We start from the raw sequence: 54,553 nt of genomic DNA on the forward strand, positions 1-54,553 counted from the left end.
CCCCCGGAAAATCCCCCTCCCGAGCCAGATGATCCTCCACCGCTGCTGCCGGAGCCGCTGCTCCAACGCACGCTCAGGCCGTTGACGAACAACATGACCCCCAGGAAATAACCGAACGGCAGCGCCTTCCACCAGTGTTCCAGCGCCTCCCAGGCCCCCACGGTCGAGCCCAGCAAGAACGTCAGCGACAACAGCACCGCCACGCGCCAGGCAAAGCCCCTGGGGCTCTTCTTCCAGCGGGCATGCATCATGGCGCAGAGCAGCCAGTGCAGGCCGATCACCAGCAGCGCCGCCCCAGGCCAGGCCAGACCGTAGAGGAAGGTCGAACTGCCCAGGTACTGACTGACGACGGTCAGCAGCGCGATGTACAACAACAGCCCCAGTACACCGTAGAACACCCGCCGCGCCTGCCACAGCCCGGCGAACGTGGCGCCCCCCACCAACATGCACAGCGGCACCATCAGCAGTTGCACCGGCCATTGCGTGCCACCGGCAGCCCCCACCAACAACGCCGTGAGCAACACCAGGCCCGCCAGCACGCGGCGCCAGGCCCAGCCGGCAGCCAGCATCACCCCGGCTACCGAGCCACAGACGAACGCCAGCAGCAACGCGTAGGCCTCGGGCGGAATGCTCAAGGGTTCGGGCTCGGACGGCTCGTCGTCGACCATCGGCATCTGCCCTCCGTCCACCAGCACGATCAGGTCATCCAGGGCGCGCTCGATCCCGCCGGCAAAGTCGCCCCGGGCGAAGGCCGGGACCAGGTCGCGGGCGATGATCTGCCCGGCCAGCAAGTCAGTGACCTGCCCCTCCAGGCCATACCCGACCTCGATGCGCACCTGGCGATCGTTCTTGGCCACCAACAGCAAGATGCCGTCGTCCTGCCCCTTGCGCCCCAGCTTCCAGGCACGGAACAGCTGGTTGCCCAGGGCCTCGATGCTCTGCTGGCCGAGATTGGGCACCAGCATCAGCGCGACCTGTGCTCCCCGGCGCTGCTCCAGGGCAGCCAGCTTGCGCTCCAGGCGCTGCTGGGTCGCGGCATCCAGGGTAGCCGCAAGATCGATGACCCGGCGGTCCAGGGCCACCTTTACCAGGCCCGGAACGCCAGGTTCGGCGAACACCGTCGACGGCAAGCAAGCCAACAGCAATGCCAGCCAGAAGATCCGTCCATGTCGCTGGAACAGTTCGACCATCCTTTTCCACCACTTGTAATACCCTGCGAAGGTGCGGACTTTAACACCCCGGGCGCCAATCCTTGCCTCAGGGCCGGCAGCCTTGCCAAGCTGTCCCGTGCCTGATGAAAACAAGGAGCGGCCATGAACCGTATCGAACACCTGGGCCTGATGGCCCGCTACAACCAGTGGATGAATGCCAACCTGTACCAGGCCGCCATGGGCCTTGCCGACGAACAACTCGTCCTGGACCGGCAAGCCTTCTTCGGCTCGATCCTCGGTACCCTCAATCACCTGCTGGCTGGCGATACCATCTGGCTCAAGCGCTTTGCCCGGCACCCAGGCCAGCATCCGGCCCTGGCGCCACTGCAGCAGGTGGCGACCCCGCAAGACCTCAAGAGCCTGCTGTATCCGGATATCCGCGCGCTCTGGCAGCAACGCCAGTGGCTGGACCAGCTCATCCTCGACTTCAGCCAGTCCCTGGTGGAGGCCGACCTGGATCACGACCTGCCCTACAGCAACACCCGGGGCATCGCCGCGGAACGCAACTTCCACGCCTTGCTGGTGCATTTTTTCAATCACCAGACCCACCACCGTGGCCAGGCCACCACCCTGCTGACCCAGGCCGGGGTGGATGTGGGCGCCACCGACCTGCTGATGCTGATTCCCGCAGCGAGCTGATCAGGCAGCAGCCCAGCGTTGGCGTAGCCGCGGCAAGCCCTTTTCGCGCCAGAACTGCGGGGAAATCCCCCCGCTGGACATGCCGCCATGGGCGAAGGCCTCGACGAAGAAATGCTCCTGGGCATCCAGGCCCCTGCCGGTCAGTCGCTCGAAGGCCTGGGCGAGGACGAGGTCCAGGTGCTCCAGGCTGTCGGGCCAGGGGGTGCGGCCCAGCTCTACCGCCATCGCCCGCCACAGATACGGGTCGCCACGCAGCCCCCAGGTCAGTGGCTCTTCGGCGAACAGCAGGTCAAGGGTACGGGGCTGCGGCATGGAAACTCCTGGGGGCGATGATTTATCCGCGCCCAATCTAGCGCCCGCAGCGGGCTTCTGCGACCATGCGCGCGCAAAAAATCCCCGGCTAAGGAATGGCGCCATCGAACTCTTCAAACCCGCGCTCGTGTTCGCCCTGCTGGCATTGACCGGTTGTGGCACCCTCATCGCCCGCACCCCCGATGCCCATAGCGGCTACGACTACTACAAGGGCACCCAGGCCAACGTCGAGCTGCTGACCATGCGCGGCGCCACTGGCTACGACGGCTACACCACGCTGTTCTGCTGGATGAGCATCGTCTGCCCGGTGGTCGCCATCGTCAGCCTGCCGGTGGACCTGGTGGCCGACACCGCCCTGTTGCCCTACGACGCGCTGAACGACTGACCCTGTTCCAGCTTTCCCTCAAGCCCCTTGTGGACTCACTATCATCCGAATCCTCAGCTCCCTGTTGTTGCTCAATACCCTGCTGCTGTCCGGCTGCGGCACCTACATGGCCCGCGGCGGCAGCCTGGACTGGCGCGACGATCGCTACTACCGCAGCACCCGGACCAGCGCCCAGGTACTCACCGGCTACGACATGGATGGCTACGGCCGCATGCTCACCGGCGGCTGCTGGGTCATGGTGGTCTGCCCGATCGCAATCGTCGCCACCCTGCCGGCAGACGCCTTGCTCGACACCCTGTTGCTGCCCTATGACGCCGTGCAGCCGGAGCGCCCCAAGCGCAACATGAATTCGTCCAGCAAACACCCGAACCTTGAAGATTCCCCACCCCTGGGCGAGCCCTTCCTGGACGTTGGCCAGCGCTGCGTGCCGCTGGCCTGAGCAGCGGCCTTGGCGCGTCCTCAGCGGCTTGGCTGGCGTGACGAGGCGAAAGCGGATCAGGCCTGGTCCGGCACATACAGTTCAGGCATGGCCCGTTGCAACCGACAGGCACGCCCCAGGCGCTCCACCTGGGGCCGGCCAAACAGGTAGCCCTGCCCCCACTCGCCACCGCAGGCGCTGGCCAGGCTCTGGTCGGCAGCGCTTTCCACGCCCTCGACGATCACGCACGGAGCCAGGGTCTTGCACAACTGCACCAGATGCCCAAGGGTCTGCACGCTGTTGGCCTCGCTGCGGGCACGCTGGATATAACCCTTGTCGATCTTGACGATATCCGGCCGGGTCTGGCGGATGAACTCCAGGGTACCCAGGCCCGCGCCAAAGTCGTCGATGGCCACTCGGCAGCCCAGCCCGCGCAGGCACAGGACGAATTCACTGGCTGCCTCGATGCTCGGGGGCGTGGCGCTCTCGGTGATCTCGATCACCAGCCGCGAAGCCAGCGACGGCGCCTCGCGCAGCAGGTCGAGGATGGCGAACCAGAACGAGTCGATGATGGCGCTGCGGGCCGAGATGTTGCAGCCCAGGCGCAGGCGCTCGTCCCGGCGCAGGCAATCGATCACCGCGAGTACCACGGCCCGGTCCAGCTCACGCATCAGCGGCTGCGCCTCCAGCAGCGCCAGGGGATAGGCCTCGCCACCCTGGGCAGCGCCATGGCGCAGCAGCCCTTCGTAATACAGCACCCGATTGTGGTCCGGCAGCCAGACCACCGGCTGGAACGCCAGCATCAGGCGCCCTTCGGCCAGTTCGCGATAAAACTCTTTGCTGCTGTGCATGACAGATCCCTCGACAAGGCAACGGCACACCCTGGCAAGAGTGGCGCGGCAAAGCGCTTGCCGCGGTCACCCAAGGGTCCCTGCCCGAGCATGATCGACCCTCACTCAGGCCCGGAGGAAGTGTTCCCGGACACCTTTCGCTTGTCCTCGGAAACCTGCCTCCCTGCTTAATCGTCTGCGGCCTTTTGTTTATTGCAATCATGCCCGAGGCCGCATCGGCATCGTTTAGCCACCAGTCCAGGAAGACCTATGCACAGAATGACCAGCGCCAGCTTTCGGGTGCTCGCCGATGTCATGAGAGAGGGCGGCGCCAATGTCGACGCCCTGCTCAGGCAGTTCGGCAGCAGCCCCCAGGACGTTGATGAGAACCCCAAGGGCGTCAGGCTGGAACTGGTCTACCAGATGATGGGCGAGGCCTGTCGCCGTACCGGCAACCCGGACCTGGGCCTGCTGGCCTACGACAAGGCCCACCCGGCCAATCTCAAGGCGCTGGGGTATGCGGTGATGTCCTGCGCGACCCTGGGCACGGCGCTGCAACGCCTGGTGGACTACCACGCGCTGATCAGCAACGGTTTCTGCATGTGCCTGGAACGCAAGCCGCAGGCCATGCAATTGATCGGCTTCGACGTCACCGCCGAGCCTTCGTCGATCCCCCGGGCAGTGATCGATGCCGGGGCAGCCCAGACCCTGGGCCTGCTGCACTGGTTGCTGCCCCAGCACAAGCCACGCCCCCTGGCGGCGGCCTTCACCTACGCCGAGCCTGCGGATACCCGCGCCCTGCGCCGCCTGCTGGGGGACAACCTGCAGTTCTGCGCCCCGCACAACAGCCTGACCTTCAGCAGCCAGGACTGCGCCATCGAGCTACCCAGCGCCGACCCGGCCCTGGACGTGCTGCACACCGAATACGCCCGCACCCGGCTCAACGTGCTGCTCAGCGGTTCGATGACCGCAAGGGTGCGTCGGGCCCTTTCCGAATGCCTGGCCCGTGGCGCGCCCAGCGACCTGCCGCACATCGCCGAGATGGTCGGCGTCAGCGCCCGTGGCCTGCAGCGCCGCCTGGGCCACGAAGACGTGCATTTCTCGGCGCTGCAAGACGAAGCCCGGTTGATGCTGGCCCACAGCTTCCTGCGCAATTCCATGCGCAGCGTGAAGTACATCGGCGCATTGCTGGGGTTTCGCGACCAGAGCAGTTTCCACAAGGCCTGCATCCGCTGGTTCGGCATGACCCCGGGGCGCTATCGCGAACAGTGAATGAGCCACCGGATACTGCCCGGGGGTAGCCGCTGCCGCAGGCTCGTGCCGAGTCGCCGGGCGATGGCGCGGTTGCTGGTTCAGCCAAAGAATTCGCCTGGGGTCGCATCGAACTGTTGACGGAAGGCGGCGATGAAGGCCGAGGTGGAATCGTAGCCACACGCCAACGCCACGTCGGTGACCCGCTCGCCCTGCTCCAGCGGCGTCAAAGCGCCCAGCAGGCGCAGGCGCTGGCGCCAGGCTCGGAAGGTCAACCCGGTGTCCTTGAGGAACAAGCGGCTGAGGGTCTTCTCGGTGACGCCGAGTTTCTGCCCCCACTGGCCCAGGGTGGTCTGCTGTTCGGGACGGGCCTGCAGGCTGCGGTAGATCGAACGCAAGCGCACGTCATGGGGCAGCGGCAGCATCAGGTCCAGTTGCGGCGCGGCGGCCAGCTGGTCCAGCAGCACCTGGGCCAGGCGACCGTCGGCGCTGTCCTGCACGTACTCCACCGGCAGCTCGCTGAAGGCGCGGATCAGCTCGCGCAACAGGTCGCTGACCGCCAGTACCTGGCAGTTGTCGGTATCGGCCCAGGCGGTGACGCTGCAATCCAGGTACAGGCTGCGCATTTCGGTACGCGGCGAACTGAACACCCGGTGCGGTACTCCAGCGGGAATCCACACCGCCCGTTGTGGCGGCGCGATGAAGCGCCCAGCGCTGGTCTGGATCTCCAGCACCCCGGCGATGGCATAGGACAACTGCACCCAGGGATGGCTGTGACGCCGGGTCAGGGCCCGGTTGGGCAAGGATTCAGTACGTCCGTACACCGGTCGCGGCAAGCTGGGAAGACCGGGAATACTGCGCCTGACGATCTTTTCATGTCCTTTAGGCGGCATTAACTGGCTCTTTGGCGTTAGTCGGTAGATGACAGGCACGTTAGAGTCGCCCCATCGCTCTTGGCAACCCCCCGGATGATCCTGCTCATGTCCCGCTCCCGCCTGTTACCCGACAACTTCACCCTGACCCTGATCGGCGTCGTCCTGCTGGCCAGCTTCCTGCCCGCCAGCGGCCAGGTGGCCACGGGCTTCGCCTGGCTGACCAACCTCGCCATCGGCCTGCTGTTCTTCCTCCACGGCGCCAAGCTCTCACGCGAGGCGATCATCGCCGGGGCTGGCCACTGGCGGCTGCACTTGCTGGTCTTCGGCCTGACCTTCGTGCTGTTCCCGCTGCTGGGCCTGGCGCTCAAGCCGCTGCTCTCGCCCATGGTGGGCAAGGACCTGTACCTGGGCATGCTCTACCTCTGTGCGCTGCCGGCCACGGTGCAGTCGGCGATCGCCTTCACGTCCCTGGCCCGGGGCAATATCCCGGCGGCCATCTGCAGCGCCGCGGCCTCGAGCCTGTTCGGGATCTTCCTCACACCGCTGCTGGTGACCCTGCTGCTCAACGTCCACGGTGACAGCGGCTCGACCCTGGACGCGATCGTCAAGATCAGCGTGCAACTGTTGCTGCCGTTCATTGCCGGGCAGATCGCCCGGCGCTGGATCGGCGCCTGGGTCGGGCGCAACAAGGACTGGCTGAAGTTCGTCGACCAGGGCTCGATCCTGCTGGTGGTCTACGGCGCCTTCAGCGAGGCGGTGAACGAAGGCATCTGGCAGCAGATCCCGCTGTGGGACCTGGCCGGCCTGGTGGTGGCCTGCTGCATCCTCCTGGGCCTGGTGCTGCTGGCCTCCAGCTTCCTGGGCAAGCTGCTGGGCTTCGACCAGGAAGATCGCATCACCATCTTGTTCTGCGGCTCGAAGAAGAGCCTGGCCACCGGCGTACCCATGGCCCAGGTGCTGTTCGCCGGCAGCACCATGGGTGTGCTGATCCTGCCGTTGATGCTGTTCCACCAGATCCAGCTGATGGTTTGTGCGGTATTGGCCCAGCGCTACGCCAAGCGCCCGGAATCGGTGAGCGAGCTGATGGGCCAGGTCGACCCATGAGCTGCCAGGCACCGGCCTTGTAGCCGCAACCGAGCCAGAGGCCGCGCCCCCCGGGGCGCAGCCCTCGCCAATTGCTCGAGCGCGATACCCCAAGCCCCCCATCGATGGCATGATGCTGCGCGCCAATCATCAAGGACCGTTGATGTTTTCCCATCGTATTCAAGCCCCCAGCCAGGCCGACCTGGACTTGCAGGTCTCTACCCACCTGGATGCCAGCCCCCAGGCCCGGCTCATCGTCCAGTTCGCCAGCCTCCAGCAATACGATCGCGAACTGCTTGCCCGGCTCGATGCGCTTTGCGCCCGCTATGGCGAGCGGCTGATGGTTCGTTTCTACAGCCACCACCCGGGCAGCGCCTTCGATAGCCGGACCCTGCTGGCCTTGCCCAACGTCCACGCCCTGAGCCTGGACTGCCTCGATACCCTGGAGCATTTCGAGGCCATCGCCAGCCTGTCCAGGCTGCGACACTTCGAGCTGCAAGTGATCAGCGCCGATCTGCCCGGCCTGCTGGCCCTGCCCAATCTCAGGCACCTGCAAACCCTGCGGATCTCCCTGGACAAAGGCCCGGCCCTGGATCTGGCGCCCATTGGCCAGATGCGTGAGCTGCACCGGCTGTCCATCAGCGTGCAGGACCACAACCTGGATGTCCTGGGCCAGTGCCCGGGCATCCACAGCCTGAGCCTGCATCGCATGTCGGCCAAGACGCCCCTTGGCATGGTGGCCGGCATGGCTGGCCTGCATAGCCTGTCGGTTAGTTTCGGCAGCCGCGAAACCATGCCGGAACTGCATCACGAGCAGCTGCGGGAGCTGGATATCCTGCGGGTGCGCGGCCTGAGTCAACTGGACCTGGGCGGTTTCCCGCAACTGCAAGTGCTGAAGATCGAGGATCAGGCGCAGTTGGGCCGCCTGGATCTGCGAGGTTGCCCGCAACTGCAGCTGCTGCATCTGGCCAACCTCAAGGCCCTGGGTGAGATCAAGGGCCTGGAAAGCTCGCAGGTCAGCGATTTGCGCCTGATCAGGACTCCGGCCCTGGATATGCTGGCGTTGCTCGCAGGACAACTGCCGCCCACCGTGCAGTACCTCAAGTTGTTCAGTGGCAAGCGCGCCGTGGACAAACAGATCGAAGCCCGGCAACTGCAACTGGGCATCCCCGCACCTCGCGGTCCCCTCTGAACCCCGGCCGCAACACCCACCTCATACATTCGATAGGGAGATCACCATGTCCTTTGTTCGCGCTTTCACCAATCGCTTGCTCGAACACCTGCAGCAGGAAGAACGCCAGCGCATCCTCAAGTCCATCGTGGTCAGCGCTGCCCCGGAACTGTGGTTGAGCCTGGAGTCGGCGGCTTTGCTGGACATCAACCGCGATACATTCGGCCTTGGCGGCCTGCTCGATGAACGTAGCAATGTTCCCCGCTGGCTGATCGCCGCCGAGCGGCGCAAGGTGGATATCTGGATCGAGGACAGCTACGGCAAGCACCCCAGCACTGCCATCGAGTTCAAGGTGGTGCACAACAACAAGAACGCCTATGACAAGATCTGGGAGATCCGCAGGGACCTGGTCAAGCAGATCCCCCGCACCTCGCCCCACGAACCCATCGAGCGCTGGGGAATCGTGATGTTGACGTACTCGAAGTTCTACAGGGACCAGCAAGGCGGCTACAGCTACGGCAAGTTCGCCGACCTGGCGGCCTTTCTGGAAGCGTTCAGGCACGGCCTGGATGATCGTGACGAGTGGTATCAGGGAGCTCCGGAACTGGAGCTGGCCATTGCCCCGACCTTGGTGACTGACCTGGAGGGCGCCCATTACATCGAGCCCGGCAAGGGCGCAGGGGTCTATCTGGCGCTGGTCCGCTGCAAGGCCTGAGCAGCACCAGCGCCCTCACAATGCCCGCAGCAATCCTGCGGCGACTATGCCGGCGGCAATCGCCGGCAGGGGTTTGTTCAACAGCAGCATGATCACCGCGGTGGTCAGCAAGGCCAGCCGCGCGCCGCTGTCGCCGGTGACCGCCAGCGGGGCCAGGACCGCCACCAGGACCGAGCCGGACATGGCCCCGATGAACTGGCGCACTCGCTGGTTGATCGGCACGCAGGACATCACCAGTACGCCGCCCCAGCGTGTGGCCAGGGTCACCACGGCCATGATCGACACAATGAGCAACAGGCCCGAACCGCTGGTTTCAATGTGCATGCTGCTGCTCCATCCATAACGCTCCGACGATACCCCCGCACAAGGCTCCGGCCACCACATGGGTGTTCTCCGGCAGGTAGCGGTAGGCCAACAGCGCTGAACCGGCGGCGACACTCCAGATGACCAGCAGGCGCAGGCTCTTCTGGCCGCCGATCACCATGGCCAGCAGGAAGCAGCCCATTACCATGTCCAGGCCCAGACTCACCGGGTCGTGCAGCGAACTGCCCAGGTACAGGCCCAGCCAACTGCCAGCGACCCAGGTCGACCACAGCGCGAGACCGCCCCCGAACAACAGGCCCAATCCCGGCTTGCCGGCATCGAAGGCCTGCATCGACATGGCCCAGTTGGCATCGGAGACCACCAGCATCACCCCATAGCGCTGGCCGCGCGGCAGCTCCTTGAGCCAGGGATACAGGGTCGCGCCCATCAGCAGGTGCCGAGCGTTGATGGCGAAGACCGTCGCCACCAGGGGCAGCAGCGGCACCTGGGCTCCCCACAGGTCGAGTACCGCGAACTGCGCCGCCCCGGCGAACACCAGGGTGCTCATCAGCACTATGGTTGAGCGATCCAGGCCCGCCTGCACCGCTGCCAGGCCGAAGGCGGCACCGAAGATCATCACGAACAGGGAAATGGGTAGCAGGCGCCTGAAGCCATCCAGCACCTCATGGAACTGCAGCGCGGGGGCGGCTTTATCGATGCTCAGCACAATCAGGCTTCCTTTGGCTGGCGGCACCGCAGTCGGGTGCACGCAGGGTTCGACAGGCGCGGCGCGAGGCCCGCGCAACGGACAGGCAGGCACTATCTACCAGACGTAATGCAGCGAAAAGCGCATAATTCGCCTGCATAGCATTCGCTTCTCGAATACGAGAGTCGCCCCATGAAACAACAGGATCTGCAGCTCGACTGGCTCAAGTGCTTTGTCGCGGTGGTGGATAACGGGTCGTTGTCCGGTGCCGCGCCACAGGTTCATCGCTCGCAATCGGCCATCAGCATGCAGTTGAAAAAACTCGAAGCCGCGGTCGGCCGCCAGTTGCTGCTGCGCGATGCCCGGCACCTGCAACTGACCGCCGATGGCCAGGTGCTGCTGGGTTACGCCCGGCGCCTGCTCGACCTGCATGCCGATGCGCAATCGGCCTTCCACGGTGCTGAGCTGGCGGGGCGGGTGCGCCTCGGGGTGCCGGACGACTACGCGGCCAAATACCTGACCCCGGCGCTCAAGCGCTTCGCCCCGCGCCACGGAGCGGTGGAAATCGAGCTGGACTGCGAGCAGTCGACATCGCTGATCCCCCGGGTGGAGCAAGGCGAGCTCGACCTGGCGCTGATCTCCCGCGATCACTCGCGACGCGGCACCCTGCTGTTCCATGAACCCATGGTCTGGGTCGGCTCGCCGCAGTTCGATATCTGGCGCCGCGATCCGCTGCCGATCGCCGTGTACGAAAGCGTCAGCCTGGCCAGGCGCAGTGCGATCAACTCACTGGCCCTGCAGGGCCGCGAGTACCGGGTGGTCTACAACAGTTCCAGCCTGGCCGGGCAGATCGCCGCGGTGGAGAGCGGCCTGGCGGTGGCGGCCCTGACCCGTTGCAGTGTCCCGGAACATTTACAGATACTCGGCGAACAGGAGGGCTTGGGCCCGCTGGAACCGATGCAGGTGGCGGTGTATCGCAGCCGTGCCAGCAAAGGCTCCAGGCCTGTCGACCACTTGCAGCAGCTGTTGATCAAGACCTTGCGGATCTCGGCCTTCCAGCGGGCCTGAGATTGCCCGATCTGCCCTGCCCGCCTGCCAAGGTGGGCCCCAATACCACTTGCAGAGCCCATGCCCATGACCGTCGCCGACAACCTCCTGGCCTTCACCCTGGCCGCCACCCTGCTGACCCTGACCCCAGGGCTGGATACCGCCCTGGTACTGCGCACCGCCACGGTGGAGGGCAAGCGCCAGGCGCTGCGCGCAGCGTTGGGGATCAATGCCGGCTGCCTGTTGTGGGGCGCCGCGGTGGCGTTCGGCCTGGGGGCCCTGATCGCGGTGTCGGAGCTGGCCTTCAACCTGCTCAAGTACTGCGGCGCCGCCTACCTGGCCTGGCTCGGGGTGCACATGCTGCTGCGTCCGCGCCGCACCTTTGCCCCCGCAGGCACCGACGCCAAGCCCGGTGCCAACTGGTTTCTCAAGGGCATGCTGGGCAATGTGCTCAATCCCAAGGTGGGGATTTTCTATGTGTCCTTTCTGCCGCAGTTCATTCCCCACGGGCAGCCACTGGTGGCCTGGACCTTCGCCCTGGTGAGCATCCATGTGATGCTCGGGCTGATCTGGTCACTGCTGCTGATTGGCGCCACTCGCTCCCTGAGCGGGGTGCTGCGACGGGAAAAGGTGATTCAGTGGATGGATCGCACCACCGGCATGATCTTCGTGCTATTCGCGGCGCGCCTGGCCTTGAGCAGGCGCTGAGAAACCGCTCCCAGCCACTGCCCGGCGCTCCCGAAAACCCACCGCTGGCGCGCCGAGACGGCCTCTCAGGCTCGGCTTTCGCGCCGATACTGCTGCCATTGCGCCCAGCAGTCCTCGGCCACCAGATCGCGATAGCCCCGCTCGTTTTCCATGCTCAGTGCCACCTCCACCGGCACCGCGATGCAGGCGGCGCTGTCACGAATCTCCAGCACTTCGGCTTCGGTCAGGGGCGTGCCCTTGGTGGTCTCGGCATTGAGCAACACCGCCACCAACGCCGGCACGAACACAAGGCAAAGCTGATCGGTCATGACTCATCTCCAGATGCGAGGCAAAGGCCGCGAGCCTACACAAATCGCACCGACGCAGCCATCGAGCGATGGCCGGGCAGCCCCATTCATCCCTCAGCCAGCACGGCCCCCCGCTCCTCCAGCAACTTCACAAAACTGCTCAAGCTCTGGGACACCGTGCCGCGCCGCCAGACCAGCCAGGTCTGCAGGTAGCGAAAGCGCGCAGACAAGGGCCAGACGCTGACCGTGGCTGCCCCGGGCATGCTTTCCAACATGCTGCGCGGCATCAGCGCCAACCCGGCGCCGGCGCTGACGCACGCCAGCATGCCGTGGTAGGACTCCATCTCGTGGATCTTGCCCGGCACCGCGGCGTCCTGGGTGAACCAGCTTTCGAAATGGTGGCGATAGGAGCAGTTGGCGCGAAAGGCGTAGATGCTTTCACCGTTGACCTCACGTGCCCGGGTGATGGGGGCATGGCCCAGGGGCGCGATCAGGACCATTTCCTCCTCGAACACCGGCAGCCCTTCCAGGGTCGGATGGCGCAACGGGCCATCGACGAACGCCGCCACCAATCGGCCGGACAACACACCTTCGAGCATGGTCCCCGAGGGGCCGGTGGACAGGTCCAGCTCGACCTTGGCGTATTGCTGGTTGTAGGCCGCCAGCAACGCCGGGATGCGCACCGCCGCGGTACTTTCCAGGGAGCCCAGGGCAAAGGGCCCCTGGGGCTCTTCGCCAGCCACGGTCAGGCGCGCCTCGGCCACCAGGTCGAGGATGCGCCGGGCATAGTCGAGGAAGTTCCAGCCGGCGGGCGACAAGCGCATGCGGCTCTTCTCGCGGATGAACAGCTCCACGCCCAAGTCCTGCTCCAGCTGCTTGATGCGCGTGGTCAGGTTCGACGGCACTCGATGGATCAACTGCGCCGCGGCGCTGATGCTGCCTTGCTCGGCAACAGCCTTGAAAATCTCTAGCTGGACCAGATCCACTGCATTCTCCAATCGTGAACGACTTGCTCAATATTATTCAGTTTTCAGCAAAGAACCAGCCCCGTAACCTGCTGCCATTCCCACCTTGCAGGACGGTGCCATGACTTCTGTTTCCAGCCATACCCATGCCCTGTCGATCAACCCCGCCACCGGCGAGCGGATCGGCGCCTATCCCTATCAGTCGGATGTCGCCCTGGACGCCGCCCTGGAGCGGGCCCGCCACGGTTTCGGCCAGTGGAGGCGCCTGGACGTCGCCAACCGCGCCGGCTACCTGGTGGCCCTGGCCCAGGTCCTGCGCGACAGCGGCGAAGCCCTGGCCCGCATGATCACCCAGGAAATGGGCAAGCCCCTGGCCCAGGCCCGGGGCGAAATCGAGAAATGCGCCCAGCTGTGCCTGTGGTACGCCAAGCACGGCCCGGCCATGCTGGCCCCGGAAGCGACCCTGGTGGAACACCACAAGGCCCGCATCGAGTACCGACCGCTGGGGCCGATCCTGGCGGTGATGCCGTGGAACTTCCCCATCTGGCAAGTACTGCGCGGCGCAGTACCGGCGCTGCTGGCCGGCAACACCTACGTGCTCAAGCACGCGCCGAACGTCATGGGCAGCGCCTACCTGCTGCTGGAAGCCATGCACAAGGCCGGCTTCCCCGAGGGGGTCTTCGAGCTGGTCAACGTCACCCCGGACGGCGTGTCCCGGGCCATCGCCGACCCACGCATCGCCGCCGTGACCCTGACCGGCAGCGTGCGCGCCGGCATCGCCATTGGTGCCCAGGCCGGTGCCGCACTGAAGAAATGCGTGCTGGAACTGGGCGGCTCCGACCCCTTCATCGTGCTCGACGACGCCGACCTGGACGAAGCGGTCAAGGCCGCGGTAGTCGGCCGCTACCAGAACACCGGGCAGGTCTGCGCCGCCGCCAAGCGCCTGATCGTCGAGCAAGGCGTGGTGGAGGAATTCACCCGGCGTTTCGTCGAAGCCACCCGCACCCTGGTGATGGGCGACCCACTGGCCAACGACACCTATATCGGCCCCATGGCCCGCTTCGACCTGCGCGACGAACTGCACCAGCAGGTCGAGGCGACCCTGGCCGAAGGTGCCAGCCTGTTGCTGGGCGGCGTCAAGCCCGCGGGCGCGGGCAACTATTACCCGCCCACGGTGCTGGCCGGCGTTACCGACCAGATGACCTCGTTCAAAGAGGAGCTGTTCGGTCCGGTGGCCTCGATCATCACCGCTCGCGACGCCCAACACGCCCTGGAACTGGCCAACGACAGCGAGTTCGGCCTGACCGCAACCCTGTTCACCGCCGACCTGGAGCGCGCCCGGCAAATGACCGACGAACTGGAAACCGGTGGTGTGTTCATCAACGGCTATAGCGCCAGCGACCCGCGGGTGACTTTCGGCGGCGTGAAGAAAAGCGGCTTCGGCCGTGAGCTCTCGCACTTTGGCGTGCGTGAATTCTGCAACGCCCAGACCGTGTGGCTGGATCGGCGCTGAGCCGGCCGCTACATAGCCCGGCCGGCCCCACGAGGGCCGGTCCGGGCCGCCGGCTCAGACCGTATCCAGCACGAAGTACAACACCAGGATCCCGAGGATCACCAGGCCTTCATGGTCATGGCTGAAGCCCCACCAGGCCCCATAGGTCGCCAGGCCAACCAACACCGCCAAGCCCAGGGCGAAGCCGGACATCTTCAGGCGGAACCAGAACGAAGGCCGATGGCACAGGTCGGCGCCCGTGGGTTCCGGCAGCAGCGGATCGGTGGTGGCAGGAGCCAACAGGTACTCGACGATCTTCGGCTGGTTGGGACGCTGCAAGGGTTTTGCGCAAGCCGCTACCGGTGTTTCGTCAGGTACTCGCTGTCCGGCTATTGCCCCAGAATGCAAAGCTGGTACAAGACACGCGCCTGAACCATCACCCCAGCAAAAGGACTTGCCGCCAGTGCCGAGCCTGACCTCGAACAGCCAATTCAAATTCGATCGGATCGATACCCAGCGCAACGCCGCTGGATTTTGGTCCTGGGCTTTCTCCAACCTGCAGACACCCTTTCTGCGCGGACTCCTGATCGAATACCTGCTATGCCAGCACTTGATTGACCATGCCGAACAGATCGCGGGGTGCCTGGTAGAACACTTCACCTGGCAAAATCCTTACCCGGATCACCTGCGCAAAAGTCTGAGGAAAAGTTTCGAGCAGCAGCACCAGGGCGACGTATTCGATCTGCAGCTTACCTGGGGCCTGACCATAGAAATCAAAAGCACTGCCTCACCGCAGAGCTGGCGCCTCGAGCAGACCGCTTGTTGGAACCTGTTGCAGGACAGGAACCTGGTGCGCAAGGCGTTCCAGGCTCACTACTACATCCTCGCCGAACTGCCACAGCCGCTACGGGAAGAACAGGGAGCGATTGTCTTCGATGACACCCGGTTCCACGTGTTATCGAGGCAGGACCTGGAGACGCTAGCCGGCCACAAGGGCTATGTGACCTTCAAGCAGTTCACCCAGCTGTCCCTGTCCAGGCAACAGACTTGCGCCTATCAGTACCTGCCATCGACCCTCCAGGCTTTGGTGGAGCAACGCTTCGCGCTGGCCCGTACCCGGGTCGAACCCGGATGGAAGCTGCCTTTGCCACCGGAACCAGGGGCCTTTCCCTTGGCCGTGGAAACGAAGGGGCGAATCCATGGCGGCTATTACTGCAAGGAGACCTTGAAGCTCCTGCGAAGGATCCCGGTCCTCTGGAGACCGGACATAGAACCCACCTGGAACGATTGGGAACTGATCGGGCTGCGATATGTACCTGAACGCTAGGCAGGTGGTCAGAACCAGCTCCGGTGTTGGGGCTCGATGATTGCCTACTGCTTGCCCAGCACAATCAGCACTTCTTTCAGAATTTTCCTGAAGCCACCCCGCTCATGGCCTTTTTATGATGCGATTTTTTAACCGCTCGGAAATACGCTATGCGCGCACAGGTCCAGAAATTCATCGTCCGTCTTCCCGATGACTTGCATGCGCAGGTCAAGCGCGTCGCCAGGCAGGAAAACCGCAGCATGAACCACGAAATCGTCGACCGCCTGGAGAAGTCCCTGGCCAACGACGATGCCCGCAACATAGACGACAAGCTGGTGGCCCTGCTGCTGCGCCGGGTCGAGTTCCTGGAAAGACAGATCGAAACCCTGCAGAAGGCCAGCGAGGAGTCCAAGCGCTGACCCCCACCCTCGTCGGTGACAACCACCGCTCTGTCGTCCTGCTTCATCGCCTCTTCCGCCTTTACCCCATCGCCGCACCTTGTATGATGGCGCCAGCCCGAAAACCGCGCACCGATCGTCGCCCATACCGACTCGCCAGCCTGCGGTTTCCCCTGCCCGCACAGCTCACCGAACACCAGCTCCAGGAATGCCCTGGCGCCTGCCACGGAACAGGCTGGCCCTCAAGGAACGCCCATGAACCGCACCCACCCGACCGCCCCAGCGCCAGCGCGCACCGCCGGGCACACCCTCAATCGCCTGACCCTCGGCCTGTTGCTGGCCGCCAGCACCAGCGCTGCAGGTGCTGCCACCGAACTACCGACCCAGACTGTCAGCGCTACCCAGGCCTACGGCTACCGCAGCGACAGTGCCTCGGTGGGCAGCTTCGACGAAGCGCCGCTGCTGGACACTCCGGCATCCATCAGCGTGATCAACGAGGACATGATCAAGGACCAGCAGGCACGGCTGCTCAGCGAAGTCCTGCGTAACGATGCCTCGGTAGGCCAGAGCTACGCGCCGGTGGGCTACTACGAGAACTTCGAGGTCCGTGGCTTTGCCCTGAATGCCGCCAGCAGCTACAAGATCAACGGCCGCACCATCACTGGCGAGCAGAACGTGGCCCTGGAAAACAAGCAGCGGGTGGAGTTGCTCAAGGGCCTGTCCGGCCTGCAGAGCGGCGTCAGCGAACCCGGCGGACTGATCAACTACGTGACCAAACGCCCCACGGATATTCGCTCGGTCACCGTCTCCACCGACGATCGCGGCAGCGGTTACCTGGCCACCGATGTCGGCGGCTGGTTCGGCAGCGAGCAGCAGTTCGGCCTGCGGGCCAACCTGGCCCACGAAGACCTGCATTCCTATGTCGAACACGCCAACGGCCAACGGGATTTCGCCTCCCTGGCCTTCGACTGGAACATCAGCCCCAATGCCCTGCTGCAACTGGACATCGAATACCAGAACAAGGAGCAGCGCTCGGCCCCTGGCTACCAGCTGCTGGGCGGGTCGGCGCTGCCGCACCACGCCTCGCCGAAGAAGCTGCTGGCCCACCAGAGCGGCTCGAAACCGGTGACCAACGAATCGCTGAACATCAGCGGCAACTTCGAGTACCGCTTCAACGACGACTGGAAAGGCAACTTGAGCGCCTCGCGTAGCCGGGTGGTGATCGATGACTACAGCTCGTTTGCGTGGGGGTGCTACAAATCCACCAGTTGCTCTGATATCGCAGTGCCTAATTTTTTCAGCCCGGAAGGCAACTACGATATCTACGATTTCCGTAGCCCCGACGACACCCGTCGCAACGATGAAATCCAGGCAGTGCTCAATGGTCGTTTCGATGCAGGAGGACTGGGGCATGAGCTGAGCCTGGGCACCAGCGCGTTCCGCCGAGTGGTAGATCGACGTGAACCTATCAATGAATCGTTCGACAGCGGCAATATCAATAGCGAACCCGATACCCTCCGCCGCTACGCTGGGGCCCTCAACGACTCCCACAAACGCCTGGACAGTCGCCAGTACGGCCTGTTCTTCAGCGACCGCATCAGTTTCAACGAGCAATGGCAGACCGTTCTGGGTGGGCGTGAAGTGCGCCTGGATGAAGAAAGCTTCGACACCAATGGCGCGCGTGAACGCCATACCCAGCGCTACATGTTCCTGCCCCAGGCGGCGCTGATCTACAAGCCGGTGGCCAACCTGTCGCTCTACACCCAGTACGGCAAAGGTCTGTCCCTGGGTGGGCAGGCGCCTTTTTCCACACGCAATAGCGGCACCACCCTGGCCCCCACCGTATCGCGGCAGATCGAGACCGGGGTCAAGTACGACTGGCAGCGCATGAGCTTCACCGCCGCGTTGTTCCAGATGCGCCAGGCCTACCAGTACGCGCGCCCGGACGGCGATGGCCAGTTCACCTATATCCAGCAAGGCCAGCAAAAGAACACCGGTCTGGAACTCTCGGCCAATGGCTGGGCCACCCAGCGCTTGCAGATCGCCGCCAGCGTCGCGGCGATTCGCGCGCGGGTCGAAGGCACCGGCACCCCGGCCTACGAAGGCCATCAGGCCCTCAACGTGCCGCGCCTGCGGGCCAGCCTCCAGGGCGACTACGCCCTGCCCTGGCTCGACGGCCTGGCCCTGCTGGGCGGGATGCAATACAGCGCCAGCAAGTACGCCGACCGCACGGGCAACGTCAGCGCCGGCAGCTACGCAATCTTCAACATCGGCAGCCGCTACAGCACCCGTATCGATGGCTACGACACGGTGTTCCGCCTGACCGTGGACAACCTGTTCGACAAGCGCTACTGGCGTGACGTCGGCGAGTACCTGGGCGACGACTACCTGTTCCAGGGCGCACCGCTGAGCGCACGCCTGAGCGCCTCGATCAACTTCTGACCCCGCGCCTCGTCCCGAGGCGTGCGCAGCCTGCGCCAGCGCCTACACGAAGCCTTGGCCGCCATCTGCCCTCGCGATAAGGCCATCTCCAATCTGCATGACCGACGCCTCGTTCATGCAGTTAGGATATGGGCAACTCCCCACCCTGGCCCGGCCAGCGGTGCGCACAATAAACCGGAGATCGCCCGATGCTGCCCCCTGCCTTCGCTACCCCCGACGTCCCGCCGCTGCCCGCCGCCCTGGTGGACGAACTCACCAACCTCTTGGGCTCGCGCCTGAGCCTTGCCGCCAGCGTGCGCGAACACCACGGCCAGGACATCTCGGCGCTGGATCCCATGCCACCCCAGGCCGTGGCCTTCGTCAATCATCTCGACGAAATCATCGCCGTGCAGCAGGCCTGCCACCGCCATCGGGTGCCGATCATTCCCTACGGCAGCGGCAGCTCCCTGGAAGGTTGGGTCCATGCCCTGCATGGCGGGATCTGCATCGACCTGTCGGGCATGAACCAGATCCTCGAGATCCGCGTCGACGACATGGACGCCACCGTGCAACCGGGGGTGACTCGCAAGCAGCTCAACGCCGCGCTGCACGGCACCGGCTTGTTCTTCCCCATCGACCCTGGTGCCGACGCCTCCCTGGGCGGCATGGCGGCAACCCGCGCCTCGGGCACCAACGCCGTGCGCTACGGCACCATGCGCGAAAACGTCCTGGCCCTGAACGCGGTGCTGGCCGATGGTCGGGTCCTGCAAGCCGGCGGCCGGGCGCGTAAATCCTCTTCGGGTTATGACCTCACCCACCTGCTGGTGGGCTCCGGCGGCACCTTGGCCACGCTGGCCGAACTGACGGTGAAACTGCACCCGATCCCCGAAGCGATTTGCGCCGCGATATGCAACTTCCCCAGCGTCGACCAAGCAGTGCGCACGGTGATCCAGGCCATCCAGCTGGGGGTGCCGATCGCCCGCATCGAGCTGATCGACGCCCTCACCGTGCGCGCCCTGAATGCCTACAGCAAAACCCAATTGAACGAGGCGCCGGGGCTGTTCTTCGAACTGCATGGCTCGCAGTCCTCGGTCAAGGAACAGGTAGAGACCATCCGCCTGCTGGCCGACGAACACGGCGGCCAGGATTTCGAGTGGGCGGTGCACCCGGAAGACCGCAGCCGCCTGTGGCAGGCCCGGCACGACGGCTACTTCGCCGCCCTGGCCCTGCGCCCCGGCTGTCGCGCCCTGACCACCGACGCCGTGGTGCCGATCTCGCGCCTGGCCGAATGCATCGAGGCCACCGCTGCCGACCTGCGAGAACAAGAGTTGTTGGCGCCGATCTTCGGCCATGTCGGTGACGGCAATTTCCATGCGGTGATCCTGGTGGATCCAGGCAGCCCCGACGAACTGCAACGGGCCGAGGCCGTGGCCCAGCGCCTGGCGCAAAGGGCCATCGCCATGCAGGGCTCCTGCACTGGCGAGCACGGAGTCGGGCTGACCAAGCAAGGCTTCATGGGCCTGGAACACGGGCAGCACGCCATGGACGCCATGGCGGCGATCAAGGCCGCCCTCGATCCGCGGCAACTGATGAACCCGGGCAAGATCTTCCCCCGGGGCCCCGTGGCCAACTAGGGCCTGGCCCGCAAGGAGCTGCGATGGAAATCCGCCAGCTGAAGTACTTCGTCGCCGTGGTCGATGCCGGCAGCCTGTCCCGGGCCGCACGGGAAGTGCACGTGGCGCAATCGGCCCTGAGCAAGCAGATGGCGGCCCTGGAGGCCGACCTCGGCGTGCAGCTGTTCCAGCGCAGCAACAGCGGCATCAGCATCAATGAGTCCGGCAGGCTGTTCTACGAACATGCCCAGGGCCTGCTCAAGCACCTGCGCGCTGCCCGTGCGGCCATCAGCAGCGAGCCCGGAGCGCTCACCGGCAGCATCGTCGTGGCCCTGCCCCAGAGCGTGGCCAGCATCGTCGCCCTGCCGCTGATCCAGGCCGTGGCCCGGCGCCATCCCAAGGTCGAGCTGCAACTGAACGAGGAACTCACCGGCAACCTGGTGGAGCAACTGGTCCGGGGCCGGGTCGACATCGCCCTGTTCAGTCCCTTCGGCCTGCCCCCGCAGGTGCGCTTCAGCCCGCTGCTCGAAGAGGACTTCTACCTGATCCATCGCGCCGACGATCCCCATGCCCCGCCGCCCGGGGCCGTGACCCTGGCCCAGGCCGTGGCCCGGCCGCTGGTGTTTCCCAGCCGCGCCCACAGCCACAGCACCCGGGCCTGCGTCGACCAGGCCCTGGAGCGCTTGCAGCTACCGCCCGCCACGGTGGCCATGGAGGTCAACTCGGTGCACATCCTCAAGAGCGCGGTGGAGGCCGGCATCGGCCCCAGCATCATGCCGCTGAACCTGGCCCTGCGCGAAGTCGCCGAAGGCCGGCTGGTGGCCCATGCCATCAGCCCCAGGGAGGTGTTTCGAACCCTGGGCATCTGCGTCTGCGCCGCCCTGCCCGAGAGCAGCCTGCGCAGCACCATCGCCGACCTGATTGCGCAGTTGGTCCGCGACATGTGTCGATCCGGCGAATGGCCGGCCACCCGCCTGCTGCCCGAACCCTGAGGCACGTTTTTCATCAGCCGCTCACACAACAAAAATAAAGAGGCCCACCATGAACCAGTCCCAACAGCCGCCCACGGCCCTCGACGATGCCGCCTTGCAGCCGGCCTATAGCAAGACCGCCTGGCGCATCATCCCCTTGCTGATCCTGTGTTACCTGGTGGCGTACCTGGACCGGGTCAACGTCGGTTTCGCCAAGCTGCAGATGCTCGACGACCTCAAGTTCAGCGAAGCGGTGTATGGCCTGGGCGCCGGGATCTTCTTCGTCGGCTACCTGCTGTTCGAGATCCCCAGCAACGTCGCCCTGCACCGCTTCGGCGCCCGGCGCTGGATCGCCCGCATCATGGTCACCTGGGGCCTGTTGTCGGCGGCCATGATGTTCATCCAGACACCGCTGGCCTTCTACGTCCTGCGCCTGCTGATCGGCATCGCCGAGGCGGGTTTCTTTCCCGGCATCATCTTCTACCTCACCACCTGGTTTCCCAGCCGTCGCCGGGGCGTGATGACGGCCCTGTTCATCATGGCCCTGCCGATTTCCAGCCTGTTCGGCTCGCTGATCTCCGGGCTGATCCTGCAACACCTCGACGGTGTGTCCGGCTACGCCGGCTGGCAATGGCTGTTCGTGATCGAAGGCCTGCCCGCCGTGGCCCTCGGCGCCGCGGTGTTCTTCCTCCTGCGCGACCGCATCGCCGATGCCCACTGGCTCACCGTAGAGGAGCGCCAGGGCATGCAAGCCGCCATCGACCGCGAAGCCGCGCAAAAGCACAGCCACCGCCTGCGTGACGGCCTGTTCCATCCGCAGATCTGGCTGCTGGGCGGCGTGTACTTCTGCCTGGTGCTGGGCCAATACGTCATCAGCTTCTGGTTGCCCACCATCATTCGCAACAGCGGTGTACAACAGCCCTGGGTCATTGGCGCACTCACCGCCCTGCCCTATGCCGCCTCCGCGATCAGCATGGTGCTGGTGGGCCGCAGCTCCGACCGCCATGGCGAGTACCGCTGGCACCTGGCGATCTGCGCCTGCATCGGCGCCCTGGGCGTGGCGTTCGGCACTTTCTTTGGCGACAACCTGATGCTGGCCATGTTCGGCTTGACCATCGGCACCGCTGCCATGATCAGCAGCCTGCCGGTGTTCTGGGGCCTACCCACGGCGGTGGTGGGTGGCGCGGCAGCCGCTGCGGGCGTGGCGCTGATCAACACCCTGGGCAACGTGGCGGGACTCTTCAGCACCATCGTGGTGGGCTGGCTGACCCAGGTGACGGGCAATACCCAGGCCGCGATGTACTTCATGGCGGCGATCCTGCTGATCGGTGGAGGGCTGGGGCTGATGGTCAAGCCCGTGCGCAAGCGTGCCGCGCTACAACCGGCCAGGTTCCAACCCACGAACCCCTGAGGGGCAGGAGCCAGCTGGCCGGGGCCGGCGAACGGTGGATCGCCTGCCCCCGGCCGCGACCTTTTTCAGCGCGGCCGCTAACGGTGGCTCAAGGCTGCGCTTGGAAACGCCCACTGTTGGGGTTCCACTGGAATCCCGGCAACTTGCAGTCCTTGAAGCCAATTCGCAATTGCTCCCCCTCGAGCTGCAACTGCAAGGTATCCACCCCCAGGTTCGGGCACCCCGGTGCACTGACCGCCAAGGTCTGCAAGGGTTTGCCAGTGGACTTGCGCATGACCTCCACCGTCGTGATCCGTCGATCGCTGCCCTGCATCGGCACCTGGAAATACCAACGCTTGGTGGAAGCGCTCTGCAACAGCGTGGTGACCGGCTGCGGCCAGGAGCGGTCCGAATCCACCAGGCCCACCAGTTGCAGCGCAATCGGCAAGGTCTTGCCCGTGCGATAACTGGTCCAGGTGCCGCGCACCTGCTCCTGCTGGCGGGAGTTCATCAGGTCATTGAACTGCAGGCGCGCCACCGGCAAACCCTGCTCGTCCAACTCATCCATGGCCAGCGTCTTGTTGCTGAAGCTGAAGCTCGGCTTGAGGCGGATCGGCGTGCGATAGCGCTGGTAGGCATAGGTGCCCTGGTAGACCGCATTCTGATTGCCCAGGGTCAAGACAATGGCCTGCTTGCCCAGCGTCCCCGTATACACCCCATGGGCCGCCTGCGCGGGCATCATCCAGGCCAACAGCAACACCACTGCCAGCCCACGAAAAACAGCGACCGCCCCCATCAGAAACGCTCCTCGCCAGATGACAGGTACTGCAGCCGATCAGGGCTGATCACTCGGTAGTAATCCCAACGCCGGATGCGTTTGTCGTAGTCGATGAAGTCCTGCTTGCTGAACTCCATCTGGCCACCGGGCGCAAAACGCAGGGTGCCATCCACCGCGAACTGCTCCAGCAATGGATGGCGCAGGTAGGCCTTGGTCGCCGAGTGATACAGGTAATATTGCGCCGGCGCGCACGACGCCCCGCCACCTTGGCCGCTCACGCTATAACCCTGCACCTGGAAGTCCACCGTGCCATCCCCATCGAAATCCGCAAAACCCAGGGTTCGCGTTCCGATAGCGGCCAGGCACCACTGCCCGGCCACCTCCTGCACCACCTGGCCGGTGGCGCGGCTCAGCATCCGGATATTGTCCACGCGGCCCGTGTCTTCCCCGGCATGGCGCAGGGCATGCACGCGGAAATAGAAATCCTTGTCCTGCACCGGCTGCAACAGCTCCCCGTCGAATGCCTCGCGCCGGCTACCGGCAAAGCGCATCACCCGCTGCAACTGCAACGGCTGCTGCCCACCCGTGCGCAGATCGATGAAAGAACCCTGCAGGGAATCAGCCCCTTCGCTGAAGGACTGCAACGACACGGCAGCGGCCGGCAGGGTCGGGTTGTCCATGATATTGATCAGCAGCTCCTCGCCCTGGCGAAACGGCGTCAGCTCCAGGGGAATGGGCAACCGCTCGGCTTCGCTGAACCAGTAGCCGGACATGCCGCCGCCGTATTGGGAGTCGTAGGTCAGGGCCAGTTCGACCGGGGTGTCGCCGAGGGTGCCCCGGTAGGTAGTGGTGGGGTCGGCGCTGGCACCAGGACTGCTGAGCGCCAGGCCCAGCACGAGCGCTGGGACGAGGCCGCGAAGCAATTGCCGCGGATCCGGCCGGCAACGCCATCGGCCAACCCATGTTCGCGTGGCGCTAGCCCAGGACTGGCTCATGCTTGCGTTCCTTGCACTCGGGAAAAAGGCGCGCAGGATAACAAAGTTGGTCGCAGGACAGAGGGAAGTTTCCCGCACTGGGCCGACAACCTGATGAAACCGTCACTCTGACACTTGGTCGTTGCTCCATCCCGTGCCATGGAGCCCCTTAGCCATCTCCGCGCCAGCCTTCGCGCTGCACCCCTAAGTGCTCTTGGGAGAGCGGGCAGCCCGCCCGTCATACTCCGGGCGACCCGACACCACCAGCCCGAAGAAGTAGGGTTGGGCACCGGGATCTTCCAGCTGCCCCGCGGATTTGTTGTGCACTTCTATCAGCGAGAACAGCTCGACCAGGCGGTCCTGGATCTGTTCGATCTCCGCATCCCTGAGCGTCACCATCGAGCTGTACTTGAACGACCCGGACATATCGAAATATTCGCTTTGCTCGGGCTTGGACAACGAGCGATCGATCTCGGCGCGCAGGAAGCGGTCCTTGAGCGCCAGGGCCTCGGCCGTCCTTGGCATCCTCAGCGTGGGGGCATGCCGCACGAAGGGCGCCTGCGGGGTGCTGCGCTCCTTGGCGACCAGGGCCAGGAAGGCTTCGGTTCGCTGATCGTAGGCAAGGCCCAGCTGCTGGCAGACCAACCGGACTTCAGCTACCGAGGCGCTGTCCACCATGTACAGATAGGTCATCAACGGCAGCAGTTCGAACTGCTCGTTGAACGCCGCGATGATTTCCTGGGTCACGATGAATTCGCGCTCGTAGCGGCTCAAGCTCAAGGCGCGGCGCAAGATCCTCGAATCATGTTCGCGCAGTTCCAGCCGGGCAGGCAGGTCCGTGACCTCCACGCCCTTGCCAAACAGCATCTCGTGCACCTGGACCGGCAACAGGTCGCGAAAGTAGTGCCAGTAGTAATCGAAGCTCGACTTGCTGGCCGGATCGATGCCAAGACAGTCATGCAGCTCGACGGCGGCGTCATTGCTCAGGTGCTTTCTTCCCGACTCGACATCACGGTAGTAATTGGCGGAAAAAGGGAGATTCACTTCTGCAAGAAAAGTGGAAATCTTCAGGTGGCCCCTTTCGATGCGCAATTGGCTGAGGAATGCCCCGAAGGCCTGTTTGTGCTGCGTCAACTATCGAACCTCCGCGGATAGGGTAACCGCCACTCGAGTGGTGTTTTTCCGGACTTTCATACTGGCGGACACCTCGCCTATCTCCTGGGTATTGCCGACATGCACGCCACCACAGGGGATCGACCACTGCCCGCATCGCCACCAACGATATCCCTGACCTTGGCTGGCGTCGGCTTGCGTTGTTATTTCATGACCCGCAGCACAGAACGCGTTCAAGGCATCGGCTGCCCGCTGCAGGCTCGCTTCATCGAACTCGTCGACGAATTCATATTGATTTTCCCCACCCTCGTCACTCAAGGGCGAACGGATCGGGGGTGGCAAGGAACGCCCAAGGGTTCGCTCGAGCATGCAGTGCATCAGGTGCATTGCCGAATGGATGCGCATCTGCCGATAGCGCAGCGGCCAGGTCAGGGTCGCGACGGCCTCTGCTCCACTCAGGCATTGCTGCAACAGTTCGAACGCCTGGTCATCGATGGCCAGGTAATGGCGGATCTGCCGATCCTTCTTCCGGGTGCCGACCACTTGCAGCACCCGCTCGACACCATCCACCTCCTGACCCGCCACATGCAGCAGCCCCCGGTCGCCCAGTTGCCCACCACCCTGGGGATAGAAAACCGTTGCGCTGAGCACCGCAAAAGGCAAGCCCGAATCGTCGCGTTCGAGCCGCTCGACAGTACATTGCGTTTGCTTGAGGTAGGGGTCTTGGTGGAACAGAGGAAGCGTTTCGTCCATGTTTGCCTCGAGCACCTGGCTGCGGCCAGTTCATTGGGTTGAGCGAGAAACCCGCTTGTCCAACGCCCGCGGGTGAGCCTCGACGGATTTTGTAACAGCGGCCAGCCATAAATTCAACAAACGGAATTATTTTTCTTTCACAAGATTAATAAAATGCGTCACGACAGCGCTGGCGATCCGCGCCGCACCACTGAACCAAGCGGTCGATATGACAGGAAAATGATCAGCCAGGCAGGCATCCAAGGTGCATGCCAAGCCCAACGCGTGCATCCGTTATGATGCGCTCCTGTCAGACAACTGGAAGTCCGCCCCTATGCTCAAACCCCTCGCCATCCTGGCCCTGACCGGTGCTTCTGCCTACGCCGGCGCCGCCTCCACCGACCTTGCCGGAGTCTGGAAAGGCACCCTGGGGAAGCACTCGATTACCGCCTGCTTCAACGCGGCTCCCAATAGCAACGGCAGCTACTACTACCAGCGTTTCGTCACGCCGATCCAGCTGACCCAGGCACAGGCCGGCGAGCCCTGGATCGAAGACGGCCAGACCGGGTATTGGCAGCTCGACGCGCCCCAGGGCGATCGCCTGAGCGGCACCTGGAGCAAGGCCCCGGGCGACACGCCATTGCCTCTGGCACTGACGCGCACCAGCACCGAAGGCTGTGGCGGCGATGCCTACAACGGGCCGCTGGAGGCCGCGCCGCTACCGGTCAAGGTGCAGAGGAAAGAGTTCGAAGGACACCGCTATCAGCTCAGGACCCAGGGCGCCCAGGTCAGCCTCAGGCTGGAGGGCGATGCCCCGGCGCTGAAGAAGATCAATCAACAGCTGGAACGCCTGGCCATCAGCCCCGAAGGCCAGGAGGAGTTCTTCAGCGAGCGCCGCGAGTACCTGGGGCGCAATGGCTCCGGCTATACCAGCGAAATCAGCGTCGAGCCCCAGTACTGGTCGTCGCAATGGATCACCGTCAAGTTCTATCGCTGGACCGCCGGCATGGGACGCAACGGCATCAGTTGGGGCCTGCACAGCTGGAACCTGAAGACGGGCGAACGCGTCGACCCCTGGACCTGGGTAGGCGGGCGCCAGCAGTGGCACGACCCCTACTCCGGCCAGGTGAAACTGGCGCCGGGGTTCGCCGCCTGGCTGGAGAAACAGACCTCCGTGGACGAAGGCTGCCCGGCCGTCAGTAGCTACTCGACCTTCGACCTGAGCTTCGACACCCAGGGCTTGCAGCTCTCGACGCCCCCCTATGGTGATGGTTGCGACAATGAGCTGAGCTTCACCTGGGAACAGTTGGCGCCGGTGCTGTCGGCCCAGGGCAAGGCGGCATTGCCGAGTTTGCGCTTGCCTTAGTAGCGCTCACCGCCAGGTGTGAACAGCATCCAACAGCCGGACGGCCGTGCCGCCCTCATGCTCAAGCCTGGCCAACACACCCGCGGTTCAGCCAGCCGACTCAGCCCAGGTCGCCACCGCCCACCGGCAGCACCGTGCCAGTGATGTAGGAGGCTTCGTCGCTGGCCAGGAACAGGATCGCCGCCGCCTGTTCATCGACGCTGCCGTAGCGGTGCATCAGGCTGCTGTCGAGGGTCTGCTCGACGATCTGCTGGTACCAGGCCTGCTCCTCGGGGCTCGGCTCGGCGCTGTTGCGCGGGATACGTCGTGGCGGCGCCTCGGTACCCCCCGGCGCGGTGGCGTTGACCCGCACGCCACGGCCGGCGGTTTCGAAGGCCAGGCAGGCGGTGAGTGCGTTGATCCCGCCCTTGGCCGCGCCGTAGGGCACGCGGTTGAGGCTACGGGTGGCGATGGACGAAACGTTGACGATGGCGCCACGCCCCTGTTCCAGCATCTGCGGCAAGGCAGCGTGGCAGCACCACAGGGTCGGGAACAATGAGCGGCGCACTTCAGCCTCGATCTCCTGCGGCTGGTAGTGCTCGAAGGGCTTGGCCCAGATCGTGCCGCCAACGTTGTTGACCAGCACATCGAGGCGACCGAAGTGGGCGATGGCGGCGGCCATGATCCGGCTGCATTCGGCGTATTGCTCCAGATCGGCGGTCAGGGCCAGGACCGGGTAGCGGGGGCTGAGTTCGGCGGCCAGTTCGAAGACCAGCTCCGAGCGATCCACCAGCACCACGCGGGCGCCCTCCTCGGCCAGGCGTTCGGCGACACGACGACCGATGCCCTGGGCGGCACCGGTGACCAGGGCAACTTGGTTGTGAAAGCGGTTCATGGGGACCTCGACAGCAGCGTAGGAGTGAAGGTGATGGGGGCTCACGCCACACTGGCGGCGAATTTCTCATAATAGAAATTCGCCGGGGCAATGCCCTGTTCGCGAATGAACTGGCTCACCGCCTCGACCATCGGTGGCGGCCCGCACAAGTACACGTCCACATCCCCCTGGTTCAGGTGCGCCGGCTGGATATGCTGGGTCACGTAGCCCTTGTGCGGGTACTGGCTCTGGGGATTGGCCACGCAGGCGCTGAAGCTGAACTGGGGGATGCGCTTGGCAAAGTCCTCCAGGCGATCCAGCGCCACCAGGTCCAAATCATTGGTCACCCCATAAATCAGGTGCAAAGGGTACTCACTGCCCTGCTCGGCGATCTTCTCCAGCATCGCGGTGAACGGCGCCAGCCCGGTGCCACCGGCCAGCAACAACAAGGGCCGGCGGATGTCCCGCAGGTAGAAACTGCCCAGGGGCCCGGCCAGGGTCATGCTGTCGCCGGATTTGGCGAGGCTGGTGAGGAAGCTGCTCATCAGGCCACCGGGCACATTGCGGATCAGGAAGCTGACCTCGCCATCGCGCTGCAGGGAGCTGAAGGAATAGGCCCGGGTCTGCTGGCTCCCGGGCACCCCGAGGTTGACGTACTGCCCCGGCAGGAACGCCAGCTGGCTCAAGGACTCGCCCTTGATCGACAGAGCGATGGTGCTATCGGACAGCTGGCGCACCGCGCTGATGCTGGCCTGGAAGGTGGCCTGCGCGGCGCGGCAGACCTGGGACGAGGCCGGCACCCGCACCACGCAGTCGCCCAGGGCGCGCATCTGGCAGGTGAGGACGAAACCCTGCTCGGCTTCGGCGGCGCTCAGGGCATCGTCGATGTAGTCCTCCCCCAACTCGTAGCGCCCGGCTTCGGCCAGGCACTTGCAGGTGCCGCAGGCGCCGTCGCGGCAGTCCAGGGGAATATTGATGCCCTGGCGGTAGGCGGCATCGGCCACGGTCTCATTGGCATGGGCAGTGATAAAACGGGTCACGCCGTCTTCGAAATTGAGTGCGATTTGATGGCTCATGGCAGTCGCCTCAGAGGTGGTAGATATCGACGACCTGGCGAACGTAGTCGTTCTTCAGGATGACTTTCTTGGCCTGGATAAGCGGGTTCTCCCCTCGCAGGTCGAGGGTGTAGAAGCTGCTGCCGAAGTAGCTGTCCACGGTCTTGTAGCGAAAGCTCAGGGTGTGCCAGTTGAAGCGCAGCTGGCACTGGCCGGCGCCCTGCTCCAGCAGCTCGATATTGCTCAGGTTGTGGGAGGTGCGGGTGTCGGGAATGCTGGCGCTGGAGCGCTCGGTCTTGATGCGGAACACCCGGTCTTCCAGGCCGCTGCGGTTGCCGTACCAGATCAACGAGATTTCCCGTTGCGGGTCTTCGGTCAACTGGTCGCTGTCATCCCAGGACGGCATCCAGAAGGTGGCGTCCGGGGCGTAGAGCTCCAGCCAGCGGTCCCAGTCCTTGTCGTCCAGGTAGCGGGCTTCGCGGTACAGGAAATCGCGCACGGCGTCGTAGGAAATAGTCATTGCAGCGCCTCCACGTCGATCTGCCGTGACGCCTCACGCTCAAGGACCGCCAGCAGGGTCTGCTGCCAATACTTGTGCTGCATCACGAACAGCCCTTCGTCCTCGGTGCGCACGCCACTGAGAATCGGTTCCAGGTCGATTTCTTTGGCTGCGTCGTCCGCGCCCCGGACCCAATGCTCGGCGCCGCGAGACATGTCGTTCCAGGCCGTGGTGCTGCCCTGGTAGCCCAGTTGGCAGGAGCGGAACTCCTCCAGATCGTCCGGGGTGGCCATGCCGCTGACATTGAAGAAGTCCTCGTACTGGCGGATGCGCCGGGCCCGGGCTTCGTCGCTCTCACCCCTGGGAGCAATGCAGTAGATGGTGATTTCGGTACGGTCCACGCAGATCGGCCGGGCAATGCGGATCTGCGAGCTGAACTGGTCCATCAGGTAGACGTTGGGGTACAGGCACAGGTTGCGCGAATTCTCGATCATCCAGTCGGCCCGGGCCCGGCCGAAATCCCGGGCCAGCGCATCGCGACGTTCGTACAACGGACGATCCTCGGGGTTGGACCAGCGGGTCCAGAGCAGCATGTGGCCTTTGTCGAAGGAGTAGAAACCGCCGCCCTGCCTGGCCCAGGTGCCGGCACTCATGGTGCGGATGTCTTCCCCGGCCTCGCGCTGTTTGCGCTGGTTCTGGGTGGCAGCGTAGTTCCAGTGCACCGAGCTGACGTGGTAGCCGTCGGCGCCGTTCTCGGCGGTGAGCTTCCAATTGCCTTCATAGATATAGCTGGAGGAGCCGCGCAGCACTTCCAGGCCATCGGCGGACTGGTCGACGATCATGTCGATGATCTTCGCCGACTCCCCCAGGTGTTCGACCAGGGGCAGCACGTCGGGGTTGAGGCTGGCGAACAGGAAGCCGCGATAGGACTCGAAGCGCGCAACCTGGGTCAGGTCGTGGGAGCCTTCGCAGTTGAAGCTGGCCGGGTAACCCGCGGCGGCCGGATCCTTGACCTTGAGCAACTTGCCGGAGTTGTTGAACGTCCAGCCGTGGAACGGGCAGGTGAAGGACGCCTTGTTGCCGGTCTTGTGTCGGCAGAGCATGGCCCCGCGATGACTGCAGGCATTGAGGAAGGCATTGAGTTCGCCGTGTTTGTCGCGGGCGATGAACACCGGTTGCCGGCCCATGGTGGTGCTGTAGTAGTCGTTGGGGTTGGGAATCTGGCTCTCGTGGGCCAGGTACAGCCAGTTGCCTTCGAAGAGGTGCTGCATCTCCAGGTCGAACAGCCGGGGGTCGGTGAACATCTCCCGCTTGCAGCGGTAGACGCCCTGGTCGGGGTCCTCTTCAAGCAGGGAATGCAGGTATTCGGGTCGCAGGGACATGGCTGGTGCCTCCATTGTTTTTATTCAGGCAGGGCCATGCTAGGGCGCAGTTGCCGTGGACAATATCCATTGCCTGCAGACCTGTATCCGTTTTCTGCAAAGGCCCTGGAGCGGCTGCGACCTTGAGGCTGGTGCTGGTTCGGCTGGAGATCGCCAGGCAAGGTCCTGCGGACCTTTGCGCAGCCCCGAAGGCTCGGCAGCGGCTAGAGCCGATGGGCCGAGAGGCGGAGGCTCAGTGGCGACGCTTGAGGGTATCGGAGGGCAATTCGCCGTATTGCTGGCGGTAGCTTTGGGCGAAGCGGCCCAGGTGCAGGAAGCCGAAATCCAGGGCCAGCTCGGTGACGTTGCGCACCGGGCTTTGCGGGTCGCTGAGGCAGGCGTGTATCCGTTGCAGCTTCTGCTGGCGGATGTAGTTCTTCGGCGTGGTGCGAGCGTTACGCTCGAACAGGCCATACAGCGAGCGCAGGCTCATGCGCGCCTGTTGCGCCAGCTCTTCGCAGCCGATGTCGTGTGTGAGGTTGCGCTCGATATAGTCGGCAATCCGCTCGAAGGTCGCCGCCGAGGCGCCCAGGGCATCACGCTGCACGTTGGTCTGCATCAGCCCCAGCAGTTTGCCCGCCAGGACCTGTGCGTAATGCGCCTGGACCCTGGGCAGGGTTTGCCGGGCTTCGGCCTCCTGGCACAACAGGCTCAGCAAGGGCACGAAGCCCTCCAGGTCCTGCAGCCGATGACGCGGCTGGAGAAAGCGCACGCCCTGCCTTGGGTACTGCCAACGCTGCTCCTGGCAGGCGTTTTCCAGCAGGCGGGTGGGAATCTTGATGATGAATTTTTCGCAGTCCTCGGAATAAGTCAGGTCCACCGGGTCATCGGGGTTGATCAGCAGCAGTTCCCCCGGGGCAAAGCAGTGCTCCTGGCCTGGACCGCGCCACAGGCAATGGCCGTGAAGCAACACTTGCAGGTGGTAGATACTTTCCAGGGCCGGCGAGGTGACGCGCACACTGCCGCCATAGCTGATGCTGCACAGATCCAGGCTGGCCAGGGTCCGGTGCTGGAGGCTGGCCTGGGGATGGCCGGCCCGGGGCAGGCGAATGCAATGGCTGCCCACGTGCTGGTTGACGTAACCGGATACGGCATAAGGATCGGCTTGAACAAACACGCTGCTGCGCTGGCTCAACAGAGGCATCTGCATGATCGGCTCACTCTGATGGTTCTTCTCGGGCCTGCGTTCAGGCCCGTCACCCAGGCTCATCGGCCAGGCACAACGGCAAAGGCCACGGGCACCTGGGTCGGTGCTCCGTGGCCAGACCAGGCATGGCCGGCGGTTCAATCCTCCAGGGCGCGGACCCGCTCGTTGCGCTGCTGTTCCTCAGGCTGGGCCGAGGATTGCAGGGTGAAGTCGAAGTCGATCTCGGCGAAGCGCCCGCTGACACCCAGCGCCTTGGCCCGGGCCTGGTCTTCGCTGAAGGTGATCTGGGCGATCAGCTCGTCGCGAGTGGCGTAGGCGAAATCGTCGTGCAGGTACTGGTCGCCATCCAGGTTGATCTGGGTGGTCAAGTGGCGATGATCGTCTGCGCTGATGAAGAAATGGATATGCGCCGGACGCTGGCCATGGCGCCCCAACTGATCCAGCAGTTGCTGGGTCGGGCCATCCGGCGGACAACCGTAGCCCGACGGCACGATGCTGCGAAAACGATAGCGGCCCTCGGCATCGGTGACGATGCGCCGGCGCAGGTTGAATTCCGACTGGCTGCCATCGAAGTAGGAATAGGTGCCGCCGGTGTTGGCATGCCAGACGTCGACGATGGCGCCGGCCAACGGCTGGCCGGCGGTGTTGCGGACCTGGCCCTGCATGAACAGCACGACGCCAGGATCGATGCCATCGTCCAGCCGCGCCTCGCCCTGGCTCAGGGGCGCGCCAGCCACGTACAGCGGGCCCTCGATGGTCCGTGGAGTACCGCCGCTCTTGCCGGCCTGCTCGTCGGCGGCATCCATCAGCAAGTCCAGGTAATGCTCCAGGCCCAGGCCCGCGGCCAGCAGGCCGGCCTCCTGGCGAGCACCCAGGACATTGAGGTAGTTGACCGCCTTCCAGAACTCCTCGGGGGTCACTTGCAGGTCTTCGATGATGCTCACCGTATCCCGCAGGATGCGGTGCATGAGGGCCTTGGCCCGCGGGCTACCGCCTTCGGTGAACTGGCCGCTGGCCTCCTCGAGGAACTTCTGGGCGCTGGCGGTGTGGGAAATCCTGACGTTCATGATCGATCCTCATCTTGTACTTATTAGAGTGGTGAACGGGCTGGCACGGACTCAGCGGTCATCCTCATGAATGGACGAAGGATGCCTGCACATGGCGTCGACTTCGATGGCCATGTACGGATACAGCGGTAATTGCATCAGGGTGTCGTGCAGTTCCTGCACGCTGTCGACATCGAACACGCTGTAGTTGGCGTACAACCCGGCGATGCGCCACAGGTGGCGCCATTTGCCCGCGGCTTGCAGGCGCTGGGCCAGGGCTTTCTCATCGGCCTTGAGTTGCGCGGCGCGCTCGGGATTCATATCGACCGGCAGGTTCACGGTCATCTTGACGTGGAATAGCATGCAGCCCTCCTCAGGCGTGGTGCAGCACGGGGGTGGTCTTGTCGCGGCGGAAGAACGCCAGCCGCTCCTCGTCCAGGCTCAGGCCCAGGCCCGGGGCCGTCGATACATGCAGCTGGAAGTCGCGATACAGCGGCGGCTCGGCGAGGATGTCCTCGGTCAGCAGCAATGGGCCGAACAACTCGGTATCCCAGGCCAGCTTGCCCAGGGTCAGGAAGGCGTGGGCCGAGGCCAGGGTACCGACGCCGCCTTCGAGCATGGTCCCGCCGTAGAGGCCGATACCCGCTGCTTCAGCGATGGCGGCAGTACGCAGGACGGCCCGGGGGCCACCGTTCTTGGCGATCTTCAAGGCGAAAATCGACGCCGCGCCCTCCCGGGCCAGGTTGAAGGCATCCTCCACGCATTCGATGGACTCGTCGGCCATGATCGGCGCCGGGCTGCTGGCGTTCAGGCGCACCATGCCGGCGCGGTTGTTGCGCGAAATGGGCTGCTCGACCAGGTCGATGCCGTTGTCGCCCAGGATCCGGCAGGCACGCAGCGCCACGGCTTCGTCCCAGGCCTGGTTGACGTCGACCCGCACGCTGGCGCGTTCCCCCAGGGCCTGCTTGATGGCGATCACATGGGCCAGGTCGCGCCGTACCTCGCCGGCGCCGATCTTCAACTTGAAGATCCGATGGCGGCGCAGCTCGAGCATCTTCTCGGCCTCGGCGATGTCCTTGGCGGTATCGCCGCTGGCCAGGGTCCAGGCCACCGGCAAGGCATCGCGCACCCGACCGCCCAGCAACTCGCTGACCGGCAGGCCGAGGCGCTTGCCCTGGGCATCGAGCAGGGCCGTCTCGATACCGGATTTGGCAAAGGTGTTGCCACGGATGCCCTGCTCCAGGCGCAACATGGCGGCGTTGATATTGCTGGCGTCCTGGCCGACCAGCAGTGGCGTGAAGAAGCGATCGATGTTGGTCTTTATGCTGTCCGGGCTTTCGTTGCCATAGGCCAGGCCCCCGATGGTAGTGGCTTCCCCCAGGCCCTCGATACCATCGACGCAGCGCAGGCGGATCAGCACCAGGGTCTGGTTCTGCATGGTGTGCATGGCCAGCTTGTGCGGGCGGATGGTCGGCAGATCGACGATGATCGTTTCGATCGATTCAATGGCAGAAGCGTGCATTTCCATACCCGTCAGGTTCTTGAAATTCTGCCGGCGATTCTGTCCCGGCTTTTTACGGGGTTCCAATATAGAATTGGTCTAGCTTGATACCTTAAAGGTATGCACTCGCCACTGGAGAGTTGTCATGGAATTGCGTCATCTGCGCTATTTCCAGGTGCTGGGGGAAACCCTGAATTTCACCCGCGCCGCCGAACGCCTGCACATCGCCCAACCGCCCCTGAGCCGGCAGATCCAGCAGTTGGAAGACGAGCTGGGGGTACTGCTGCTGGAGCGTGGCCGGCCACTGCGCCTGACCGCCGCCGGACGCTTTTTCTTCGAGCACTCCAACCGGGTGCTGGAGCAGCTAGGCAAGGTCTGCGACAACACCCGGCGCATCGGCCTGGGACACAAGACCTGGCTGGGCATCGGTTTCGCGCCCTCGACCCTGTACGGCGTACTGCCGCAGTTGATTCGCCGGCTACGCAGCAACGAGACCCTGGAGCTGGAACTGGGGCTCTCGGAAATGACCACCTTGCAACAGGTGGAAGCCTTGAAGGCCGGGCGCATCGATATCGGTTTCGGTCGGATCCATATCGACGACCCGGCCATCGTGCAGAAGGTGTTGACCGCAGATCACCTGGTGGTCGCCCTGCCCGCCGGGCATCCGCTGCTGGGACAACCGGTGAGCCTTGCGCAATTGGCGCAGGAGCCCTTCGTGCTGTACCCGGCCAACCCGCGACCGAGCTACGCCGACCATGTGATCGCGCTGTTCAATGCCCGGGGCCTGAACCTGAAGATCGCCCAGTGGACCAACGAATTGCAGACCGCCATCGGCCTGGTGGGCGCCGGCATCGGCATCACCCTGGTGCCGGCCTCGGTACAGGTGCTGCACCGCGACGACATCGGCTTTTGCCCGCTGCTGGAAACCGAGGCCACCTCGCCGATCATTCTCAGCCACCGGATCGGCGAACCCTCGCCAGGGCTCACCCACTGCCTGCACCTGATCGCCCAGCTGCGTGCAGAGATCGGGCGCGAACCATCCACGCTCAGCTGAAAGCACAACCGCCGGCCCCATCGAAGGACGGGGCCGGCGGTTTTGTCGCGGCTTGAGGCGAGCTGCCGCCCTTAGAAGGTCAGGCCGACCTTGAAGCCGTACTCGTCACGCTTGAGCTTGGTGTTGTCGGCCACAGGCGTATCCTCGTCCAGCTTGTACTCGGTGTGGGTGTAGTAAACCCCGGCCATTACCGGCAACGAACCGTTCTGGTTCATCAGGAAATTGACTTCGGCATAGGGGTTGGTGCGGTTCTTCAGGTCCACGGTGTCGCTGCCGACATCATCCACCTTCAAGCGTGCCCGGCCATTGATGGTATGACGGGCCCCCAGCTCCACGCGCATGGTCACGTCGTCGAACTGGTGGTTGTAACCCAGAGCCGCCTTGGCGAAGGGTGACTTGTTGGTGAGTTTCATGTCGTAGTCGCCGGTGTCCGGCTCGTAGCGGGTCCAGGTGTAGCCACCGCCCACCAGCACATCGACGAAGTTGCGCGCATCCAGGGCGGCGCGCCAGCCCAGGTCGAGGTCGGCCTGGCCTTCCTTGAGCTTGTTGTCGTTCTTCTTGCCGAACTTGGCTTCGATCCCGGCCTGGTAGATCAGGCCCGACTCGGCGGTCATCTTGTTGCCGAAGTTGTAGAACACACCACCCTCGCCCAGGTGTTCCTTGTCACTCTGGCTACCGCCTTCGAGCTTGAAGTCGTTGTAGCTGCCGAGAATCCCCAGGGTGGAGATCGGCCCGGTGTTCGGTGCGGCCATGGCATTACTGGAAAGCGCCAGCAAGGTGGCGGCAGACGTGCTGGCCAAGAGGGTTGCGAATACCTTGGACATCGTGTGTGAATCTCCCTGTTTGAGAAAGGCAAATGCTGCAGGAGCCTTTTCGAGGGAAACCAAAAGCAAAAGGTTCTATTTATTTTTCACGTTTTTTTCACACCCCTGTAGCGGCTCGCCACCAGTGGGGGCTTTAGGTCGTACAATAGGCCGCTCAATACAGAGCGTAGTCTTGGGGCAATGCATGGGAGTATCGAGAGCCGGCCTGATCATCCGGCGCATTCTGGCCTACCTCGCCGACGGCATGCTGGTACTGCTGCTGTGGTTTGTCCTGTGCCGACTGGCCGAACACCTCCAATACCCGGACCTGGAGCAATTCTCCACCTGGTGTGTGTTGGCCACCTGGTGCCTGTATTTTCCCCTCAGCGAATACCTGTTGCGTGGCTATACCGCCGGCAAGGCCCTTTGCGGCCTGCAAGTGATCAATGGCATCGGCCAGCCGCCGTCGCTGCTGCAGGTGTTGATCCGCTCGGCGACCCGGCCGTTCGAAGCCGCCATCAGCCCCGCGACCCTGCTGATTTGCTGCGAGTCCAGCCGCTGCCAGCGCATCGGCGACCGGCTGGCGCGAACCTATGTCATCGCGCGCAAGGACCTGGTGCGGCTCCGTGGCTTGATGGCCGCCCAGACGGGCCAGCCCTGAGCATCTGCCCGTAACGAACTCAATCTCGCGCCTTGGCGTGGCGCTCTTTCCTGGAATATTCATGACAATCGATCAATACCCGCATGAACAGGCCTTGGGCACGTTCCTCGAGCAGCGCCCCGAGTTGCGCGAACAACTGGACAACCTCAACCCGCTGGAAGCCCGGGCCCGGGGCGAAACCCCGGCGCAATACCGTGCCGAACGCCTGCACGAGGCGTTCGAGGCCGAAGCCGAGCGCCTGGGACTTTTCGCCTGGGAACTGAGCCTGCAACTGACCGCCGCCAGCCCGGAGGAATTCCACGCCCAGCGCCTTGAAGTGCACAAGGAGGTGGCGCAAATGGCCGGCATGCCATGGGACGAATATTGCACCCTGCATCACCTCGACCCACGGCCTTGAACCGCATCGCCCCCGCTGTCCCGGTACAGGAGAACCGCCGATGTTGCCTTCGACTTCCACTCACGCCGCCAACGCAGCCCTGCAGCACACGCAGAAATGGCGCGGACGCGTCGGCCTGGCCCTGGTGGCCTGCCTGTCGGTGCTGGCGGGTATGACCGATGCCATTGGCTTCATGGCCACCGGGGATTTCGTGTCCTTCATGAGCGGCAACACCACGCGCATGGCAGTGGCCATCAGCGATGGCGAGCCGGGCCTGGTACTGCGCCTGCTGATGCTGGTGGCAACGTTCATCGTCGGCAATGCGCTGGGGGTGATCGTCAGCCGCCTGGCTGGACATCGCACCCTGCCCTTGCTACTGGGCATCGCCGCCCTGTTGTGTGCCTCGGCGGCCTGGCCTTTCGAGCAGCAAATGCCGGCCCTGCTGGCGGCAATCGCCGCCATGGGCATGCTCAATGCCGTGGTGGAAGAAGTGAATGGCCTGCCCATTGGCCTGACCTATGTCACCGGCGCCCTGTCGCGCTTCGGGCGTGGCCTGGGCCGCTGGCTGTTGGGGGAGAAGCGCAGCGGCTGGCGGGTACAGCTGATTCCCTGGACGGGAATGTTCGCCGGGGCGGTGCTGGGGGCACTGCTGGAACATCACCTGGGACTCAAGGCGCTGTATGCCAGCGGGGCGTTCGCGGCGCTGCTGGGGGTGGCGTCGTTGAAGATTCCACGCCGCTGGCAACTGGGCTACAAGACCCGCTGACAACAGGCGCGATCAGCTGAACAGGCCACCGTTGTCGGTATCGATGACGATGGACGACAAGCTCACATGCCGTGGCCGGGTGAGCGCGAAGATCACCGCCTCCACCACATCGCGGTTGGTCCCTGAATCGCCCTTGCGTCGCTCCGGCACCCGCTCCCAGGCCTCATCCAGGGGCGAGATGTCCTCCAGGTAGGGCGGATGCACGCACAACGAGCGAACCGGCGTGCCCCGCAGGACCTGGCGCAGGCCATCGGCCAGGGCCAGTTGCCCATGCTTGGCCGCATAGAACGGCAGCGACACGCTGTGCAGGGGTGCATTGGGCAGGCCGCTGATGGAGCCTATGGTGACGATGTCCGGGCGGCTGGAGGCCTTGAGCGCCGGCAGCAGGCCCTGGGTCAGGAGGAAGGTGCCACTCAGGGCCGCGTCGATCACCCCGGTGACCTCGGCAACACTGTGGGGTCGCTCGCTCGCCTCCAGCCACATGGCACCGTTGTTGATCAGGATATCCACCTGGGGCTGGCGTACATGGATCTCGGCGAGGGCCGCCTTGACGCTGTCGCTGTCGGCCAGGTCCACCACCACTTGTTCGGCAGTGCGCCCGGTGCGCTGCTCGATGGTGGCGGCGACTTGCGCCAGTGCCCGCGGGTTGCGCCCGCAGAGAATCAACTTGCAGCCCTGGTCCGCCAGGCTGATGGCCAGCGCCGCCCCCAATCCGCGCCCTGCGCCTGTTACCACGACTACCGCCGAATTCAAGCCAGTCATCCCTTGCTCCTTGTACCAGGTCGATTGAAGGCGCGAGTCTATCCACATCATGAGGTGGTGGCTGGGGTAAAGCTTTTCCCGATATGTCCCATCCGGCAGCCAGCCGAAACGGGTTTAGCCGATCCCCGGATAAAGCTTTATCATGGCCGCCGAGTTATCCATCGAGGCCGTCATGAAGTTCGCCATCGCCCTGTTCTGCGCCGCCCATGCGCCCTCTTCGCGCCGCGCCCTGCTGTTCGCCCAGGCGGCGCTGGCGGGCGGACACGAGATCGTCCGGCTGTTTTTCTACCAGGACGGCGTATACAACGCCGTCAACAGCATCGTCACGCCCCAGGACGAGCAGGACCTGCCCCGGGAATGGCGCGAATTCGTCCGCCAGCATCAACTGGACGCGGTGGTGTGCATCGCCGCCGCCCTGCGCCGGGGCACGCTGAATGCCGACGAGGCCCAGCGTTACCAGCGCGCCGCGGTGAACGTCGAGGCACCCTGGGAGCTTTCCGGGCTTGGCCAGTTGCATGACGCGGTGCAGAGCGCCGACCGCCTGATCTGTTTTGGAGGAGCCTGAGATGGCCAAGTCCCTGCTGCTGGTCAGCCGCCAGGCGCCATGGTCCGGTCCCGGAGCCCGCGAGGCCCTGGATATCGTCCTGGCCGGCGGCGCCTTCGACCTGCCCATCGGCCTGCTGTTTCTCGACGATGGCGTACTGCAACTGATGCCCGGCCAACAGGCCAAGGCCCTGCGCCAGAAGGACCTGGCCGCCAACCTGCAGGCGCTGTCGCTGTTCGGGATCGACGAGGTCTTTGCCTGCCGCAGCAGCCTCGACGCCCGGGGCCTGGACCCGAGCACCCTGGGCCTTAATGCCGTACAACTGCTCAGCACCCCGGAACTGGCCGGGATCATCGACCGTTATGACCAGGTGATTACCCTCTGATGTCGACCTTGCATGTGTTGTCCCACTCGCCCTTCACCGACGACCGCCTGGCCAGTTGCCTGCGCCTGCTGGGAAGCGCCGATGCGTTGCTGTTGTGCGGCGACGCGGCCTATGCCCTGCAACCCGGTACCGCGCCCGGCAATGAACTGGAAGCACGCGACGGCCTGAAACTCTACGTCCTGGAAGAAGACCTGCGCGCCCGGGGCCTGGCCCTGCCCGCCTGGGCCGAAGCCGTGGACTATCCGGGGTTCGTCCAATTGTCGATCCAGCATGACAAGGTCAATACCTGGCTATGAATACCCTGACCCTGGGCGAGCGCGCCATCGAACTGGACAAGGACGGCTACCTGGTCGACCTCGCCGACTGGTCCGCCGAAGTGGCCGAGGCCCTGGCGGCCACCGAGGAACTGGAGCTGGGCCCCGAGCACTGGGAAATCATCGAGCTGCTCCAGGCTTTCTACCGGGAGTTCCAGCTGTCGCCTGCCACCCGCCCCTTGATCAAGTACACCGCCCTCAAGCTGGGGCCGGACAAAGGCAACAGCCTGCACCTGAACCGCCTGTTCAAGGGCACTCCCGCCAAACTCGCCGCCAAGCTGGCAGGCCTGCCGAAGCCGACCAATTGCCTATGAACGATCATGCCCCGCTGCTCACGCAAACCCCGGACGAGCATCCCTTCGCCCAGTTCGTACGGATTCTCGGCAAGGGCAAGCGCGGTGCCCGCGGCCTGACCCAGGAAGAAGCCCGGCAAGCCATGGGCATGCTGCTGGACGAACAAGTCGAGGATACCCAGCTCGGTGCCTTCCTCATGCTGCTGCGGCACAAGGAGGAGAGCCCGGAGGAACTGGCCGGCTTCACCCAGGCCCTGCGCGAGCGCCTGGATGCCCCGGCCATCCGGCTCGACCTGGACTGGCCGACCTATGCCGGCAAGAAGCGCCACCTGCCCTGGTACCTGCTGGCAGCCAAATGCCTGGCCCAGAACGGCGTGCGCATCCTGCTCCACGGCGCCGGCGCCCACACCGCCGGACGCCTGTATGCCGAACAACTGCTGGAGCCCCTGGGCATTCCCCTGTGCCGTGACTGGCAAGCGGTGGGCGCGGCCCTGGACCGGGGCAACCTGGCGTTCATCCCCCTGGTGGACTGGGCGCCACAACTGCAGCGGATGATCGACCTGCGCAACGTCCTCGGCCTACGCTCGCCAATCCACTCCCTGGCCCGCCAGCTCAACCCCCTGGGCGCCTATTGCGGCCTGCAGAGCATCTTCCACCCCGGCTACCAGGCGGTGCACCGCGAGGCCGCCAGCCTTTTGGGCGATAACGTCATAGTGATCAAGGGCGATGGTGGCGAGATCGAGATCAACCCGGACGCCATCAGCCACTTGTACGGCACCCGCGATGGCATCGCCTGGGACGAGGAATGGCCTGCGCTGTCGGCGCAACGCCATGTGAAACCGGCCAGCCTGGAACCCGAGCATCTCAAGGCGCTATGGCGCGGCGAGGTTGAAGACAGCTACCCGCAACTGGCGCTGCTGGCGACCATGGCCCTGGCCCTGCGCGGCCTGGGCACGCCCCGGGAGCAGGCCTTCGAACTGGCCCAGCAGTATTGGGATGCCCGCGATAGATCGATCTGATCGATCCTGATCACCCAGGTTTTGCGCTTTTTGTTCGAACGCCCAGGCATAGACTGCACTCCTACGCATAACAGCTGAGGAGCATTCCATGGGTTTGCTGATCGAAGGACGCTGGCATGACCAGTGGTACACCAGCGGCAAAGACGGGTCTTTCCAACGCGAACAGGCCCAGCGGCGCCACTGGATCACCGCCGATGGCCGGCCCGGCCCCAGTGGCGAAGGCGGCTTCGCGGCCGAGGCCGGACGCTATCACCTCTACGTATCCCTGGCCTGCCCCTGGGCCCATCGCACCCTGATCCTGCGCCAACTCAAGGGCTTGGAGAGCCTGGTGGAGGTGTCGGTGGTCGGTTGGCTGATGCGCGAACATGGCTGGACCTTCGACCAGTCCCAAGGCTCCAGCGGCGATCGCCTGGACGACCTGGACTTCCTGTACCAGCGCTATACCGCCGACACCCCGGACTATACCGGCCGAGTCACCGTGCCCTTGCTGTGGGACAAGCAGCAGCGGCGCATCGTCAGCAATGAATCGGCGGAGATCATCCGCATGTTCAACAGCGCCTTCGACCACCTGACCGGCAATCGCCTGGACTTCTATCCGCATGCCCTGCGCTCGCGCATCGACCAGCTCAACGGGCGCATCTACCCGGCATTGAACAATGGCGTGTACCGCGCCGGCTTCGCCACGTCGCAACAGGCCTACGAGACGGCCTTCGATGAGGTATTTGCCGAGCTGGACAGCTTGGAGGCGCTGCTCGCCGGGCAACGCTACCTGGCCGGTGAGTACCTGACCGAAGCGGATGTACGCCTGTTCACCACGCTGATCCGTTTCGACGCGGTGTACCACGGCCACTTCAAATGCAACCTGCGGCGTATCGCCGACTACCCAAACCTGTCCAACTGGCTAAGGGAGCTGTACCAGTGGCCGGGAGTCGAAGGGACCGTGGACTTCCGTCATATCAAGAACCACTACTACGCCAGCCACGCCACCATCAACCCGACTGGCATCGTGCCCAGGGGGCCATTGCTGGACTTCGGCGCCAGCCATGACCGGCAGCGCCTGGACGGACGTGGAGTGTGGTGCAGGGATTGAGCGCCGTCGCCGCCACCAGGCTGCAACCTGGCGGCGGCGACGGGTTTCAGGACTGGGGCTGGGCGCCTTCGAACCAGGCCAGCTTGTCGCGCAGCTGGACCACTTCGCCGACGATCACCAGGGTTGGAGCATGGACTTCGTGCTCCGCCACCAGGGCCGGCAGGTCCGCCAGGGTCCCGGTGAAGACTCGCTGGTTGCTGGTGGTGCCCTGCTGGATCAACGCCGCTGGAGTGCTGGCAGCGCGACCGTGCTTGATCAGCTGCTCGCAGATGACCGGCAGCCCCACCAGGCCCATGTAGAACACCAGGGTCTGGGCGGGCGCCACCAGATCGACCCACGGCAGGTTGGTGGTGCCATCCTTGAGGTGTCCGGTGACGAAGCGTACCGATTGCGCATAGTCGCGATGGGTCAGCGGAATCCCGGCGTAGGCCGAGCAACCACTGGCCGCGGTGATCCCCGGCACCACCTGGAAGGCGATGCCCTGGGCCGCCAACTCCTCGATCTCTTCGCCACCACGGCCGAAGATGAACGGATCGCCGCCCTTGAGCCGCACCACGCGCTTGCCTTGCCGGGCCAGGTCCACCAGTTGCTGGTTGATCTGGTCCTGGGGCACGGCATGGTCGGCGCGGCGCTTGCCCACATAGATGCGCTCGGCGTCACGCCGGCACAACTCGAGGATCGCCGGCGCCACCAGGCGGTCGTAGAGCACCACATCGGCCTGCTGCATCAGGCGCAGGGCACGGAAGGTCAGCAGGTCCGGATCACCCGGGCCGGCCCCCACCAGGTACACCTCGCCCCGGGCACTGGGCGCCTGGCCGTCGATTCGCGCTTGCAGCAGGCGCTCGGCCTCGGCCCCTTGCCCGGCCAGTTGGCGGTCGGCGACAGGCCCCTGGAATACCTCTTCCCAGAACGCCCGGCGCTGTTGCACATCCGGGAACAGGTTCTTGACCTGGGTCCGGAAGCGCGCGGCCAGGCCGGCCAGCTGGCCGTAGGTGGACGGGATCCAGGTTTCCAGCTTGGCCCGGATCAACCGCGCCAGCACCGGAGCATCGCCACCGCTGGAGACGGCGATGACCAATGGCGAACGATCGACGATAGCCGGGAAGATCACGCTGCACAGGGCTGGCGCATCCACCACGTTGACTGGCAGGCCGCGCCGATGGGCATCGGCGGAAACCTGGGCATTGAGGGGCTGGTCGTCGGTAGCGGCGATGACCAGGGTGCAGCCGTCGAGGTCGGCCTCGACATACCCGCGCAGCAGGGACTGGCCGCCGCTGGCGACCACCAGTTCCTGCAATTGCGCTTCTATCTCAGGTGCGACCACCCGCAGCTGCGCACCGGCATCGGCCAGCAGACGGGATTTGCGCAAGGCAATCTCCCCTCCACCGACCACCAACACACGACTGCCGCGAAGCTTGTGAAACAGCGGCAGGAATTCCATTTAGCCGATGACCTCGATGCCGCCCATGTAAGGCTTGAGTACATCCGGCACGCGGATCGAACCGTCGGCCTGCTGGTAGTTCTCCAGCACCGCCACCAGGGTCCGGCCTACGGCCAGGCCGGAACCGTTGAGGGTGTGCACCAGCTCCGGCTTGCCGGTTTCCGGGTTGCGGAAACGCGCCTGCATGCGGCGGGCCTGGAAGTCGCCACAGTTGGAGCACGAGGAGATCTCGCGATACTTGTCCTGGCTCGGGATCCAGACTTCCAGGTCGTAGGTCTTGACCGCGCTGAAGCCCATGTCGCCGGTGCACAGGGCCAACACGCGATAGGGCAGTTGCAGCAACTGCAGGACTTTCTCGGCGTTGGCGGTCAGGCCTTCCAGGGCTTGCATGGAAGTGGACGGCTCCACCACCTGGACCATCTCGACCTTGTCGAACTGGTGCTGGCGGATCATGCCGCGGGTATCACGGCCGGAAGCACCGGCTTCGCTGCGGAAGCACGGGGTGTGGGCAACCAGTTTCAGCGGCAGTTGCTTGGAGTCGAGGATTTCCCCGGCGACGATGTTGGTCAGCGACACTTCGGCGGTCGGAATCATGTACAGATCAGCCTCGCCTTCGCGGGTGATCTTGAACAGGTCTTCCTCGAACTTGGGCAACTGGCTGGTGCCGAACAGCGCCGGCGCCTGCACCAGGTACGGGGTGTAGGCCTCTTCGTAGCCATGCTCGCCGGTGTGCAGGTTGATCATGAACTGCGCCAGGGCGCGATGCAGGCGGGCGATAGGACCGCGCAGCAGGGCAAAACGCGCGCCCGACAGCTTGGCCGCGGTTTCAAAGTCCAGCCAGCCGTGGGTTTCACCCAGGGCCACGTGGTCCTTGATCGGGAAGTCGAAGCTGGCCGGAGTGCCCCAGCGGCGCACTTCGACGTTACCGTCCTCGTCCGCGCCGACCGGCACCGATTCGTGAGGCAGGTTGGGAATGCCGAACAGGATCGAGTCCAGCTCGCCCTGGATGCTTTCCAGCTCGGCCTTGCCGGAGCTGAGCTCGTTCCCCATGCGCTCGACATCGGCCATCAACGGGGCGATGTCTTCGCCGCGCTGCTTGGCTTGTCCGATGGACTTGGAGCGCGCGTTACGTTCGGCCTGCAGTTGCTCGGTGCGGGTCTGCACGGTCTTGCGCTGTTCTTCCAGCGCTTCGATGCGTGCCACATCCAGGGCGAAGCCGCGGGATGCCAGACGATCCGCTACGTCCTGAAGGTTGCTACGTAACAGTTTGGAATCGAGCATGTCGTTCTCTCGTTTATCAAAGTTTGGTCAGGGACAGGCCGGCCCAGGTGGCGAGCAGCCCGCCGAATACACTCAGCGCCGCATAGCCCAGGGCCAGCGCCACTTGTCCGCTTTCCAGCAGACGCACGGTATCCAGTGAAAAGGATGAAAAAGTCGTCAGCCCGCCGAGGAAACCGACGATCAATCCGGCACGCACTTCGATCGGCACTTCCGGACGGATCAGGAACAGTCCGTACAATACGCCGATCAGCAGGCAGCCCACGATATTAACGGCCAGCGTCGCGGTATAGAAGTGCCGCGGCCAATTGGCGCTGATCCAGTTGCCGGTAGCGAAGCGCAACAGGGTGCCGGCGACGCCGCCGGCCGAAACCGCGAGTATCAACGGGATCAAGGTTTTCTCCGCTGCAGGGGGCTGGCCCGGTCCAGGGCGGCCAGGTGCTTGAGCTTCTCGCCGATCTTCAATTCCAGGCCACGGGGTACCGGCTGGTAGAGAGCCAGGGGCTCCAGCGCCTCGGGGAAGTAGTCCTCGCCGGCAGCATAGGCGTCCGGCTCGTCATGGGCGTAGCGATACTCCTCGCCGTAGCCCAGTTGCTTCATCAACTTGGTCGGGGCGTTGCGCAGGTGCAGCGGCACTTCCAGCGAACCGTGCTCGGCAGCGGCACGCATGGCGTTCTTGAAGCCCATGTACACCGCATTGCTCTTCGGCGCACAGGCGAGGTAGGTGATGGCCTGGGCCACTGCCAGCTCGCCCTCGGGGCTGCCCAGCCGCTCTTGCACATCCCAGGCCGCCAGGCACAGGCTCAGGGCCCGGGGGTCGGCATTGCCGATGTCCTCGCTGGCCATGCGCACCACGCGCCGGGCGATGTACAGCGGATCGCAGCCGCCGTCGAGCATGCGGGCGAACCAGTATAGGGCGCCATCGGGATTGGACCCACGCACCGACTTGTGCAACGCGGAAATCTGGTCGTAGAACGCCTCGCCGCCCTTGTCGAAGCGCCGCCGGGTATCGCCCAGCAGGCTCTGCAGCAGGTCGGTGCCGATCTCGCCGCCGTCCTCGGCCAGGTCGGAGGCGTTCTCCAGCAGGTTGAGCATGCGCCGACCATCGCCATCGGCGGCCGACATCAGCATCTGGAAGCCTTCGTCGCTCAGGCTCAGGTGTCGCTTGCCCAGGCCGCGTTCCTCGCCCAGGGCACGCTGCACCAGCTTGCGCAGCGCCGTCTCGTCCAGGCTCTTGAGTACATAGACCCGAGCCCGGGACAGCAGCGCGTTGTTGAGTTCGAAGGAGGGGTTTTCCGTGGTGGCGCCGATGAAGATCAGCGTGCCGTCTTCCACGTAGGGCAGGAAGGCATCCTGTTGCGACTTGTTGAAACGATGCACTTCATCGACGAACAGGATGGTGCGCCGGCCATATTGCCCGGCGTGCTGCTTGGCGACCTCCACCGCCTGGCGGATCTCCTTGACCCCGGACAACACCGCCGAGACAGTCTCGAAATGCGCATCGGAAACGTCCGCCAGCAGCCGCGCCAGCGTGGTCTTGCCCACGCCCGGCGGGCCCCAGAAGATCATCGAATGCAGCGCGCCCTGCTCCAGGGCTTCGCGCAACGGCTTGCCCCGGGCCAGCAAGTGCTCCTGGCCGACGTACTCGTCCAGGTTGGTGGCACGCAAGCGCGCAGCCAGCGGCTGGGCGATCGGTGCACTTCGAAACAGGTCCATGGACTTTCTTCAAACCTCGGGACGGCGACGCGGAACGGGCCGCTCCCGACGGCGCCAGGCCACATCCTGTCGATGCGGGCCTGGACGAACGCCGCCGGGGCGCGGAAACGGCTCTTATTCCTGGATCACATCGGCACCCTTGGGGATGTCGAACTTGAACCTGGAAGCCGGGATCGACTCGTTGGCCTTGACCCCGGTGAACAGAATATTGGTGCGCTGGCCGACGCTGTCGATCAACTGCATGTCGTTGATCATGCCGTTGCGAAACGACAGGCGCAGGCTGTCGAACAAGGTGTCACGGGTCTTGGGCTTGAGGACGAAGTCCATCACCCCACCGGCTTCCTTGGAGGTGATGTCGAAGCTTTCGCTGATCTTCGACACATCGCCGGAGAGCAGCAGCGCCGGGGTCTGGGTCAGGCGCTGGTCGAGCTTCTTGATGGTCACCTGCTCCAGGTCAGGGTCCCAGAGCGAAACCTTCTGGCCATCGGAAACCATCAACTGCTCCTGGGGAGCATCGGTGTGCCAGTAGAACAGGCCAGGACGCTGCAGGGACATCTCGCCCGCGGTTTCCTGCAACTGGGTGCCGCTACCGTCGAGGGTCAGTTGCGAGAAGCGCGCGCTCAGGGTCTGGGACTTTTCCAGCAACTGGGTCAGGCGGGCCACATCCTTGGGATCGGCGTGGGCCGACAGGGTGGTCACGGCCAGTACCGGCAGCAGCAACATGCGAATCAGGCGCATGGGATTCCTCATTCAGGTAGATGGAGCGGCGTGGCCTCACGCCGCTGATATCGAAACCGCGATCAGTCGCGCGAAGGGCCGGGAGCCAGGACTTCGCGGGAACCGTTGGTGTTCATCGCCGTCACCACCCCGGCCATTTCCATGGCCTCGATCATCCGGGCAGCGCGGTTGTAGCCAATCTTCAGCTTGCGTTGGACCGCGGAAATCGAGGCCCGGCGGCTTTCCAGCACGAACTGCACCGCTTCGTCGTAGAGCGCGTCGGCTTCCGGATCATCGCCCTCGCCACCGCCGCTGCTGCCTTCGAAGCCGCTACCGGCCTCTTCGACGCCATTGAGGATGTCGTCGTTGTATTCGGGCGCGCCGCGCAGCTTCCAGGCCTCCACCACGCGATGCACTTCATCGTCGGATACGAAGGCGCCATGGACCCGGATCGGCAGGCTGGTACCGGGCGGCATGTAGAGCATGTCACCGTGGCCCAGCAGTTGCTCGGCGCCACCCTGGTCGATGATGGTCCGCGAGTCGATCTTGCTCGATACCTGGAACGCCATGCGGGTCGGGATGTTGGCCTTGATCAGGCCGGTGATCACGTCCACCGACGGCCGCTGGGTCGCCAGGATCAGGTGGATACCGGCGGCCCGGGCCTTCTGGGCGATACGGGCGATCAGCTCTTCGACCTTCTTGCCGACGATCATCATCATGTCGGCGAATTCGTCGACCACCACCACGATGGTCGGCAGCTTGGTCAGCAAAGGCGCTTCGTCGTGGATGCTCTCGCGGTTGTACAGCGGGTCGGCCAGCGGCGTGCCGGCATCGATAGCTTCCTTGACCTTGGCGTTGAAGCCCGAGAGGTTGCGCACGCCCATCTTGGCCATGAGCTTGTAGCGCCGCTCCATCTCGGCCACGCTCCAGCGCAGGGCGTTGGCCGCGTCCTTCATGTCGGTGACCACCGGGCACAGCAAGTGCGGAATGCCCTCGTAGATCGACAGTTCGAGCATCTTCGGGTCGATCATGATCAGCTTGGCGTCTTCCGGGCCGGACTTGAACAGGATCGACAGGATCATCGCGTTGACCCCCACCGACTTGCCGGAACCGGTGGTACCGGCCACCAGCAGGTGCGGCATCTTCGCCAGGTCGGTGATGATCGGCTTGCCGCCGATGTCGTGGCCCAGGGCCAGGGTCACCGGGGACTTGAAGTTGTCGTATTCCGGAGTCGAGAGCACTTCGGAGAAGCGCACTATCTGCCGGTCTTCATTGGGAATCTCGATGCCCACGGTGGTCTTGCCGGGAATCACTTCCACCACCCGCACGCTGGTCACGGCCAGGGAACGGGCCAGGTCCTTGGCCAGGTTGGCGATCCGGCTGACCTTGACCCCGGCCGCTGGCTGGATTTCGTAACGGGTGATCACCGGCCCTGGGTGGATGGAGTCCACCGCGACCTCGACCCCGAACTCCTTGAGCTTGATCTCCAGCAAGTGGCCGACGGCCGCCAGGGACTCGGGGGAGTAGTTGAGCTGTTTCTTTTCCGCAGGGTCGAGGATCGAGATCGGCGGCAAGGTACCTTCCACCGCGCTGTCGATGAACAACGGTACCTGCTTCTCCTTCTGCACACGCTTGCTCGGCTCCGGCGGCTTGGTGGCCACTGGCGTAATCACTGGCGGCACCTGCTTCTCGCGCTCGGACATGTGCTTGCTCAGGGCTTGCTCACGCTCGATCAGGCGCTCCTTGACCTTGGCCTGCTCGCGTTTGTCGGCGACGCTCGGCGCTACGACTTCGTCGACCCGGGCGTCCACTTCGCGCAGTTGCGCCACCAGTTGCTTGCGCTCCATGCGCTCATCCCACCAGCGATTGGCAGCGCCATGGACCAACTCGAACAGATCGAGGGTGATCTTGCCGGTGACGTCCATGACCTTGAACCAGGACAGGTCGGTGAACACCGTCAGGCCGAACAGGAACAGGGCGATGAACATCAGGGTACTGCCCTGTATGTTCAGGGCATTCTTGGCCAGGTCGCCCAGGCTCTCGCCCAGGGCGCCGCCAGCACCGGCCGGCAGGCCCGTGGCGGCATGGAAATGGATATGCGCCAGCGCCGCGCCGGACAACACCAGGAACACCAGGCCGATCAGGCGCCAGGAAAACAACCAGCCACTCCACTGCCAGGGCTCATGGCGCTGGCGGAAGATCTGGTAGGTCTTGATCGCCAGCAACAGCGGGAAGATATAGGCAAAGTAACCCAGCACCATGAACAACATGTCGGCGCTGTAGGAACCGGCGGGACCACCGAAGTTCTGCACGTCCTCGATCTTGCTGTTATGACTCCAACCCGGATCGTCCTTGCCATAGGTCAAAAGCGCCATCATCAAGAACAGGCACAAGGCTCCGATGGCGATCAGCGCACCTTCCTTGAGCCGGTAGTGCAACTGTTGACGCCAGAGCGGAACAACGGGTTTGGGTGCTGCGGTGGATTTCTTCAAAACGCGTCTTTTCCTGCGCCAAGGGCGCGTCCAACGGGTGATTGACTACAAATACTGCTCAATCCGAGCAGGTAAATAAAGTTGACCGGCGTAACTGGGGCTACTTTTAACATTCAGTCACTTGCTTCTGAAACAGTGCAATTGCGAATAAGCCCGCCATAACGCCACATTGTACGGGTTTGTTCACTCCATGCCACGCCAGGAAGGCTCGCCGGGCATCGTTTTCTGCCTGTCATACGCTGTTCAATTGGAGCATGCATTCTCTTTGCTGACAAAGGCTTATGAGGTGTTTTTATGAACGACGCGAAGCATTCACGCCTGATCATCCTGGGCTCCGGCCCTGCCGGCTACAGCGCCGCGGTCTACGCCGCCCGGGCCAACCTCAAACCGACCATGATCACCGGCCTGCAGGCCGGCGGCCAACTGACCACCACCACGGAAGTAGACAACTGGCCTGGCGATGTCGAAGGCCTGACCGGCCCCGTGCTGATGGAACGCATGCAGAAACACGCCGAGCGCTTCGACACTCAGATCGTCTATGACCACATTCACACCGCTCAGTTGCAGCAACGGCCTTTTGTCCTGGTCGGCGACAGCGGCAGCTATAGCTGCGACGCGCTGATCATCGCCACCGGGGCCTCGGCGCAATACCTGGGCCTGCCCTCCGAGGAAGCCTTTTCCGGCAAGGGCGTTTCGGCTTGCGCGACCTGCGACGGTTTTTTCTATCGCAACCAGGTAGTGGCGGTGATCGGCGGCGGCAACACCGCGGTAGAGGAAGCCCTGTACCTGTCGAACATCGCTCGGGAGGTGCACCTGGTGCATCGTCGCGACAAGCTCCGGGCGGAGAAGATCCTCCAGGACAAGCTGTTCGACAAAGCGGCCAATGGCAACATCCGCCTGCACTGGAACCAGCATCTGGATGAAGTACTCGGCGATGCCAGCGGAGTCACGGGCGCACGCTTGAGGGACAGCCAGACCGGCACCACCTCCGACCTGGCGCTGTCCGGAGTATTCATCGCCATCGGCCACAAGCCCAACACCGACCTGTTCCAGGGGCAACTGCAGATGCGCGACGGCTACCTTCTGGTCAAGGGCGGCAGCGAAGGCGACGTCACCGCCACCGACATCCCCGGAGTGTTCGCCGCTGGCGATGTGGCCGACCACGTCTACCGCCAGGCCGTCACTTCCGCCGGGGCCGGTTGCATGGCTGCCCTGGACGCGGAAAAATTCCTCGACGACAACTAGGGCCTCGCCCTAGGCTTGTGGCAGGTCGCCTGGCGGCCTGCCACCGCCCTCCCCTGCCGCAAGTCTGGATGCCATGCTGACCTGGTTACAACGCAACAATCTTGATTTCCCCCCCTTGGAAAAAGCCATGCGCGAGCCCAACGGACTGTTGGCTGCAGGGGGCGACCTGTCGGCCGAGCGCCTGGTCCAAGCCTACCGCCACGGCTGCTTTCCCTGGTTTTCCGAGGGCCAGCCAATCCTCTGGTGGTCGCCGGATCCGCGCACCGTATTGTTTCCGAACGAACTGCATGTATCCCGCAGCCTGGCCAAGCTCTTGCGCCAACAGCGCTACCAGGTCACGTTCGACCAAGACTTCGCCGCGGTCATCAGCGCCTGCGCGGCCCCCCGGACCTATGCCGATGGCACCTGGATCAGCGAGGCGATGCAGAACGCCTACCTGCAACTGCATCAGCGTGGCCACGCCCATTCGGTGGAGGTCTGGGACCAGGGAGTACTGGTGGGCGGGCTTTACGGACTGGCCATGGGACAGCTGTTCTTCGGCGAATCGATGTTCAGCCGCGCCGACAATGCATCGAAGTTCGGCTTCGCCACACTGGTGGAGCGACTGAAGGACTGGGGTTTCGTCCTGATCGACTGCCAGATGCCCACCGACCATCTGCATAGCCTGGGTGCCCGTGCCATAACCCGCAGGGAATTTTCCGATTACCTGCAACGTCACCTGGACCAGCCGAGCCGCGCCACATGGGTTTCCTAGGCGGGTTTGGCGGGGGTGGCTTACACTTAGAGCCAAAGCTTATCCCGAGGGTTGACTCATGACCGAGTTGGCGCGCCTGAAGTTTTATGCCACTCAACCCCATTCTTGCAGCTACCTGCCCGGCGAACAGGCCACTACCCTGTTCCTCGATCCCAGCCAGCCCATGGATGTGCATGTCTATGCGGATCTGTCGGAAATGGGCTTTCGCCGCAGCGGTGATCATCTGTACCGGCCCCATTGCCAAAACTGCAACGCTTGTGTGCCGGCGCGCATCCCGGCAGCGCAGTTCCTGCCCAATCGCCAGCAAAAACGCATCCTCAAGCGCAACAGCGACCTGACCGTGCAAGCGGCCAAACCCAGTTTCAGCGAAGAATATTTCGACCTGTACCAGCGCTACATCGAGCAACGCCACGCCGATGGCGACATGTTCCCCCCCAGTCGCGATCAATTCTCGACTTTCCTGGTCCGCGACCTGCCTTTCTCGCGCTTCTATGAGTTTCGCCTCGAAGGCCGCTTGCTGGCCGTAGCCGTCACCGATCTGCTGCCCAACGGCCTGTCGGCGGTCTACACCTTCTATGAACCCGACGAAGAACGCCGCAGCCTCGGGCGCTACGCGATCCTCTGGCAGATCGGCGAAAGCCTGCGCCTGGGCCTTGACGCGGTCTATCTCGGCTATTGGATCAAGAACTGCAAAAAGATGAATTACAAGACTCAATACCGCCCCATCGAGCTTCTGATCAACCAGCGCTGGGTGCTCCTGAACTAGAAGGTCTTGGCTTGAACCCCACTTTTCGGGCACAATGCACGCCGCTTTTGCCTGGCGCAGTTGCACCGGGCCATTAACTGGACACCGAGGGCTTTACTGCATGTCGAAAGAAGACAGCTTCGAAATGGAAGGCACTGTCGTCGACACCCTGCCCAACACCATGTTTCGCGTGGAGTTGGAAAATGGGCACGTCGTAACCGCGCACATCTCCGGCAAGATGCGCAAGAACTACATTCGTATTCTTACCGGTGACAAGGTGCGCGTCGAGCTGACGCCCTATGACTTGAGCAAAGGGCGTATCACTTACCGCGCTCGCTAAGCAAGTCAATACAAGACGCCCGGCCAAGCCGGGCGTTTTTGTTGGCGCCTGAAAAACCTGCCTGCAGGTTTCAACATCCATTCTCCAGATAGCACAAAGGCACCTTGCGGTGCCTTTGGCATTTCTACGAGACGAGCTCTATCAGGCCATTTCCGCCGTGGTCTCGAAATCGAAGGTCAACTCGCCATCCTTGATGTCGATGTGCACCACACCGCCATGGTCGGACAACTCGCCGAACAGGATCTCTTCGGCCAACGGGCGCTTGATCTTGTCCTGGATCAGGCGCGCCATCGGACGCGCCCCCATGGCTACATCGTAGCCACCGGCGGCCAGCCAACTGCGGGCGGCATCGGTCACTTCCAGCTGCACGCGCTTGTCTTCCAACTGCGCCTGAAGCTCGGTAAGGAACTTGTCCACCACGCTCTTGATCACTTCATGGCTCAAGCGACCGAACTGGATGATGGTATCCAGGCGGTTGCGGAACTCCGGCGTGAAGCTCTTCTTGATCACTTCCATGGCATCGGAAGAGTGATCCTGATGAGTGAAACCGATGGAGGCTCGCGCCGCGGTTTCAGCACCGGCGTTGGTGGTCATGATGATGATCACGTTGCGGAAATCCGCCTTGCGCCCGTTGTTGTCGGTCAGGGTTCCGTGATCCATCACCTGCAGGAGCAGGTTGAAGACTTCCGGATGGGCCTTCTCGATTTCATCGAGCAGCAGCACGCAGTGCGGTTGCTTGGTGATCGCCTCGGTCAGCAGTCCGCCCTGGTCGAAAC

At 64.2% G+C, this 54,553-nt stretch carries 61 protein-coding genes (1 of these 61 cut by a window edge); 31 read left to right on the forward strand and 30 right to left on the reverse strand.

Features of this window, described 5'->3' with window-relative positions; translation table 11 throughout:
• Window positions 1-1,190: TPM domain-containing protein (locus tag AC3WK8_RS13180; RefSeq protein ID WP_103325574.1), on the reverse strand; the 1,190-nt coding region annotated here is incomplete at its 3' end.
• A 123-nt stretch (window positions 1,191-1,313) separates the two neighbouring features.
• On the opposite strand from AC3WK8_RS13180, the gene AC3WK8_RS13185 reads away from it, so the two are divergent.
• Window positions 1,314-1,850 carry a DinB family protein gene (locus AC3WK8_RS13185; RefSeq protein ID WP_085598627.1) on the forward strand — a complete coding sequence of 179 codons (537 nt, stop codon included), beginning with the start codon at window positions 1,314-1,316 and terminating at the stop codon, window positions 1,848-1,850.
• Here the strand turns inward: AC3WK8_RS13185 and AC3WK8_RS13190 are convergent, their stop codons facing one another.
• Complete coding sequence (locus tag AC3WK8_RS13190) at window positions 1,851-2,162, reverse strand: hypothetical protein (RefSeq protein WP_022639576.1); 312 nt, start codon at window positions 2,160-2,162, stop codon at window positions 1,851-1,853.
• A 127-nt stretch (window positions 2,163-2,289) separates the two neighbouring features.
• Between AC3WK8_RS13190 and AC3WK8_RS13195 the strand changes: the two genes are divergently transcribed.
• Both AC3WK8_RS13195 and AC3WK8_RS13200 read left to right on the forward strand, forming a co-directional pair.
• Window positions 2,290-2,547 carry a YceK/YidQ family lipoprotein gene (locus AC3WK8_RS13195; protein ID WP_022639577.1) on the forward strand — a complete coding sequence of 86 codons (258 nt, stop codon included), beginning with the start codon at window positions 2,290-2,292 and terminating at the stop codon, window positions 2,545-2,547.
• Between the two features lie 64 nt (window positions 2,548-2,611).
• Entirely contained in the window at window positions 2,612-2,986 is a 375-nt protein-coding gene (locus tag AC3WK8_RS13200; RefSeq protein WP_085598623.1) for a YceK/YidQ family lipoprotein, read from the forward strand.
• Between the two features lie 56 nt (window positions 2,987-3,042).
• On the opposite strand, the gene AC3WK8_RS13205 is transcribed toward AC3WK8_RS13200, so the two are convergent.
• A complete protein-coding gene (locus tag AC3WK8_RS13205; protein ID WP_103325576.1) occupies window positions 3,043-3,816 on the reverse strand; it encodes an EAL domain-containing protein in 774 nt (257 codons plus the stop codon).
• A gap of 249 nt (window positions 3,817-4,065) precedes the next feature.
• On the opposite strand from AC3WK8_RS13205, the gene AC3WK8_RS13210 reads away from it, so the two are divergent.
• Complete coding sequence (locus tag AC3WK8_RS13210) at window positions 4,066-5,067, forward strand: AraC family transcriptional regulator (protein ID WP_031320123.1); 1,002 nt, start codon at window positions 4,066-4,068, stop codon at window positions 5,065-5,067.
• 80 nt (window positions 5,068-5,147) lie between these two features.
• Here the strand turns inward: AC3WK8_RS13210 and AC3WK8_RS13215 are convergent, their stop codons facing one another.
• The gene (locus AC3WK8_RS13215; RefSeq protein WP_031320125.1) at window positions 5,148-5,939 is read right to left on the reverse strand and encodes an AraC family transcriptional regulator; all 792 of its coding nucleotides are present in this window, start codon (window positions 5,937-5,939) and stop codon (window positions 5,148-5,150) included.
• An 87-nt stretch (window positions 5,940-6,026) separates the two neighbouring features.
• Here AC3WK8_RS13215 and AC3WK8_RS13220 point away from each other — a divergent pair, with 87 nt between their 5' ends.
• The 3 genes from AC3WK8_RS13220 to AC3WK8_RS13230 all read left to right on the forward strand — a co-directional run bounded on the left by AC3WK8_RS13220 (window position 6,027) and on the right by AC3WK8_RS13230 (window position 8,890).
• On the forward strand, window positions 6,027-7,025 hold the full coding sequence (locus AC3WK8_RS13220) for a bile acid:sodium symporter family protein (protein ID WP_053136758.1): 999 nt from the start codon (window positions 6,027-6,029) through the stop codon (window positions 7,023-7,025).
• Between the two features lie 142 nt (window positions 7,026-7,167).
• A complete protein-coding gene (locus tag AC3WK8_RS13225; protein ID WP_103325577.1) occupies window positions 7,168-8,196 on the forward strand; it encodes a leucine-rich repeat domain-containing protein in 1,029 nt (342 codons plus the stop codon).
• A gap of 46 nt (window positions 8,197-8,242) precedes the next feature.
• Complete coding sequence (locus AC3WK8_RS13230; protein ID WP_103325578.1) at window positions 8,243-8,890, forward strand: hypothetical protein; 648 nt, start codon at window positions 8,243-8,245, stop codon at window positions 8,888-8,890.
• A gap of 15 nt (window positions 8,891-8,905) precedes the next feature.
• Here the strand turns inward: AC3WK8_RS13230 and AC3WK8_RS13235 are convergent, their stop codons facing one another.
• Complete coding sequence (locus AC3WK8_RS13235) at window positions 8,906-9,214, reverse strand: AzlD family protein (RefSeq protein ID WP_103325579.1); 309 nt, start codon at window positions 9,212-9,214, stop codon at window positions 8,906-8,908.
• Window positions 9,204-9,920, reverse strand: a complete 717-nt coding sequence (locus tag AC3WK8_RS13240) for an AzlC family ABC transporter permease (protein ID WP_103325580.1) — start codon at window positions 9,918-9,920, stop codon at window positions 9,204-9,206. The genes AC3WK8_RS13235 and AC3WK8_RS13240 overlap by 11 nt, the downstream gene beginning before the upstream one ends.
• 171 nt (window positions 9,921-10,091) lie before the next feature.
• Between AC3WK8_RS13240 and AC3WK8_RS13245 the strand changes: the two genes are divergently transcribed.
• Together AC3WK8_RS13245 and AC3WK8_RS13250 are read left to right on the forward strand one after the other, a co-directional pair.
• Window positions 10,092-10,967, forward strand: coding sequence for a LysR family transcriptional regulator (locus tag AC3WK8_RS13245; protein ID WP_103325581.1), 876 nt, complete (start codon window positions 10,092-10,094; stop codon window positions 10,965-10,967).
• Between the two features lie 66 nt (window positions 10,968-11,033).
• On the forward strand, window positions 11,034-11,654 hold the full coding sequence (locus AC3WK8_RS13250; protein WP_103325636.1) for a LysE family translocator: 621 nt from the start codon (window positions 11,034-11,036) through the stop codon (window positions 11,652-11,654).
• A 65-nt stretch (window positions 11,655-11,719) separates the two neighbouring features.
• Here AC3WK8_RS13250 and AC3WK8_RS13255 read toward each other — a convergent pair whose 3' ends face one another.
• Both AC3WK8_RS13255 and ptrR read right to left on the reverse strand, forming a co-directional pair.
• Window positions 11,720-11,962 carry a hypothetical protein gene (locus tag AC3WK8_RS13255; protein WP_022639588.1) on the reverse strand — a complete coding sequence of 81 codons (243 nt, stop codon included), beginning with the start codon at window positions 11,960-11,962 and terminating at the stop codon, window positions 11,720-11,722.
• 86 nt (window positions 11,963-12,048) lie between these two features.
• Window positions 12,049-12,927 carry a putrescine utilization regulator PtrR gene (ptrR, locus tag AC3WK8_RS13260; protein WP_053136534.1) on the reverse strand — a complete coding sequence of 293 codons (879 nt, stop codon included), beginning with the start codon at window positions 12,925-12,927 and terminating at the stop codon, window positions 12,049-12,051.
• Between the two features lie 100 nt (window positions 12,928-13,027).
• Between ptrR and AC3WK8_RS13265 the strand changes: the two genes are divergently transcribed.
• Window positions 13,028-14,419, forward strand: coding sequence for an aldehyde dehydrogenase family protein (locus AC3WK8_RS13265; RefSeq protein ID WP_103325582.1), 1,392 nt, complete (start codon window positions 13,028-13,030; stop codon window positions 14,417-14,419).
• Between the two features lie 54 nt (window positions 14,420-14,473).
• Here AC3WK8_RS13265 and AC3WK8_RS13270 read toward each other — a convergent pair whose 3' ends face one another.
• The gene (locus tag AC3WK8_RS13270) at window positions 14,474-14,737 is read right to left on the reverse strand and encodes a hypothetical protein (RefSeq protein ID WP_256592313.1); all 264 of its coding nucleotides are present in this window, start codon (window positions 14,735-14,737) and stop codon (window positions 14,474-14,476) included.
• A 124-nt stretch (window positions 14,738-14,861) separates the two neighbouring features.
• Here AC3WK8_RS13270 and AC3WK8_RS13275 point away from each other — a divergent pair, with 124 nt between their 5' ends.
• From AC3WK8_RS13275 to AC3WK8_RS13300, 6 genes are all read left to right on the forward strand, one after another.
• Window positions 14,862-15,725 (forward strand): hypothetical protein, encoded by an 864-nt coding sequence (locus tag AC3WK8_RS13275; RefSeq protein ID WP_103325583.1) that lies wholly within the window; start codon window positions 14,862-14,864, stop codon window positions 15,723-15,725.
• Between the two features lie 149 nt (window positions 15,726-15,874).
• Complete coding sequence (locus AC3WK8_RS13280; RefSeq protein ID WP_022639593.1) at window positions 15,875-16,123, forward strand: Arc family DNA-binding protein; 249 nt, start codon at window positions 15,875-15,877, stop codon at window positions 16,121-16,123.
• 234 nt (window positions 16,124-16,357) lie between these two features.
• Window positions 16,358-18,544, forward strand: a complete 2,187-nt coding sequence (locus AC3WK8_RS13285) for a TonB-dependent siderophore receptor (protein ID WP_103325584.1) — start codon at window positions 16,358-16,360, stop codon at window positions 18,542-18,544.
• A gap of 188 nt (window positions 18,545-18,732) precedes the next feature.
• Complete coding sequence (locus tag AC3WK8_RS13290; protein WP_103325585.1) at window positions 18,733-20,157, forward strand: FAD-binding oxidoreductase; 1,425 nt, start codon at window positions 18,733-18,735, stop codon at window positions 20,155-20,157.
• Between the two features lie 23 nt (window positions 20,158-20,180).
• Window positions 20,181-21,128, forward strand: coding sequence for a LysR family transcriptional regulator (locus AC3WK8_RS13295; RefSeq protein ID WP_103325586.1), 948 nt, complete (start codon window positions 20,181-20,183; stop codon window positions 21,126-21,128).
• A 49-nt stretch (window positions 21,129-21,177) separates the two neighbouring features.
• On the forward strand, window positions 21,178-22,518 hold the full coding sequence (locus AC3WK8_RS13300) for an MFS transporter (RefSeq protein ID WP_103325587.1): 1,341 nt from the start codon (window positions 21,178-21,180) through the stop codon (window positions 22,516-22,518).
• A gap of 88 nt (window positions 22,519-22,606) precedes the next feature.
• Here AC3WK8_RS13300 and AC3WK8_RS13305 read toward each other — a convergent pair whose 3' ends face one another.
• The 4 genes from AC3WK8_RS13305 to AC3WK8_RS13320 all read right to left on the reverse strand — a co-directional run bounded on the left by AC3WK8_RS13305 (window position 22,607) and on the right by AC3WK8_RS13320 (window position 26,115).
• The gene (locus AC3WK8_RS13305) at window positions 22,607-23,293 is read right to left on the reverse strand and encodes a hypothetical protein (protein ID WP_103325588.1); all 687 of its coding nucleotides are present in this window, start codon (window positions 23,291-23,293) and stop codon (window positions 22,607-22,609) included.
• Window positions 23,293-24,198, reverse strand: a complete 906-nt coding sequence (locus tag AC3WK8_RS13310; protein ID WP_404942570.1) for a hypothetical protein — start codon at window positions 24,196-24,198, stop codon at window positions 23,293-23,295. The genes AC3WK8_RS13305 and AC3WK8_RS13310 overlap by 1 nt, the downstream gene beginning before the upstream one ends.
• Before the next feature lie 255 nt (window positions 24,199-24,453).
• Window positions 24,454-25,383, reverse strand: a complete 930-nt coding sequence (locus tag AC3WK8_RS13315) for a hypothetical protein (protein ID WP_103325590.1) — start codon at window positions 25,381-25,383, stop codon at window positions 24,454-24,456.
• Window positions 25,384-26,115 carry an alanyl-tRNA editing protein gene (locus tag AC3WK8_RS13320; protein ID WP_103325591.1) on the reverse strand — a complete coding sequence of 244 codons (732 nt, stop codon included), beginning with the start codon at window positions 26,113-26,115 and terminating at the stop codon, window positions 25,384-25,386.
• A gap of 313 nt (window positions 26,116-26,428) precedes the next feature.
• On the opposite strand from AC3WK8_RS13320, the gene AC3WK8_RS13325 reads away from it, so the two are divergent.
• A complete protein-coding gene (locus AC3WK8_RS13325) occupies window positions 26,429-27,460 on the forward strand; it encodes a hypothetical protein (protein ID WP_103325592.1) in 1,032 nt (343 codons plus the stop codon).
• A 100-nt stretch (window positions 27,461-27,560) separates the two neighbouring features.
• Here the strand turns inward: AC3WK8_RS13325 and AC3WK8_RS13330 are convergent, their stop codons facing one another.
• The 8 genes from AC3WK8_RS13330 to AC3WK8_RS13365 all read right to left on the reverse strand — a co-directional run bounded on the left by AC3WK8_RS13330 (window position 27,561) and on the right by AC3WK8_RS13365 (window position 35,003).
• Window positions 27,561-28,334, reverse strand: coding sequence for a 1,6-dihydroxycyclohexa-2,4-diene-1-carboxylate dehydrogenase (locus AC3WK8_RS13330; protein ID WP_103325593.1), 774 nt, complete (start codon window positions 28,332-28,334; stop codon window positions 27,561-27,563).
• Between the two features lie 41 nt (window positions 28,335-28,375).
• On the reverse strand, window positions 28,376-29,389 hold the full coding sequence (gene benC, locus AC3WK8_RS13335) for a benzoate 1,2-dioxygenase electron transfer component BenC (protein WP_103325594.1): 1,014 nt from the start codon (window positions 29,387-29,389) through the stop codon (window positions 28,376-28,378).
• A gap of 10 nt (window positions 29,390-29,399) precedes the next feature.
• Window positions 29,400-29,888 carry a benzoate 1,2-dioxygenase small subunit gene (benB, locus tag AC3WK8_RS13340; protein ID WP_085598580.1) on the reverse strand — a complete coding sequence of 163 codons (489 nt, stop codon included), beginning with the start codon at window positions 29,886-29,888 and terminating at the stop codon, window positions 29,400-29,402.
• Window positions 29,885-31,249, reverse strand: coding sequence for a benzoate 1,2-dioxygenase large subunit (gene benA / locus AC3WK8_RS13345; protein WP_103325595.1), 1,365 nt, complete (start codon window positions 31,247-31,249; stop codon window positions 29,885-29,887). Before benA ends, benB begins: the two co-directional genes overlap by 4 nt.
• Window positions 31,250-31,481: 232 nt before the next feature.
• Complete coding sequence (locus AC3WK8_RS13350) at window positions 31,482-32,438, reverse strand: AraC family transcriptional regulator (RefSeq protein WP_103325596.1); 957 nt, start codon at window positions 32,436-32,438, stop codon at window positions 31,482-31,484.
• A gap of 134 nt (window positions 32,439-32,572) precedes the next feature.
• Window positions 32,573-33,502 (reverse strand): catechol 1,2-dioxygenase, encoded by a 930-nt coding sequence (gene catA, locus AC3WK8_RS13355; protein ID WP_085598576.1) that lies wholly within the window; start codon window positions 33,500-33,502, stop codon window positions 32,573-32,575.
• Between the two features lie 51 nt (window positions 33,503-33,553).
• Complete coding sequence (gene catC / locus AC3WK8_RS13360) at window positions 33,554-33,844, reverse strand: muconolactone Delta-isomerase (protein WP_022639610.1); 291 nt, start codon at window positions 33,842-33,844, stop codon at window positions 33,554-33,556.
• Window positions 33,845-33,854: 10 nt separating this feature from the next.
• Window positions 33,855-35,003: a muconate cycloisomerase family protein gene (locus tag AC3WK8_RS13365; RefSeq protein ID WP_178088035.1), complete on the reverse strand. Its 1,149-nt coding sequence runs from the start codon at window positions 35,001-35,003 to the stop codon at window positions 33,855-33,857.
• 124 nt (window positions 35,004-35,127) lie between these two features.
• On the opposite strand from AC3WK8_RS13365, the gene AC3WK8_RS13370 reads away from it, so the two are divergent.
• Window positions 35,128-36,036 (forward strand): LysR family transcriptional regulator, encoded by a 909-nt coding sequence (locus AC3WK8_RS13370; RefSeq protein ID WP_103325598.1) that lies wholly within the window; start codon window positions 35,128-35,130, stop codon window positions 36,034-36,036.
• Between the two features lie 71 nt (window positions 36,037-36,107).
• On the opposite strand, the gene AC3WK8_RS13375 is transcribed toward AC3WK8_RS13370, so the two are convergent.
• Window positions 36,108-36,860: an outer membrane beta-barrel protein gene (locus tag AC3WK8_RS13375; RefSeq protein ID WP_085598570.1), complete on the reverse strand. Its 753-nt coding sequence runs from the start codon at window positions 36,858-36,860 to the stop codon at window positions 36,108-36,110.
• A 184-nt stretch (window positions 36,861-37,044) separates the two neighbouring features.
• On the opposite strand from AC3WK8_RS13375, the gene AC3WK8_RS13380 reads away from it, so the two are divergent.
• The 3 genes from AC3WK8_RS13380 to AC3WK8_RS13390 all read left to right on the forward strand — a co-directional run bounded on the left by AC3WK8_RS13380 (window position 37,045) and on the right by AC3WK8_RS13390 (window position 38,642).
• Window positions 37,045-37,500: an RDD family protein gene (locus AC3WK8_RS13380; protein ID WP_103325599.1), complete on the forward strand. Its 456-nt coding sequence runs from the start codon at window positions 37,045-37,047 to the stop codon at window positions 37,498-37,500.
• A 61-nt stretch (window positions 37,501-37,561) separates the two neighbouring features.
• Window positions 37,562-37,897, forward strand: a complete 336-nt coding sequence (locus AC3WK8_RS13385; protein WP_085598566.1) for a DUF6388 family protein — start codon at window positions 37,562-37,564, stop codon at window positions 37,895-37,897.
• 40 nt (window positions 37,898-37,937) lie between these two features.
• Window positions 37,938-38,642: a YoaK family protein gene (locus AC3WK8_RS13390; RefSeq protein WP_103325600.1), complete on the forward strand. Its 705-nt coding sequence runs from the start codon at window positions 37,938-37,940 to the stop codon at window positions 38,640-38,642.
• A 12-nt stretch (window positions 38,643-38,654) separates the two neighbouring features.
• Here the strand turns inward: AC3WK8_RS13390 and AC3WK8_RS13395 are convergent, their stop codons facing one another.
• Window positions 38,655-39,404, reverse strand: a complete 750-nt coding sequence (locus tag AC3WK8_RS13395; RefSeq protein WP_085598562.1) for an SDR family oxidoreductase — start codon at window positions 39,402-39,404, stop codon at window positions 38,655-38,657.
• Between the two features lie 172 nt (window positions 39,405-39,576).
• On the opposite strand from AC3WK8_RS13395, the gene tusD reads away from it, so the two are divergent.
• The 6 genes from tusD to AC3WK8_RS13425 all read left to right on the forward strand — a co-directional run bounded on the left by tusD (window position 39,577) and on the right by AC3WK8_RS13425 (window position 43,049).
• Window positions 39,577-39,969, forward strand: a complete 393-nt coding sequence (gene tusD / locus AC3WK8_RS13400) for a sulfurtransferase complex subunit TusD (RefSeq protein ID WP_085598637.1) — start codon at window positions 39,577-39,579, stop codon at window positions 39,967-39,969.
• Between the two features lies 1 nt (window position 39,970).
• Entirely contained in the window at window positions 39,971-40,333 is a 363-nt protein-coding gene (gene tusC / locus AC3WK8_RS13405) for a sulfurtransferase complex subunit TusC (protein ID WP_085598560.1), read from the forward strand.
• The gene (tusB, locus tag AC3WK8_RS13410) at window positions 40,333-40,629 is read left to right on the forward strand and encodes a sulfurtransferase complex subunit TusB (protein ID WP_085598558.1); all 297 of its coding nucleotides are present in this window, start codon (window positions 40,333-40,335) and stop codon (window positions 40,627-40,629) included. Before tusC ends, tusB begins: the two co-directional genes overlap by 1 nt.
• Complete coding sequence (locus AC3WK8_RS13415; protein WP_103325601.1) at window positions 40,626-40,961, forward strand: TusE/DsrC/DsvC family sulfur relay protein; 336 nt, start codon at window positions 40,626-40,628, stop codon at window positions 40,959-40,961. The genes tusB and AC3WK8_RS13415 overlap by 4 nt, the downstream gene beginning before the upstream one ends.
• Window positions 40,958-41,959 (forward strand): glycosyl transferase family protein, encoded by a 1,002-nt coding sequence (locus AC3WK8_RS13420; RefSeq protein WP_103325602.1) that lies wholly within the window; start codon window positions 40,958-40,960, stop codon window positions 41,957-41,959. Before AC3WK8_RS13415 ends, AC3WK8_RS13420 begins: the two co-directional genes overlap by 4 nt.
• An 88-nt stretch (window positions 41,960-42,047) precedes the next feature.
• A complete protein-coding gene (locus AC3WK8_RS13425) occupies window positions 42,048-43,049 on the forward strand; it encodes a glutathione S-transferase family protein (RefSeq protein WP_103325603.1) in 1,002 nt (333 codons plus the stop codon).
• Between the two features lie 46 nt (window positions 43,050-43,095).
• On the opposite strand, the gene cysG is transcribed toward AC3WK8_RS13425, so the two are convergent.
• From cysG to AC3WK8_RS13455, 6 genes are all read right to left on the reverse strand, one after another.
• Window positions 43,096-44,490 carry a siroheme synthase CysG gene (cysG, locus tag AC3WK8_RS13430; protein WP_085598551.1) on the reverse strand — a complete coding sequence of 465 codons (1,395 nt, stop codon included), beginning with the start codon at window positions 44,488-44,490 and terminating at the stop codon, window positions 43,096-43,098.
• Entirely contained in the window at window positions 44,491-45,771 is a 1,281-nt protein-coding gene (gene serS, locus AC3WK8_RS13435; protein ID WP_053136610.1) for a serine--tRNA ligase, read from the reverse strand. It lies immediately after the preceding gene.
• 16 nt (window positions 45,772-45,787) lie between these two features.
• Complete coding sequence (gene crcB, locus AC3WK8_RS13440) at window positions 45,788-46,162, reverse strand: fluoride efflux transporter CrcB (protein WP_022639626.1); 375 nt, start codon at window positions 46,160-46,162, stop codon at window positions 45,788-45,790.
• The gene (locus AC3WK8_RS13445; protein WP_103325604.1) at window positions 46,159-47,484 is read right to left on the reverse strand and encodes a replication-associated recombination protein A; all 1,326 of its coding nucleotides are present in this window, start codon (window positions 47,482-47,484) and stop codon (window positions 46,159-46,161) included. The genes crcB and AC3WK8_RS13445 overlap by 4 nt, the downstream gene beginning before the upstream one ends.
• Window positions 47,485-47,598: 114 nt before the next feature.
• Window positions 47,599-48,222 (reverse strand): outer membrane lipoprotein periplasmic chaperone LolA, encoded by a 624-nt coding sequence (gene lolA / locus AC3WK8_RS13450; protein WP_022639628.1) that lies wholly within the window; start codon window positions 48,220-48,222, stop codon window positions 47,599-47,601.
• 62 nt (window positions 48,223-48,284) lie between these two features.
• A complete protein-coding gene (locus AC3WK8_RS13455) occupies window positions 48,285-50,693 on the reverse strand; it encodes a DNA translocase FtsK (RefSeq protein ID WP_103325605.1) in 2,409 nt (802 codons plus the stop codon).
• Window positions 50,694-50,987: 294 nt separating this feature from the next.
• On the opposite strand from AC3WK8_RS13455, the gene trxB reads away from it, so the two are divergent.
• From trxB to infA, 4 genes are all read left to right on the forward strand, one after another.
• Entirely contained in the window at window positions 50,988-51,938 is a 951-nt protein-coding gene (gene trxB, locus AC3WK8_RS13460) for a thioredoxin-disulfide reductase (RefSeq protein ID WP_103325606.1), read from the forward strand.
• A gap of 73 nt (window positions 51,939-52,011) precedes the next feature.
• On the forward strand, window positions 52,012-52,692 hold the full coding sequence (gene aat / locus AC3WK8_RS13465) for a leucyl/phenylalanyl-tRNA--protein transferase (RefSeq protein WP_031320138.1): 681 nt from the start codon (window positions 52,012-52,014) through the stop codon (window positions 52,690-52,692).
• A gap of 58 nt (window positions 52,693-52,750) precedes the next feature.
• Window positions 52,751-53,458, forward strand: a complete 708-nt coding sequence (locus AC3WK8_RS13470; protein ID WP_085598545.1) for an arginyltransferase — start codon at window positions 52,751-52,753, stop codon at window positions 53,456-53,458.
• 100 nt (window positions 53,459-53,558) lie between these two features.
• Window positions 53,559-53,777, forward strand: coding sequence for a translation initiation factor IF-1 (gene infA, locus AC3WK8_RS13475; RefSeq protein ID WP_002553999.1), 219 nt, complete (start codon window positions 53,559-53,561; stop codon window positions 53,775-53,777).
• A gap of 141 nt (window positions 53,778-53,918) precedes the next feature.
• On the opposite strand, the gene clpA is transcribed toward infA, so the two are convergent.
• Window positions 53,919-54,553, reverse strand: partial view of an ATP-dependent Clp protease ATP-binding subunit ClpA gene (gene clpA / locus AC3WK8_RS13480; RefSeq protein ID WP_053136619.1) — the end only. The gene runs 1,636 nt beyond the window's last position; the window shows 635 of its 2,271 coding nt (coding positions 1,637-2,271); its start codon lies off the right edge, out of view; it ends in the stop codon at window positions 53,919-53,921.

The sequence above is a fragment of the Pseudomonas sp. FW507-12TSA genome (assembly GCF_058781435.1).

Bases quoted from the DNA above. Each gene is read 5' to 3' on its own strand.
- catC (WP_022639610.1), bottom strand. From the start codon at position 33,844: ATGCTATTCCACGTCAAGATGACCGTGAACCTGCCGGTCGATATGAAT.
- AC3WK8_RS13205 (WP_103325576.1), bottom strand. From the start codon at position 3,816: ATGCACAGCAGCAAAGAGTTTTATCGCGAACTGGCCGAAGGGCGCCTG.
- AC3WK8_RS13415 (WP_103325601.1), top strand. From the start codon at position 40,626: ATGAATACCCTGACCCTGGGCGAGCGCGCCATCGAACTGGACAAGGAC.
- AC3WK8_RS13375 (WP_085598570.1), bottom strand. From the start codon at position 36,860: ATGTCCAAGGTATTCGCAACCCTCTTGGCCAGCACGTCTGCCGCCACC.
- tusC (WP_085598560.1), top strand. From the start codon at position 39,971: ATGGCCAAGTCCCTGCTGCTGGTCAGCCGCCAGGCGCCATGGTCCGGT.
- AC3WK8_RS13210 (WP_031320123.1), top strand. From the start codon at position 4,066: ATGCACAGAATGACCAGCGCCAGCTTTCGGGTGCTCGCCGATGTCATG.
- AC3WK8_RS13265 (WP_103325582.1), top strand. From the start codon at position 13,028: ATGACTTCTGTTTCCAGCCATACCCATGCCCTGTCGATCAACCCCGCC.
- AC3WK8_RS13470 (WP_085598545.1), top strand. From the start codon at position 52,751: ATGACCGAGTTGGCGCGCCTGAAGTTTTATGCCACTCAACCCCATTCT.
- AC3WK8_RS13350 (WP_103325596.1), bottom strand. From the start codon at position 32,438: ATGCAGATGCCTCTGTTGAGCCAGCGCAGCAGCGTGTTTGTTCAAGCC.
- AC3WK8_RS13325 (WP_103325592.1), top strand. From the start codon at position 26,429: ATGCTCAAACCCCTCGCCATCCTGGCCCTGACCGGTGCTTCTGCCTAC.
- lolA (WP_022639628.1), bottom strand. From the start codon at position 48,222: ATGCGCCTGATTCGCATGTTGCTGCTGCCGGTACTGGCCGTGACCACC.
- AC3WK8_RS13235 (WP_103325579.1), bottom strand. From the start codon at position 9,214: ATGCACATTGAAACCAGCGGTTCGGGCCTGTTGCTCATTGTGTCGATC.
- tusD (WP_085598637.1), top strand. From the start codon at position 39,577: ATGAAGTTCGCCATCGCCCTGTTCTGCGCCGCCCATGCGCCCTCTTCG.
- AC3WK8_RS13255 (WP_022639588.1), bottom strand. From the start codon at position 11,962: ATGACCGATCAGCTTTGCCTTGTGTTCGTGCCGGCGTTGGTGGCGGTG.
- trxB (WP_103325606.1), top strand. From the start codon at position 50,988: ATGAACGACGCGAAGCATTCACGCCTGATCATCCTGGGCTCCGGCCCT.
- AC3WK8_RS13280 (WP_022639593.1), top strand. From the start codon at position 15,875: ATGCGCGCACAGGTCCAGAAATTCATCGTCCGTCTTCCCGATGACTTG.
- AC3WK8_RS13370 (WP_103325598.1), top strand. From the start codon at position 35,128: ATGGAATTGCGTCATCTGCGCTATTTCCAGGTGCTGGGGGAAACCCTG.
- AC3WK8_RS13190 (WP_022639576.1), bottom strand. From the start codon at position 2,162: ATGCCGCAGCCCCGTACCCTTGACCTGCTGTTCGCCGAAGAGCCACTG.
- aat (WP_031320138.1), top strand. From the start codon at position 52,012: ATGCTGACCTGGTTACAACGCAACAATCTTGATTTCCCCCCCTTGGAA.
- AC3WK8_RS13290 (WP_103325585.1), top strand. From the start codon at position 18,733: ATGCTGCCCCCTGCCTTCGCTACCCCCGACGTCCCGCCGCTGCCCGCC.
- AC3WK8_RS13380 (WP_103325599.1), top strand. From the start codon at position 37,045: ATGGGAGTATCGAGAGCCGGCCTGATCATCCGGCGCATTCTGGCCTAC.
- cysG (WP_085598551.1), bottom strand. From the start codon at position 44,490: ATGGAATTCCTGCCGCTGTTTCACAAGCTTCGCGGCAGTCGTGTGTTG.
- serS (WP_053136610.1), bottom strand. From the start codon at position 45,771: ATGCTCGATTCCAAACTGTTACGTAGCAACCTTCAGGACGTAGCGGAT.
- infA (WP_002553999.1), top strand. From the start codon at position 53,559: ATGTCGAAAGAAGACAGCTTCGAAATGGAAGGCACTGTCGTCGACACC.
- AC3WK8_RS13365 (WP_178088035.1), bottom strand. From the start codon at position 35,003: ATGCACGCTTCTGCCATTGAATCGATCGAAACGATCATCGTCGATCTG.
- AC3WK8_RS13185 (WP_085598627.1), top strand. From the start codon at position 1,314: ATGAACCGTATCGAACACCTGGGCCTGATGGCCCGCTACAACCAGTGG.
- benA (WP_103325595.1), bottom strand. From the start codon at position 31,249: ATGTCCCTGCGACCCGAATACCTGCATTCCCTGCTTGAAGAGGACCCC.
- AC3WK8_RS13390 (WP_103325600.1), top strand. From the start codon at position 37,938: ATGTTGCCTTCGACTTCCACTCACGCCGCCAACGCAGCCCTGCAGCAC.
- AC3WK8_RS13225 (WP_103325577.1), top strand. From the start codon at position 7,168: ATGTTTTCCCATCGTATTCAAGCCCCCAGCCAGGCCGACCTGGACTTG.
- AC3WK8_RS13305 (WP_103325588.1), bottom strand. From the start codon at position 23,293: ATGGGGGCGGTCGCTGTTTTTCGTGGGCTGGCAGTGGTGTTGCTGTTG.
- benB (WP_085598580.1), bottom strand. From the start codon at position 29,888: ATGACTATTTCCTACGACGCCGTGCGCGATTTCCTGTACCGCGAAGCC.
- AC3WK8_RS13395 (WP_085598562.1), bottom strand. From the start codon at position 39,404: ATGACTGGCTTGAATTCGGCGGTAGTCGTGGTAACAGGCGCAGGGCGC.
- AC3WK8_RS13285 (WP_103325584.1), top strand. From the start codon at position 16,358: ATGAACCGCACCCACCCGACCGCCCCAGCGCCAGCGCGCACCGCCGGG.
- AC3WK8_RS13420 (WP_103325602.1), top strand. From the start codon at position 40,958: ATGAACGATCATGCCCCGCTGCTCACGCAAACCCCGGACGAGCATCCC.
- benC (WP_103325594.1), bottom strand. From the start codon at position 29,389: ATGAGCCATCAAATCGCACTCAATTTCGAAGACGGCGTGACCCGTTTT.
- AC3WK8_RS13445 (WP_103325604.1), bottom strand. From the start codon at position 47,484: ATGGACCTGTTTCGAAGTGCACCGATCGCCCAGCCGCTGGCTGCGCGC.
- AC3WK8_RS13230 (WP_103325578.1), top strand. From the start codon at position 8,243: ATGTCCTTTGTTCGCGCTTTCACCAATCGCTTGCTCGAACACCTGCAG.
- tusB (WP_085598558.1), top strand. From the start codon at position 40,333: ATGTCGACCTTGCATGTGTTGTCCCACTCGCCCTTCACCGACGACCGC.
- AC3WK8_RS13295 (WP_103325586.1), top strand. From the start codon at position 20,181: ATGGAAATCCGCCAGCTGAAGTACTTCGTCGCCGTGGTCGATGCCGGC.
- AC3WK8_RS13250 (WP_103325636.1), top strand. From the start codon at position 11,034: ATGACCGTCGCCGACAACCTCCTGGCCTTCACCCTGGCCGCCACCCTG.
- catA (WP_085598576.1), bottom strand. From the start codon at position 33,502: ATGAACGTCAGGATTTCCCACACCGCCAGCGCCCAGAAGTTCCTCGAG.
- AC3WK8_RS13220 (WP_053136758.1), top strand. From the start codon at position 6,027: ATGTCCCGCTCCCGCCTGTTACCCGACAACTTCACCCTGACCCTGATC.
- AC3WK8_RS13320 (WP_103325591.1), bottom strand. From the start codon at position 26,115: ATGGACGAAACGCTTCCTCTGTTCCACCAAGACCCCTACCTCAAGCAA.
- AC3WK8_RS13330 (WP_103325593.1), bottom strand. From the start codon at position 28,334: ATGAACCGCTTTCACAACCAAGTTGCCCTGGTCACCGGTGCCGCCCAG.
- AC3WK8_RS13300 (WP_103325587.1), top strand. From the start codon at position 21,178: ATGAACCAGTCCCAACAGCCGCCCACGGCCCTCGACGATGCCGCCTTG.
- AC3WK8_RS13245 (WP_103325581.1), top strand. From the start codon at position 10,092: ATGAAACAACAGGATCTGCAGCTCGACTGGCTCAAGTGCTTTGTCGCG.
- AC3WK8_RS13425 (WP_103325603.1), top strand. From the start codon at position 42,048: ATGGGTTTGCTGATCGAAGGACGCTGGCATGACCAGTGGTACACCAGC.
- AC3WK8_RS13215 (WP_031320125.1), bottom strand. From the start codon at position 5,939: ATGCCGCCTAAAGGACATGAAAAGATCGTCAGGCGCAGTATTCCCGGT.
- AC3WK8_RS13385 (WP_085598566.1), top strand. From the start codon at position 37,562: ATGACAATCGATCAATACCCGCATGAACAGGCCTTGGGCACGTTCCTC.